The organism is Lysinibacillus sp. OF-1, assembly GCF_028356935.1.
Classification (GTDB): Bacteria; Bacillota; Bacilli; order Bacillales_A; family Planococcaceae; genus Lysinibacillus; species Lysinibacillus fusiformis_D.
The window spans coordinates 3,517,532-3,575,202 of record NZ_CP102798.1 but is presented as its reverse complement, the minus strand read 5'-3'; the positions used below and the strand labels follow the sequence as shown (position 1 = coordinate 3,575,202).

The 57,671-nt window shown below is 37.6% G+C and carries 47 protein-coding genes and 1 other annotated feature (2 of these 48 running past the window's edge); of the genes, 32 read left to right on the top strand and 15 right to left on the bottom strand.

Going from position 1 to position 57,671, the window contains the following annotated elements; all coding sequences use genetic code 11:
* Positions 1 to 319, bottom strand: partial view of a tRNA modification radical SAM protein MnmL/YtqA gene (locus NV349_RS17395; protein WP_036118760.1) — the 5' end (the start) only. The gene continues 638 nt to the left of window position 1, outside the view; the window shows 319 of its 957 coding nt (coding positions 1-319); its start codon is at positions 317 to 319; its stop codon lies off the left edge, out of view.
* 236 nt (positions 320 to 555) lie between these two features.
* Here NV349_RS17395 and NV349_RS17390 point away from each other — a divergent pair, with 236 nt between their 5' ends.
* The 4 genes from NV349_RS17390 (at position 556) to leuS (ending at position 6,810) form a co-directional block, all read left to right on the top strand.
* Positions 556 to 1,734 (top strand): MDR family MFS transporter, encoded by a 1,179-nt coding sequence (locus NV349_RS17390; protein WP_036118761.1) that lies wholly within the window; start codon positions 556 to 558, stop codon positions 1,732 to 1,734.
* 146 nt (positions 1,735 to 1,880) lie between these two features.
* Complete coding sequence (locus tag NV349_RS17385; protein ID WP_036118762.1) at positions 1,881 to 2,228, top strand: ArsR/SmtB family transcription factor; 348 nt, start codon at positions 1,881 to 1,883, stop codon at positions 2,226 to 2,228.
* Between the two features lie 56 nt (positions 2,229 to 2,284).
* Complete coding sequence (locus NV349_RS17380; RefSeq protein ID WP_271910744.1) at positions 2,285 to 4,027, top strand: SulP family inorganic anion transporter; 1,743 nt, start codon at positions 2,285 to 2,287, stop codon at positions 4,025 to 4,027.
* Positions 4,028 to 4,093: 66 nt separating this feature from the next.
* Positions 4,094 to 4,304: a binding site (T-box leader), on the top strand.
* Positions 4,305 to 4,392: 88 nt separating this feature from the next.
* Positions 4,393 to 6,810 (top strand): leucine--tRNA ligase, encoded by a 2,418-nt coding sequence (leuS, locus tag NV349_RS17375; RefSeq protein ID WP_271910742.1) that lies wholly within the window; start codon positions 4,393 to 4,395, stop codon positions 6,808 to 6,810.
* Positions 6,811 to 6,950: 140 nt separating this feature from the next.
* Here leuS and NV349_RS17370 read toward each other — a convergent pair whose 3' ends face one another.
* The 8 genes from NV349_RS17370 to NV349_RS17335 all read right to left on the bottom strand — a co-directional run bounded on the left by NV349_RS17370 (position 6,951) and on the right by NV349_RS17335 (position 15,245).
* Positions 6,951 to 8,132, bottom strand: a complete 1,182-nt coding sequence (locus NV349_RS17370) for a NupC/NupG family nucleoside CNT transporter (protein WP_036118765.1) — start codon at positions 8,130 to 8,132, stop codon at positions 6,951 to 6,953.
* Between the two features lie 464 nt (positions 8,133 to 8,596).
* Entirely contained in the window at positions 8,597 to 9,859 is a 1,263-nt protein-coding gene (locus tag NV349_RS17365) for a permease (RefSeq protein WP_271910740.1), read from the bottom strand.
* 4 nt (positions 9,860 to 9,863) lie between these two features.
* A complete protein-coding gene (locus NV349_RS17360; protein ID WP_036118767.1) occupies positions 9,864 to 10,562 on the bottom strand; it encodes a response regulator transcription factor in 699 nt (232 codons plus the stop codon).
* A 38-nt stretch (positions 10,563 to 10,600) separates the two neighbouring features.
* A complete protein-coding gene (locus NV349_RS17355; protein WP_036118768.1) occupies positions 10,601 to 11,353 on the bottom strand; it encodes a sensor histidine kinase in 753 nt (250 codons plus the stop codon).
* Positions 11,354 to 11,390: 37 nt separating this feature from the next.
* Entirely contained in the window at positions 11,391 to 12,383 is a 993-nt protein-coding gene (locus tag NV349_RS17350) for an ABC transporter ATP-binding protein (protein WP_141905335.1), read from the bottom strand.
* Positions 12,380 to 13,393 (bottom strand): ABC transporter ATP-binding protein, encoded by a 1,014-nt coding sequence (locus tag NV349_RS17345; protein WP_271910738.1) that lies wholly within the window; start codon positions 13,391 to 13,393, stop codon positions 12,380 to 12,382. The genes NV349_RS17350 and NV349_RS17345 overlap by 4 nt, the downstream gene beginning before the upstream one ends.
* Before the next feature lie 14 nt (positions 13,394 to 13,407).
* On the bottom strand, positions 13,408 to 14,328 hold the full coding sequence (gene nikB / locus NV349_RS17340; RefSeq protein WP_271910737.1) for a nickel ABC transporter permease: 921 nt from the start codon (positions 14,326 to 14,328) through the stop codon (positions 13,408 to 13,410).
* 14 nt (positions 14,329 to 14,342) lie between these two features.
* Positions 14,343 to 15,245, bottom strand: coding sequence for an ABC transporter permease (locus tag NV349_RS17335; RefSeq protein WP_036118772.1), 903 nt, complete (start codon positions 15,243 to 15,245; stop codon positions 14,343 to 14,345).
* Positions 15,246 to 15,426: 181 nt separating this feature from the next.
* On the opposite strand from NV349_RS17335, the gene NV349_RS17330 reads away from it, so the two are divergent.
* The 6 genes from NV349_RS17330 (at position 15,427) to NV349_RS17305 (ending at position 23,564) form a co-directional block, all read left to right on the top strand.
* The gene (locus tag NV349_RS17330; protein WP_271910736.1) at positions 15,427 to 16,986 is read left to right on the top strand and encodes a glutathione ABC transporter substrate-binding protein; all 1,560 of its coding nucleotides are present in this window, start codon (positions 15,427 to 15,429) and stop codon (positions 16,984 to 16,986) included.
* A 43-nt stretch (positions 16,987 to 17,029) separates the two neighbouring features.
* Entirely contained in the window at positions 17,030 to 18,280 is a 1,251-nt protein-coding gene (locus NV349_RS17325; protein WP_058845056.1) for an amidohydrolase family protein, read from the top strand.
* Positions 18,277 to 19,488 carry an amidohydrolase gene (locus NV349_RS17320; protein ID WP_271910735.1) on the top strand — a complete coding sequence of 404 codons (1,212 nt, stop codon included), beginning with the start codon at positions 18,277 to 18,279 and terminating at the stop codon, positions 19,486 to 19,488. The genes NV349_RS17325 and NV349_RS17320 overlap by 4 nt, the downstream gene beginning before the upstream one ends.
* Positions 19,489 to 19,655: 167 nt before the next feature.
* On the top strand, positions 19,656 to 20,561 hold the full coding sequence (locus tag NV349_RS17315; protein ID WP_058845057.1) for a DMT family transporter: 906 nt from the start codon (positions 19,656 to 19,658) through the stop codon (positions 20,559 to 20,561).
* A 766-nt stretch (positions 20,562 to 21,327) separates the two neighbouring features.
* Positions 21,328 to 22,596 (top strand): L-lactate MFS transporter, encoded by a 1,269-nt coding sequence (locus tag NV349_RS17310; RefSeq protein WP_036118777.1) that lies wholly within the window; start codon positions 21,328 to 21,330, stop codon positions 22,594 to 22,596.
* 275 nt (positions 22,597 to 22,871) lie between these two features.
* A complete protein-coding gene (locus tag NV349_RS17305) occupies positions 22,872 to 23,564 on the top strand; it encodes an AIM24 family protein (protein ID WP_036118779.1) in 693 nt (230 codons plus the stop codon).
* 469 nt (positions 23,565 to 24,033) lie between these two features.
* On the opposite strand, the gene NV349_RS17300 is transcribed toward NV349_RS17305, so the two are convergent.
* Positions 24,034 to 25,284 (bottom strand): BaiN/RdsA family NAD(P)/FAD-dependent oxidoreductase, encoded by a 1,251-nt coding sequence (locus tag NV349_RS17300; RefSeq protein ID WP_036118785.1) that lies wholly within the window; start codon positions 25,282 to 25,284, stop codon positions 24,034 to 24,036.
* A gap of 287 nt (positions 25,285 to 25,571) precedes the next feature.
* Between NV349_RS17300 and asnB the strand changes: the two genes are divergently transcribed.
* The 4 genes from asnB (at position 25,572) to NV349_RS17280 (ending at position 31,707) form a co-directional block, all read left to right on the top strand.
* Positions 25,572 to 27,422 carry an asparagine synthase (glutamine-hydrolyzing) gene (asnB, locus tag NV349_RS17295; RefSeq protein WP_271910733.1) on the top strand — a complete coding sequence of 617 codons (1,851 nt, stop codon included), beginning with the start codon at positions 25,572 to 25,574 and terminating at the stop codon, positions 27,420 to 27,422.
* Between the two features lie 271 nt (positions 27,423 to 27,693).
* Entirely contained in the window at positions 27,694 to 29,307 is a 1,614-nt protein-coding gene (locus NV349_RS17290) for a putative polysaccharide biosynthesis protein (protein WP_080717031.1), read from the top strand.
* A gap of 10 nt (positions 29,308 to 29,317) precedes the next feature.
* Complete coding sequence (locus NV349_RS17285; RefSeq protein WP_036118789.1) at positions 29,318 to 30,031, top strand: pseudouridine synthase; 714 nt, start codon at positions 29,318 to 29,320, stop codon at positions 30,029 to 30,031.
* A gap of 158 nt (positions 30,032 to 30,189) precedes the next feature.
* Positions 30,190 to 31,707, top strand: a complete 1,518-nt coding sequence (locus tag NV349_RS17280) for a GGDEF domain-containing protein (RefSeq protein ID WP_036118791.1) — start codon at positions 30,190 to 30,192, stop codon at positions 31,705 to 31,707.
* Between the two features lie 48 nt (positions 31,708 to 31,755).
* Here the strand turns inward: NV349_RS17280 and NV349_RS17275 are convergent, their stop codons facing one another.
* Positions 31,756 to 32,925 (bottom strand): MDR family MFS transporter, encoded by a 1,170-nt coding sequence (locus NV349_RS17275; RefSeq protein WP_080717032.1) that lies wholly within the window; start codon positions 32,923 to 32,925, stop codon positions 31,756 to 31,758.
* A 272-nt stretch (positions 32,926 to 33,197) separates the two neighbouring features.
* Complete coding sequence (locus NV349_RS17270; RefSeq protein WP_036118795.1) at positions 33,198 to 33,419, bottom strand: DeoR family transcriptional regulator; 222 nt, start codon at positions 33,417 to 33,419, stop codon at positions 33,198 to 33,200.
* A 357-nt stretch (positions 33,420 to 33,776) separates the two neighbouring features.
* Between NV349_RS17270 and pepV the strand changes: the two genes are divergently transcribed.
* From pepV to NV349_RS17235, 7 genes are all read left to right on the top strand, one after another.
* The gene (pepV, locus tag NV349_RS17265) at positions 33,777 to 35,183 is read left to right on the top strand and encodes a dipeptidase PepV (protein ID WP_271910730.1); all 1,407 of its coding nucleotides are present in this window, start codon (positions 33,777 to 33,779) and stop codon (positions 35,181 to 35,183) included.
* A gap of 27 nt (positions 35,184 to 35,210) precedes the next feature.
* On the top strand, positions 35,211 to 36,065 hold the full coding sequence (dat, locus tag NV349_RS17260; protein WP_036118799.1) for a D-amino-acid transaminase: 855 nt from the start codon (positions 35,211 to 35,213) through the stop codon (positions 36,063 to 36,065).
* Positions 36,066 to 36,544: 479 nt separating this feature from the next.
* Positions 36,545 to 37,549 carry a nuclease-related domain-containing protein gene (locus NV349_RS17255; RefSeq protein ID WP_101966543.1) on the top strand — a complete coding sequence of 335 codons (1,005 nt, stop codon included), beginning with the start codon at positions 36,545 to 36,547 and terminating at the stop codon, positions 37,547 to 37,549.
* A gap of 3 nt (positions 37,550 to 37,552) precedes the next feature.
* Positions 37,553 to 38,485, top strand: a complete 933-nt coding sequence (locus NV349_RS17250; protein ID WP_036118802.1) for a diacylglycerol/lipid kinase family protein — start codon at positions 37,553 to 37,555, stop codon at positions 38,483 to 38,485.
* Positions 38,486 to 38,580: 95 nt separating this feature from the next.
* Positions 38,581 to 39,231, top strand: a complete 651-nt coding sequence (trmB, locus tag NV349_RS17245; protein WP_036118804.1) for a tRNA (guanosine(46)-N7)-methyltransferase TrmB — start codon at positions 38,581 to 38,583, stop codon at positions 39,229 to 39,231.
* An 11-nt stretch (positions 39,232 to 39,242) separates the two neighbouring features.
* Entirely contained in the window at positions 39,243 to 40,106 is an 864-nt protein-coding gene (locus NV349_RS17240; RefSeq protein ID WP_036118806.1) for a YtnP family quorum-quenching lactonase, read from the top strand.
* A gap of 129 nt (positions 40,107 to 40,235) precedes the next feature.
* Positions 40,236 to 41,462: a carboxylate--amine ligase gene (locus NV349_RS17235; RefSeq protein ID WP_036118808.1), complete on the top strand. Its 1,227-nt coding sequence runs from the start codon at positions 40,236 to 40,238 to the stop codon at positions 41,460 to 41,462.
* Between the two features lie 53 nt (positions 41,463 to 41,515).
* Here NV349_RS17235 and NV349_RS17230 read toward each other — a convergent pair whose 3' ends face one another.
* Entirely contained in the window at positions 41,516 to 41,830 is a 315-nt protein-coding gene (locus NV349_RS17230) for a peptidase M4 (RefSeq protein ID WP_036118810.1), read from the bottom strand.
* A 165-nt stretch (positions 41,831 to 41,995) separates the two neighbouring features.
* On the opposite strand from NV349_RS17230, the gene NV349_RS17225 reads away from it, so the two are divergent.
* From NV349_RS17225 to NV349_RS17185, 9 genes are all read left to right on the top strand, one after another.
* The gene (locus tag NV349_RS17225) at positions 41,996 to 43,072 is read left to right on the top strand and encodes a M42 family metallopeptidase (RefSeq protein ID WP_036118812.1); all 1,077 of its coding nucleotides are present in this window, start codon (positions 41,996 to 41,998) and stop codon (positions 43,070 to 43,072) included.
* Between the two features lie 59 nt (positions 43,073 to 43,131).
* Entirely contained in the window at positions 43,132 to 43,653 is a 522-nt protein-coding gene (locus tag NV349_RS17220) for a DUF84 family protein (RefSeq protein WP_036118814.1), read from the top strand.
* A gap of 94 nt (positions 43,654 to 43,747) precedes the next feature.
* Positions 43,748 to 44,266 (top strand): hypothetical protein, encoded by a 519-nt coding sequence (locus NV349_RS17215; protein WP_036118816.1) that lies wholly within the window; start codon positions 43,748 to 43,750, stop codon positions 44,264 to 44,266.
* 70 nt (positions 44,267 to 44,336) lie between these two features.
* Positions 44,337 to 45,161 (top strand): DUF1444 domain-containing protein, encoded by an 825-nt coding sequence (locus NV349_RS17210; protein ID WP_036118818.1) that lies wholly within the window; start codon positions 44,337 to 44,339, stop codon positions 45,159 to 45,161.
* Entirely contained in the window at positions 45,158 to 45,772 is a 615-nt protein-coding gene (gene ytpR, locus NV349_RS17205; RefSeq protein ID WP_036118820.1) for a YtpR family tRNA-binding protein, read from the top strand. The genes NV349_RS17210 and ytpR overlap by 4 nt, the downstream gene beginning before the upstream one ends.
* Positions 45,773 to 46,033: 261 nt before the next feature.
* Positions 46,034 to 49,330, top strand: coding sequence for a DNA translocase FtsK (locus tag NV349_RS17200; protein WP_101966541.1), 3,297 nt, complete (start codon positions 46,034 to 46,036; stop codon positions 49,328 to 49,330).
* Positions 49,331 to 49,559: 229 nt separating this feature from the next.
* Positions 49,560 to 50,873, top strand: coding sequence for a UDP-N-acetylmuramate--L-alanine ligase (murC, locus tag NV349_RS17195; protein WP_036118824.1), 1,314 nt, complete (start codon positions 49,560 to 49,562; stop codon positions 50,871 to 50,873).
* A 109-nt stretch (positions 50,874 to 50,982) separates the two neighbouring features.
* On the top strand, positions 50,983 to 51,486 hold the full coding sequence (locus NV349_RS17190) for a DUF948 domain-containing protein (protein WP_036118825.1): 504 nt from the start codon (positions 50,983 to 50,985) through the stop codon (positions 51,484 to 51,486).
* A 133-nt stretch (positions 51,487 to 51,619) separates the two neighbouring features.
* A complete protein-coding gene (locus tag NV349_RS17185) occupies positions 51,620 to 52,111 on the top strand; it encodes a YtxH domain-containing protein (protein ID WP_036118827.1) in 492 nt (163 codons plus the stop codon).
* Between the two features lie 52 nt (positions 52,112 to 52,163).
* Here the strand turns inward: NV349_RS17185 and pilM are convergent, their stop codons facing one another.
* Positions 52,164 to 54,317, bottom strand: coding sequence for a pilus assembly protein PilM (gene pilM, locus NV349_RS17180; protein WP_271910725.1), 2,154 nt, complete (start codon positions 54,315 to 54,317; stop codon positions 52,164 to 52,166).
* Positions 54,318 to 54,491: 174 nt separating this feature from the next.
* Here pilM and NV349_RS17175 point away from each other — a divergent pair, with 174 nt between their 5' ends.
* The gene (locus tag NV349_RS17175) at positions 54,492 to 55,577 is read left to right on the top strand and encodes a bifunctional 3-deoxy-7-phosphoheptulonate synthase/chorismate mutase (protein WP_036118830.1); all 1,086 of its coding nucleotides are present in this window, start codon (positions 54,492 to 54,494) and stop codon (positions 55,575 to 55,577) included.
* Between the two features lie 174 nt (positions 55,578 to 55,751).
* A complete protein-coding gene (ccpA, locus tag NV349_RS17170; RefSeq protein WP_036118832.1) occupies positions 55,752 to 56,756 on the top strand; it encodes a catabolite control protein A in 1,005 nt (334 codons plus the stop codon).
* A gap of 247 nt (positions 56,757 to 57,003) precedes the next feature.
* Here ccpA and NV349_RS17165 read toward each other — a convergent pair whose 3' ends face one another.
* A protein-coding gene (locus NV349_RS17165; RefSeq protein WP_036118833.1) for an acetoin utilization protein AcuC crosses the window boundary here: on the bottom strand, positions 57,004 to 57,671 show its 3' portion. The gene runs 493 nt beyond the window's last position; only the last 668 of its 1,161 coding nucleotides appear in the window; the start codon falls outside the window, past its right edge — the gene reads right to left on this strand; the stop codon is at positions 57,004 to 57,006.

Below are 57,671 nucleotides of genomic sequence, written 5' to 3'. Positions count from 1 at the left end.
GCAGTGGGGCATGTGTATTTGTATAGGCTTGGAAGTACGCCATATATTTGCCGTCCTTCCATTTCTGATGCATTTTGTCTCGGATTTCAGCAAATTGTACATCGATTGGATCTACCTTATTACCGGCAAAATCACCAGAGCCTGCAGCACTGCAAAATGTACAGCCACCAAAAGCGACTGTGCCATCACGGTTTGGACAATCAAAGCCTGCGTCTAATGCGACTTTAAATACTTTATGTCCGAATTGATCACGTAAATAGCGATTCCATGTATAATACCTTTTTCCTTCTGAAGGAAAAGGAAAATTCGTTTCTGTCATTTATTTCACTCCTCTAACGCTTTATTCTATCATGTGCTTTTCGTTCCGTCATGGGGGAAGGGCTTGATCGTTACATCAATGAAGAAAAATTGTAATGAAAACAAGAAAAAGACTTTTAAAACTTAGTTAAAGTATGATGGCATACTTGTAAAAAGGGTAAAATTATTTTTCTTGTGCTTTTAAGGTTTTCAGCATAAACTAGCTATTTAGAGAGGCGAAATAATGGAGGTCATCATATGCCAAAACGTGTTTGGTTTTTACTTATTGGAATGCTTGTGAACACAACAGGTAACTCTTTTTTATGGCCTTTAAATGCCATATATATGCATGATTATTTAGGGAAAACTTTAGCGATGGCTGGTTTTGTCTTAATGCTCAACTCTGCTGCTGGAGTATTGGGCAATCTATTAGGTGGTTACTTATTTGATAGAATCGGTGGCTATAAGGCGATTATGTTTGGCATCCTGCTAACGATTGCTTCATTAATAGGCTTAACAATTTGGCATGGTTGGCCACATTATGTGTGGTTTTTAACGATACTAGGCTTTAGTGGGGGCATCGTTTTTCCAAGTATGTTCGCATTAGCAGGGGCTGCATGGCCTGAGGGCGGACGAAAAGCCTTTAATGCGATCTATTTGGCACAGAATGTCGGTGTTGCAGTTGGCCCTGCTCTTGCGGGTATAGTGGCTGATTATCAATTTGATTATGTTTTTAAAGTGAATTTAGGCATGTATATTTTATTCTTTTTTATTGCTTTATTTACATTTAAACGTTTAGAGGCAGGCAGTATTGCCCCTAAAAATGTCGTCAGTGAAAGTAAACGAATTGTTAACAAAGCACCATTCTATGCTTTGTTAATTATTAGCGCATCCTCAGTGTTATGTTGGCTTGCATATTCTCAATGGAGTGCTACTATTTCATCCTATACTCAAGATTTAGGCTTAGGGTTAAAGCAATATAGTTTACTTTGGACAATAAATGGTTTGCTTATAGTTGTAGGTCAGCCACTCATTGCACCGCTTGTGAAAAGATGGGAAAACAATTTAAAGCGTCAGCTCGTATTTGGTGTAATTCTGATTGCCCTATCGTTTGGAATCATCGCCTTTGCAAGTGATTTTAAAATGTTTGGAGCCGCGATGCTTGTTTTAACGTTTGGTGAAATGTTCTATACCCCAGCATTACCAACCATCGCGAATCAACTCGCACCAAAAGGTCGACAAGGATTCTATCAGGGCATTATCAATAGTGCAGCGACAGGTGGTCGGATGATAGGGCCATTATTCGGTGGGATAATGGTGGATCAATTTGGCATGATACCTCTTGTATTAACTTTAGTGGTAGTTGTGCTGTTGGCTATTATTCCATGTTTAACTTATGATTATCCTTTAAAAAAGAATAATATCGTTGCAGATTAATAGTAGGCAAGGAAAAGAGCAAAAACGAGTGATCAGCACTTGGTTTTGCTCTTTTTTTATTGAAGCTATTGAAAAATAATCGATACAGGCTTACAATCATACATATTCAAATATTTGAATATGTAGTAATGTGGAGGGTGTTTTTTATGGAAGAGGGTTTACAACAATTTAAGGCGGATTTTTTTAAAGCATTAGCACATCCGTTACGCATTAGAATACTGGAACTCCTTGTAGAAGGTCAGAAAAGTGTCAATGAGATTCAAGATTGCTTAGAGAAAGAGGGTTCTGCTGTTTCTCAGCAATTAAGTGTATTACGCGCCAAAAATATCGTTTATGGTGTGAAGGAAGGTAAAAAAGTCTACTATTCTTTAAGTGATCCAATGATTGGTGAATTACTTGGGGTGGCAAAGGATATTTTCAATAACCATTTAGTTAACACCATTTCGAGATTAGAGGAAATGACGAGCAATGAAGGTGACGAAGGCAATAAGTAAATCAAAGAAGTTGAAAAATTATGCTTTGCTTATTATTTCGAAGGGAAGATTTATCTATGAAGTCACTGTTTACAGGACGCTTTGAAGGGTATTCTGTTCATCACGTCAAGAAGGATCTATTATCCGGAATTATAGTTGGGATCGTCGCTATTCCACTTGCCATGTCTTTTGCCATTGCATCGGGGGTGAAACCCGAATATGGGATTTATACCGCCTGTATTGCGGGTATTCTTATTTCTCTTTTTGGTGGATCGAAATATCAAATTGGTGGGCCAACAGGGGCGTTTGTACCGATTTTATTAGGAATTGTCATTACCTATGGCTATGAGGATTTATTACTTGCAGGATTAATGGCTGGGATTATGCTTTGCTTAATGGGCATTTTTAAGTTAGGATCTTTAATTAAATTTATTCCTCGCCCTGTAACAGTTGGCTTTACAGCAGGTATAGCAGTTATTATTTTTACAGGTCAAATTGCCAACTTTTTAGGGTTAACAAATGTTAAAAGACATGAGTATTTTATTGCCAATATACAAGAAATTATGAAGCAGCTTGGAACGACCAATATGTATAGTATTTTGACGGCTGTTATCTGTTTTGTGACAATACTGATGACGCCGAAGTTTTTTCCAAAGGTTCCTGGAGCATTAGCAGGTATTGTTGTTTCTACACTTGTGGCCACTTTCCTCTTTACAGGACATGTTGCTACGATCGCGACAGCTTATGGGCAAATTCCGAATTCATTGCCTCATTTTGCTATACCTGATATCACCTTTGAACGCCTACAACTGCTTATTGGACCAGCGTTTGTCATCGCCATGCTAGGGGGCATAGAGTCACTACTATCGGCAGTCGTTGCAGATGGGATGACGAATAGTAAGCATAACAGTAATCGAGAGCTGATTGGTCAAGGAATTGCTAATATCGTGACGCCTTTGTTCGGGGGGATTCCAGCTACAGGTGCTATTGCACGGACTGCAACTAATATTAAAACAGGTGCAGTATCGCCTATGTCAGGTATCATACACGGAGTATTTGTTTTAGTTACATTATTGCTATTAGCACCATATGCGTCTCATATTCCATTAGCAAGTATGGCTCCTGTATTGATGGTTGTAGCCTGGAATATGAGCGAACGACACCATTTCTCACATATTGTGAAATTAAAATCGGGTGACTCGCTAGTGTTATTGATTACCTTTTTATTAACGGTGTTTACAAGTCTCACATTAGCAGTGGAAGTAGGGCTTGTATTAGCTGTGCTATTATTTGCAAAACGCATGAGTGAAAAGCTTGTTGTGACAAAGGTACTCCCAGACCATTCAAACAAAAGTGGGAAGGTACAGCCCCATGTGGTTCACCAGCAGCATGATTGTCCGCAAATTAACATGTATACAATTGAAGGACCATTGTTCTTTGGAGCTGCTCAAATGTTTGAACAAAAAATTGAAAGCACTTTGCATCAGCAACCAAGAGTTTTGATATTGCGAATGGGGAAAGTGCCCTTTATGGATTCCACTGGTGAAGCATATTTTAGCAATATCATTGAAAACTTTACAGCACAGGGTGGTAAAATTCTGGTAACAGGTGTGCAAGGTGATTTAAAAATAGCTCTTCAGCACAATGGTATTTACGATAAGATTGGAGCGCATCATTTTTATCAGCATACTGGAGAAGCGATTACTAAGGCTCTCGGCTATTTGGACACAAAGAAATGCATCGGATGCCAGCATTTTGCTTTTCATGAATGTAAGGATTTATCAAAATCTAAGGAAGAAGAGGAATTAATTCTTCAGTAATGGGTTAGTCTGTAAACAAAGGCTTGTGCTTTTCAATACTTTCCATTAGAATAAATGCAATATCATGTAAAGACTGTGATGAGGAATAGTAAATTTGTCGTTCTTTTTAGAGAGCTAGCGGCTGGTGGGAGCTAGTAAGAAAGCAAGTTGAACTCGCCTTCTGAGTCTGCCCGCGTGAAACAGCGTGTGTCGTTTCTTCCGCGTTAAGGAAGCTTGAGCCGAGTGTAATCACTAATTTGGGTGGTACCGCGGGAGTACAAATTCTCTCGTCCCTTCTATAAAGAAAGGGACGAGTTTTTTTATTTTTTAAATATTTTGTCAATTATGATGAAGAGCAACATGATTCAATCGAAGGAGGAAAAAGAATGAGTTTTAATCATCTACAAATTGAAAAAAAGTGGCAGCAATATTGGGCTAATAACAAAACATTCAAAACTGAAAATGAAACAGCGAAGCCTAAATTTTTTGCATTAGATATGTTTCCATATCCATCTGGCGCTGGACTGCATGTAGGACATCCAGAAGGATATACAGCGACAGATATTTTATCACGCTTTAAACGTATGCAAGGCTACAATGTATTACATCCAATGGGCTGGGATGCTTTTGGTTTACCAGCTGAGCAATATGCACTCGATACAGGAAATGACCCAGCAGAATTTACAGCTAAAAATATTGCAACTTTTAAACGCCAAATTCAAGAGCTAGGATTCAGTTATGATTGGGATCGCGAAATTAACACGACGGATCCAGAGTATTATAAATGGACACAATGGATTTTTATCCAGCTTTATAAAAAAGGTTTAGCCTATGTGGATGAAGTAGCTGTTAACTGGTGTCCAGCGCTTGGTACGGTATTGGCTAACGAAGAAGTAATTGATGGAAAATCAGAGCGTGGTGGGCATCCAGTAGAACGTCGACCAATGAAACAATGGATGCTTAAAATTACTGCATATGCTGATCGTTTAATCGATGACCTAGAAGAAGTTGATTGGCCAGAATCTATTAAAGATATGCAGCGCAACTGGATTGGTCGTTCAGAAGGGGCAGAAGTAACATTTGCTATTGATGGTTCAGATCAAAACTTCACGGTCTTCACAACACGTCCAGATACATTATTTGGTGCTACATATTGTGTACTTGCGCCTGAACATAAATTGGTAGAACAAATAACGACAGCTGAGCAACGTCAAGCTGTTGAGGCATATTTAGAGAAAGTGAAAATGAAATCGGATCTTGAGCGCACAGATTTAGCAAAAGAAAAAACAGGCGTATTCACAGGTGCTTATGCCGTGAATCCGATTAACGGGAAAAAAGCGCCGATTTGGATTGCTGACTATGTGTTAGTGTCTTACGGTACAGGTGCTATTATGGCGGTGCCAGCACATGATGAACGTGACTATGAATTTGCGACTGCATTTGGTTTAGACATCGTTCCTGTACTTGAGGGTGGGGACATTAGCAAAGAAGCATTTACAGGTGATGGTCAACATATTAATTCTGAATTCCTTAATGGTTTAAATAAAGAAGATGGCATTGCGAAAGCAATTGAATGGTTAGAGCAAAAAGGCGTTGGAGAGAAGAAAATTTCTTATCGACTACGTGATTGGCTATTCTCACGTCAGCGTTACTGGGGTGAACCAATTCCAATGATTCATTGGGAAGATGGCACGATCACACCTGTTCCAGAATCAGAATTACCATTAGTGCTTCCAAAAACAGATAATATCCGTCCATCGGGTACTGGTGAATCACCATTAGCTAATATCGCTGAATGGGTGAATGTTGTAGATCCAGAGACAGGCAAAAAGGGTCGCCGTGAAACAAATACAATGCCACAGTGGGCTGGGTCTAGCTGGTACTTCTTACGCTATATCGACCCTACAAATACAGAGGCGATTGCAGATCCAGAGTTACTAAAACGTTGGTTACCAGTAGATATTTATATTGGAGGAGCGGAGCATGCAGTACTGCACTTACTTTACGCTCGCTTCTGGCATAAAGTTCTTTATGATCTAGGTGTTGTTCACACGAAAGAGCCATTCCATAAATTATTTAACCAAGGTATGATTCTTGGTGAAGGTAATGAAAAAATGTCTAAATCGAAAGGTAATGTTGTAAACCCAGATGAAATCATTTCATCACATGGTGCCGATACATTACGTTTGTATGAAATGTTCATGGGACCATTAGAGGCATCTGTTGCATGGTCAACAAATGGTTTAGATGGGGCACGTCGTTTCTTAGATCGTATTTGGCGTCTATTTGTTAATGAAGAAGATGGTGCCATTTCATCAAAAATTCAAGTGTCTAACGATCAAACACTTGAAAAAGCATACCACCAAACAGTGAAAAAAGTGACAGAGGATTACGAAGGTATCCGCTTTAACACAGCTATTTCACAGATGATGGTATTTATCAATGATTGCTATAAAGCTGACGTTATTCCAGCAGAGTATGCGGAAGGCTTTGTTAAAATGCTAGCACCAATCGCGCCGCATATTGCAGAAGAGCTATGGCAGCTATTAGGCCACGATTCAACACTTTCTTACGAGCAATGGCCAACATACGATGAAACGAAGCTTGTGGATGATGAAGTGGAGATTGCCGTGCAAGTGGCTGGTAAAGTCCGTGCAAAAATCGTCGTAGCGAAAGATGCTTCAAAAGAGGATATCGAAAAAGTAGCGCTTGCTGATGAAAAAGTACAAGAATATATGGCAGGAAAAAACCTAGTGAAAATTATCGTTATTCCAAGCAAACTTGTCAATATTGTCGTTAAATAAAATGATCTAAATAATAAAAATGTACATTACTAAATGAAATTTTAGTGATGTACATTTTTTATTTTTCGTGAAGAGTTTATAGTGGATAATTTAAAAAACTACACTCCATAACTATCGGAGTGCAGCTCAAATGATGATGTTTAAATAATCAATCCAACAATAATAGCTGTTAGGATACTGACAAGTGTGGCTCCGTACAATAACTTTAAGCCAAAACGAGCAACGACATTACCCTGTCTTTCATTTAACCCTTTAACTGCTCCGGAAATAATACCGATGGATGAAAAGTTGGCAAAGGATACAAGGAATACCGAAATAATGCCCAGTGTACGTTCACTCATGGACTCTGAGACGTCGCCAAGGTTGATCATAGCAACAAATTCATTCGTTACTAATTTAGTGGCCATTATTCCACCAGCTGAAACAGCGTCTGCCCATGGGATACCCATTAGGAAAGCTATTGGTGCAAAAATATAGCCTAATATTTCTTGGAAAGAAACACCGATAATCATATCAAACAATGAATTGATTAAATCCATTAATGCTACGAAACCAATCAGCATGGCTCCAACTATGATGGCTACCTTAAAGCCATCCATAATATATTCACCAAGCATTTGGAAGAAAGCTTGCTTCTGCTCATCTTCAATGGTTAAGATATCTTCCTCTTCTTTTACGGTATACGGATTAATGATGGAAACAATTATAAAACCACCAAATAAGTTTAACACAATCGCCGTTACGACATACTTTGGTTCAATCATCGTCATGTACGCGCCAACAACTGACATCGAGACGGTCGACATCGCGGATGCGCATAATGTATACATACGCTGTGGCGCAATCTTATCTAATTGTTTTTTAACTGTAATGAATACTTCCGATTGTCCAACCATTGCGGAAGCAACAGCATTATAGGATTCCAATTTCCCCATTCCACTTACTTTACTCAACAGTAATCCTATCCATTTCATGAAGAAAGGGAGAATTTTAAAATGCTGCAAAATCCCAATTAAGACTGATATAAAGACAATCGGTAATAATACAGCTAGGAAGAACGGAGACTCTCCTTCATTTGCTAATCCACCAAAAACAAATGATATCCCTGCATTTGCGTAAGACAATAAATGATCAAATACTTTGGTGATTCCTTTGATTAAAACAAAACCAATTGTCGTATTGAGTAGTAGAGCTGCCAATAAAAATTGGATGATTAACATCACCACTATATATTTATATTTTATTTCTTTTTTGTTTTTACTCATTAATAAAGCTAGGGCAAAAACAAGTAACAATCCACAAAAGGATATTAAGTATCTCATAAGTTCCTCCATAAGTATGTGTAATAGTTTGTCCTGATGTTCTAAATTCAGAAGAACAGCTAAAGATCTTAATTAGTCAGACGTCAGACAAACAATCTCACTATAACAGTTTTTTTGCTAGTTATTCAATAGATAATAGAAAAAAAGTATGCAACAGGGCATACGAATACGATAAATACAGTTCTATAACAAGAAAAGCTCATGTCAAAACACTTTTTTATTGTGTGAAGTTTTTAAAATTTTATGACCAATGTGTAAATGAAAACGTAGGAAACCAACTAGGGAAGTGAAAGTGTAAGGCGTGTTTGGGAAGTTCTGACCATTGTGGCAAACGTACGAGTGGTGTTATTTAAAGATGCAGAAGAAGGTATTTAGGATGTATTTTTTTACCTAATCATTATTTACGAAAACATAAAAGACATATATTTAGTTAACTACAGACTAATGCCTGACCTCCATATATTTTAGGGTTCAGGCATTTTTTCTATAGTATCGGTCTGAAGCATTAATTGATAAATGCTAGAGATCATAAAGCTAGTTGCTAATCCGTAAAGTGCATTGAAGCTTAGGGCAACGCCAATTCCTATGAGGATAGATAGCAGTATGACAAACCAACTATGTTTATGAATACGGCGATTCGTAAATAAAAGAATTAACATAAACGGCAGTATGGTAATGTGCAGGAACGCGAAAGAATAAATAACCCCTAAAATCGTTAAATCGATAGATAAGAAAAAGGTAAGTAAAATGACCATAAGTCCAATTAAGTAAAAATAATAGGGTCTTTTCTTCATAAAAAAACGTTTTGTTGCACGCATATCTACAAGTAAGGACGTCACAACGGCCAACAGGACAATGACAAGGAAAGCGAATGTCAGAAACCCAGGCTGTACTTCATATAAGAACGTAAAAATTAGCACTTGAAACTGACCAAAGGAGCCACTGTATAAAGCAATCATTAAAATAGCTGTAAAGGATAATGTTAATAATGCTAAAATCACACCTGATGAAAATAGGCTGCGACGTATTTTTTTGGGCTTGATAAATGCAATTAAATACCATGTTGATTTATCAAAAAGTACTTGTCCTAAAACGGCTAATTGAATAATGACATAGAACAGGAGGATTTCGCTATTTTTAAAATAAAATAAATAAGGGTGGTATAAGCGAATGCCTTCATAAACGGTGCTTGCTCCATTTTGTACAAAGTAGTAAATAGGGATAAAAATAAGTAATGAAAACAGGGCGATGATAAATAAAATTTCTAGCCAAAGTATACTTTTCACAGACATGATGCGATCAAGCAGTAACATACCGGTTAGAAATAAAAAAAGCGTAATGGGTATCGGGATATTTAACATGATTTCAGACAAGACACTAATGCTAATTAATTGAATTAACCAAAGTTCAATGCTTGTCAAAAGGTAAAACAGTCGTATCACTTTTAAATTCATACCACTCAATTTTTGTTGTATGGTAAAGAGTAAAAAGCTTTGTGTATGCTGGTTTTGCTTGTAATTCCTTTTATTTAACAAGGAGCTCAATACAATAAATGAAATGGCTGTTGCTAATGTATAACAAATGCCTGCCATAAAGCCAAAAGAAATAAGGGCTGAGGGAGAGGACAATAATAAATTACCGTTAATCCATCTTGCTAAAAGAATGATGACGCCTGCTGCTGTGCTTAAACTTGCAAATGGTACGAGCAATGAATAATTTTTTAACATACCATCAAATACCTTTACTCATTTTAGCGGATTTATATTGACGTGGCGATTGATTATACTTTTTCTTAAAGGCCACACTAAAATAGTGTTGGCTATTAAATCCACAGCTCTCCGCAATTGCAGACATGCTTGCGTCCAGGTTTTCATTTATTTTCTTCACGGCCATTTCGAGGCGGTAATTATTTATATACTCATTAATGCCAATAGACTGCTCCTCCAAAAATTTACGACTTAAGTAGCTTGGATTCAAATGGATCTTTTCTGCAATAATATTTAAACCGAGCTTTTCATAATAGTTTTCATGGATATAGGAAAGCGCACTTTGAATCGCATCATGGTTGGAGCTCCATACTTTATATTTCTCCACAATCGCATCTAATTCACTAGCAATAACAGGTTTTGTAAGATAATCTTTTACCCCGATACGCAATGCTTGCTGGGCATATTCGAAGGTCTGATAAGCAGTTACCATAATGATGTCTATTTCATACATTTCTTTTAATTCCTTGCTCAAAGTGATACCATCTTTCCCAGGCATTTGGATATCCAAAAAGGCGATAGTCATACGGTGTTTTTTAGCTAATTGCAGAGCTTGTGAGGCATCCTGAGCAGTATGGAATGTCCAATTAGGGAAATGCGGTTTTAATAAATAAATCATTTGCTCTAGCTCTAACGGCTCATCATCTGCGATTAAAATATGCATGGTGAGATTCTCCTTTCACATTCAAATTGATAGAAGGGCTAAGCGGGAACGTGAATTGTAACTGTGTAAAACTGTTCATTATTTTGAATCGAAAATAAAACATTTTCGAGACCATAAATAAGCTCAAGCCGTTGTCTAATATTTTCAAGACCATAACCTTGCTGTAATTCATCTTCTAGCTGTTCAATAGCAGTTTCTATCTTTTCTAAGGGCTGTGTATTTTTTATTTCTATTAATAAGATCTTGTCCATTTTTTTTATCGTAATGGATAACTCAGCAGGTCCTATATGCTTTTCAAAGCTATGTTTATATGCATTTTCAATAATGGTCTGCAAAATAAATGGAGGTATTTGTACAGATAGAGCTTCATCATCCATATCCTTATGAATCGTCAAACGATGTCCAAAGCGTAACTGTTGAATATTTAAATAGCTATCCATAAATTGTATCTCGTTCTTTAACGCGATTAAAACCTCATGATTATTGTATTTAAATTTAAAAAACGTTGCTAAGGCCTCAATACCCGCAACCAAATCTTCCTTACGATTGATGCGGGCTAGGCTTAGCAATGAATTTAATGCGTTAAAAAAGAAATGTGGTTGTATTTGCTGATTTAACTGAAGAATATTCGCTCGTTGTAAATCCTGCTTGAGCTCTAAACTTCTCTTTTCTTCCTCAAGGCTATCGATTTGTTTTTCGAAAATAAATATAAAAGTAAGCAGAAAAGCTCCAATAATTGGAGCAATTACACATAGGAGAATATATATGTTGAAGGTTTCTAGTTGTAACATAATGATCTCTCCATTTATTTTATAAGTGTAAGATACATTAAACTAAATTTTCTGCAAAATGGCAAGCTACCTTATGTGTTGCAGTGATTTCTCGTAATGCTGGAACTTCTGCTTTACATTTCTCTGTGGCGAATGGACAACGTGTGTGAAAGCTACAGCCAGTAGGAGGATTAAGAGGTGACGGTAGGTCTCCTTTTAAAATAATGCGCTCCTTGCGATGTTGTTTGTCGATTACTGGAATAGAAGAAAATAATGCTTTTGTATAAGGATGATATGGCTGTGTGAAAAGGGAATGCTTATCAGCAATTTCGACAACCTTTCCAAGATACATGACCATGATACGATCTGAAATATGTCGAACAACACTTAAATCGTGTGAGATAAATAAAAATGTTAAATCTAAATCTCGTTGTAGCTGCTTTAATAAATTTAAAATTTGTGCTTGAATAGAAACGTCTAGCGCAGAAACCGATTCATCACAAATAATAATTTTAGGATTGACTGCAAGAGCTCTTGCAATTCCGATACGTTGACGCTGACCACCAGAAAATTCATGTGGATAGCGCTCTAAGTATTCAGGACGTAATCCAACAAGCGACATTAATTCAATCATGCGTGCCTCTTGTTGTTCAGGTGGTACTATTTTTTGAATAGACATGGCCTCTGTTAACATTTTACGAATGGTTCTTCGTGGGTTAAGGGATGCATACGGATCTTGGAAAATAATTTGGATGTCCTTGCGTGCAGCACGTAGCTCTTTTTTGTTCATATTCACTAAGTTTTTACCAAATAACATTACTTCTCCAGAAGTAGGTTCATCTAATCTTAAAATAGAACGCCCCGTCGTTGATTTTCCGCAGCCAGATTCTCCAACAATGCTAAGTGTTTCACCAGGCATAATGTCAAAGGAAACACCATCCACAGCTTTTACAATTTGCTGAGGACCGAAGAGCTTTTCTTTTTTTAAGAAAAAATGCTGTTTTAAATCATTTACTTGTAAGAGTGGTTGTGTTTGTAGCGCTGTTGTCATACTGTCATCTCCTTCATCATTGTTTGCCCTTGCCATTCATTGCTGTACATCCAACATCTTACTTTTTTCTCGTGCTCCACAGTCATAAGCTCAGGTTGTTGTTCATGACATAAATCTGTAGCAAATGGGCAACGTTCTGCATAACGACAGCCAACCGGATAATTGTATGGACTTGGAACAGTTCCGTGAATAGTAGATAATTCTTCTTGCTCTTCATAGAGCTTTGGTAATGATTGTATTAATCCATTTGTATAGGGGTGTAACGGTTTTTCAAAAAGACTTTCTGTTGTGCCTTCTTCTACAATCTGCCCCGCATACATCACAGCAATTTTATCGCAAATTTCTGCTACAACACCTAGGTCGTGAGTAATGAAAATAATGCTCATGCCTAATTGCTTTTGCAGATTTTGTATAATTTCAATAATTTGAGCCTGAATGGTTACATCAAGTGCCGTTGTAGGTTCGTCTGCAATTAAAACATCGGGTGTACACGCTAATGCCATTGCGATCATAATGCGCTGACGCATCCCACCGCTTAACTGGTACGGCTCCTGCTTCGCTCTTTTTTCTGGTGCAGGAATTCCCACTAGACGGATCATATCGACGGCCTTTTGCCATGCCTCTTTACGTGATAAACCTTGGTGTAAGCGAATAGATTCAGCAATTTGCTCCCCAACGGATAACACAGGATTTAGACTTGTCATAGGCTCTTGGAAAATCATTGATATTTTATTGCCTCGAATTTTGCGTAATTCCTCATCTGATAATTTTAAGATATCTGTATTATTTAAGAAAATCTCACCGTTGATGATTTTACCAGGAGGTGACGGTACTAAACGAAGTAACGATAGGGAGGTCATTGATTTCCCACAACCAGATTCACCAACAATGCCTAGCGTTTCTCCCTTTTGAAGTATAAAGGAAACACCATCCACAGCTTTGGCAACGCCTTCACTCGAATAAAAATAAGTTTGTAAATTTTTTACTTCTAACACGGTATTTTGTTTCATCGCTTTTTCCCTCCCTAGTTTAAATCCATTCGTTTATTAAAAATTCGATATAATATGTCTACGAAAAGATTAATGAAAACAAATATTAATGAGGCTACGAGAACGCCGCCTTGAACAACAGGTATATCTCGTGTACGAATAGCATCTACAATCATTCGTCCTAAGCCGTTGACAGCGAACACAGATTCTACTAATACTGTTCCCCCAAGTAAACTACCAAACTGTAAGCCTACAACTGTAATAACTGGAATTAAGGCATTGCGTAGTGCGTGTTTTAAAATGATAATATAGCCTTTTAAACCTTTCGCCTTCGCTGTTCGAATATAGTCTTGGTTCACAACCTCTAGCATACTAGAGCGAGTCATACGCGCAACGATTGCAGCGCCACCAGCACCTAGTGTGACCGCTGGTAGAATAATATGTTTGGCACTATCCCAACCTGCTACAGGAAGCCAGTGTAGCTGTACAGAGAAAACATACATCAATAAAATACCTAACCAAAAACTTGGTAGGGAAATCCCTAATAAGGCGACAATCATTAGTCCAACATCCATAAACGAATATGGACGGATTGCTGAGATGATGCCGGCAATCAACCCCAAAATAATAGTGATTAAAATACCATAAAAGGCTAGCTCAATTGTAATTGGTAAACGTGCAGTAATTTCCTCAAATACAGGTTGTTTATTTTTTAACGAATGCCCCATATCTCCCTGTACAAGATTTTTAATATAATCTGTATATTGGATAGCTAATGGTTTATTAAGCCCTAAATTTTCACGTAATTCTTCAACCGTTTCTTGAGAAGCTCCTTCTCCTGCTAAAATAATGGCGGGATCACCGGGGATCATTTGCATAATTAAAAAAACAACAAGCGTTACACCAAGGGTCACAGGAATAATTTGAGCGAGCCGTTTTATGATAAATAATGTCATGTGTCTTCTCTCCTTTAATTTTTCATTCTTGGGTCTAGCGCATCGCGTAAACCATCGCCAAATAAGTTAAATCCTAAAACAAGGATGGAAATCATAATACCAGGGAATAGCGCCATATAAGGAGCAGTAAATAAGAAATCTCTTCCGTTTGATAGCATGGCACCCCATTCAGGAGATGGTGGCTGTGCCCCTAATCCTAAAAAGGATAGACCTGCCGCAGATAGAATAGCCGTTGCTAAACGCATAGATGCTTGTACAATAATCGGTGATAAAATGTTCGGGAAAATATGTTTAATTAAAATCGTCATATCATTTGCTCCGAGTGTTTTGACAGCATCGATATATTCTAGTTTTTTAACTTCCATTGTCGAGCCACGTACGATACGAGCAAACATGGGGATAGAGAAAAAACCTACTGCAATTGTGACGTTAATTAGACTTGGCCCTAATGCACTGACAATAGCTAGAGCTAATAAAATACCTGGAAAGGCAAGCATGATATCTAAAATTCGACTAATAATAGAATCAACCCATTTACCATAATAACCAGCGATAAGTCCTAGGAATGTGCCAATCGATCCACCAAATAACACAGCTGAAATACCAACTCCAATGGATAAGCGTGAACCATATAAAATTCGACTTAAAATATCTCGTCCTTTGTCATCGGTGCCCATTAGATGATCTAAACTTGGCCCTTGTAATTTTTGATCTAACTGTACGTCGTAAGGATCATAAGGTGCTAGAATAGGTCCGATAAGAAACATCAATATATATAGAAGAATGATGATGCCCCCAGCGACCGCCGCTTTATTTTTTTTTATTTTGTTTAGGAAAGAGACAAGATTCTTTTTTCTAGAGGCCTTGCGTGCATTCACTAAAACAGAATGATCGATAGTAGTAGTTACTTTATCCATATCGAATCTCCTTTTCTATTTGATTTGTTTTCAATTTAGTGAAAAGCGTAAAGAATGTAAATGATTAATGGAGTATTAGTCAGAAAATTTAAAAAATAAGTAAAGATTTTAAAAAACAAGTGAATTTTATTTCTTTATAATTCGAAATGTAAGGATCAAATCATATAAGGAGGAAATGTTTATGAAGAAAATGAAGTTGATTTTATTTATGACACTCATTACCGTACTTGTTTTACAGGCATGTTCAACTGCAAGTAATCAAAGTTCAGAAGGTTCTAAGGAGGGATCAAAAAGTGTAGGAGGAGAATTAGTTGTTCTAAGAGCATCGGATGCGACAAGCCTTGATCCTCATTTTATTACAGATATTCCGTCAGCGAATATTATCCATGGCAAAATATATGAAACACTTGTTGCTTTTGATAGAGATCGCAAAATTGATCCATTACTTGCAAAAGAGTGGGAGCAAAAAGATGATGTCACTTGGACATTTACATTAAATGAGGGCATTAAATTCCATGATGGAGCAGATTTTAATGCAGAGGCTGTTAAAGCTACATTTGATCGTATTTTAGATCCTGCAACTGGTTCACCACAACGTGATAAATTATCAATGATTAATGAAGCAGTGGTAGATGATACGTATGTTGTCACGTTGAAGTTAAAAGAACCATATGCACCGCTTTTATCTATTTTAGCAAGTCAAGAAGGTAGTATGATCAGCCCGAAAGCTATTGCGGAAGCGGCTGATGAATTAGCAACACATCCAGTAGGGACAGGTCCATTTGTATTCGAGGATTGGAAATCTGGTCAAGAAATTACATTAAATACAAACAAAGATTACTGGGGCACTGTACCGAAAGTAGATAAAGTAACATTTAAAGTCGTACCAGAGGACTCTACTCGTTTAGCAATGATTGAAAGTGGAGAAGCACATATCGCTGAACAAGTACCCGTAACAGAGATTGACCGCATAGAAAATTCTTCAACGATGAATTTATTCCGTGCCGAAGGACTTGCAGTAGAATTTATCGGTTTCAATGTGAAAGATGCACTATTATTAGATGTAAAAGTACGTCAGGCAATTAGTTATGCAGTTGACCGCGAAGCAATTATTAGTGGTATTTATGATAATGTAGGTACACTTGCAAATTCGGCAATGAGTCCTAAAATTATTGGTTATTCTAGTGAAACAAAACCATATGACTATGATGTAGTAAAGGCAAAAGAGTTACTAAAAGAAGCTGGCGTTAAAGAAGGAACAAAAGTTAAATTACTGACAAGTGACCGTAAAGAGCGTATCAATATGGCTGAGGTTATTCAATCTCAATTAAAAGGTATTGGATTAGATGTTGAAATTCAAGTAATGGAGTATGGTGCATTTATTTCTGAAATCACGAAAGAACAGCACCAAATATTTATTAGTGGTTGGGGTAATGCTACTGGGGATGCTGATTATAACCAATTTAATCTATTCCACACGGCTTCTATGGGACCTCCAGGCAACCATTTCTACTATTCAAATCCAGAGGTAGACAAGCTAATTGAGCAAGGGCGTTCTGAGTCAAATCAAGAAGCACGTAATGAAATCTACAAAAAGGCAATGCAAATAGAGTTAGATGAAGCTGTATACATTCCAGTTCGTAACTATGAGCATTTAGCAGTCTACAGCAATGCTGTAAAAGGTTTCTGGTTAGACGCATCTAACTACACAATAATCGGTGGCGTTGAAATTGTAGAATAATCGAATTTGGTGAAAGATAAAAAATACCAATTGGGAGGAAACTATGAGTAAACTATTGCTGAAAAATGTAAGATTAGAAGAAGCATATGAGCACGAAAATGAACATATTGTTGCAACTCGTACAGGTATTTATGATGTCCTAATCGTAGATGGGCATGTTCAACAAGTGGATAACAATATAGTGGCCGATGGAGACGTAGAAGTAGTGGATGCTCAAAAGCAACTATTAGTCCCTTCTTTCCGAGAAATGCATATCCATATCGATAAAACGTATTTTGGTGGGGAATGGCAAGCACCAAGACCCATTACTAAAGGGATATTAACGCGTATTGAAGAAGAAAGAACGCTATTACCAAAGCAATTACCAACGGCTGCTTATCGAGCAGAGGAAATGGTGAAGTGGCTTATTTCCCAAGGACATACACATATTCGTTCACATTGTAATGTGGACCCACAAATTGGGACAAAACACATTGACATCACAAAGCAAGTATTAGAAAAATACCAAGATCAAATCACCTATGAGATTGTGGCTTTTCCACAACATGGCTTATTACGCTCCAATGTGGAAGAATTGATCCGTGAAGCAATGGCAATGGGTGCAACGCTCGTTGGGGGCGTTGACCCATCCATTGTAGATCGCAATATTGAGAAATCACTGCACACAACGATGGGTATTGCCCAAGACTATAATGCAGGAATAGATATTCATATTCATACAGCTAACACACTTGGTGAATTTGAATTTTATAAGCTAATCGAGTTAACGAAACAGGCGAAAAAAGAAGGACAAGTGACAATTAGCCATGCGATGGCACTTGCGGATTTAGAACAGTCACGATTAGAAGATTTAGTACAGGCGATGGCTGCTGTACAAATGGATGTCACAACAACTGTACCAACAGACCTGAATCGTTCAACAATACCAATGCCTTATCTTTATAACAATGGTGTAAAGGTTTCTGTAGGACATGATAGTTTAACAGACCATTGGTCACCATACGGTACGGGCAATACGATTATGAAATTAAATGTGATGGCACAGAGATTCCGTTTTATCGACGAATATTCATTAAGTCGTGCTTGGAGATACGCTTCTGGTGGTATCACACCTTTGAACGACGTGGGAGAACGTGTTTGGCCACAAGCTGGTGATAAAGCCAATATGCTGTTAGTAGATGGCGTTAGCACTGCTCATGTTATAGCAAGAAGATGCCCAATTTCTACTGTTATTTCACAGGGCAAAATTATTCACCAACAGGAAGTAGGAGAGTTGAAAGGAGAATTCAGATGAAGCACTGGCTTACAAATGTTCTACTTGAAACAGGAGAATATGTAAAAGAAAATGATACAGTTGGTACGAAAGTGGAGCTTTTTAACCTTGAAATTACAGATGGCTATATTTCTCAAATTGTACCAGCAACGCAGGTAATCGATTCTCCAAATGAAGTAACAAATATGAACGGGAAGCTGCTATTACCTGCCTTTAAGGAAATGCATAATCATTTAGATAAAACATACTTAACTTTACCATGGAAGGCTTGTGTACCCGTAAAAAATTTAAAGGAACGACTTGATCGTGAAGCACAAGAGTTATCCGTTCTTGCTACAACAGGTAAACAACGTGCAGCTGCAATGATTGAGAAAATCGTTAAGAATGGCGCCAACCATATTCGTACCCATGTTAATATTGATCCTTACATTGGCTTGAAAAATTTAGAAGGTGTACTAGCGGCATTGGATGAATATAAAGATGTCGTGACGTCAGAAGTCATTGCCTTCCCACAGCATGGCTTACTAAGAGATGATATCCCTAAATTATTGCGTGAAGCCTTACGCAATGGGGCAACGATGATTGGCGGCTTAGATCCAGCAGGGATTGATAATTCAATTGAGCCTTCTCTTTATGAAGTGATGGATATCGCACAGGAGTTTAATGTAGATGTTGATATTCACCTCCATGATGGTGGTCATGTTGGGTATTATACAATCGATAAATGGATAGATATCGTTGAGGATGCACAATATCAAGGTAGAACGGCGATTAGTCATGCATTTTCACTTGGGGATGTATCCGTTATGGAACAGCATAAAATCGCTGATCGTCTCGCACAACAGCAAGTGAAAATTATGTCTACTGTGCCATTCGATTTAAGACGTTTAATTCCACCAATTGATTTACTAACAGAGCACGGAGTAGATGTCCACTTTGGGTGCGATGGCTTTTATGATTCTTGGAGTCCTAATGGCTCTGGAGATATTTTAGAAAAAGCGACTACTTTTGCTGATATTTCTCGTAAGCTAGATGAACGCTCTATTCGACAAACATTAAAATATATTACAAATGGTGTAACACCATTAGATGCAAATGGTCAAAAGGTTTGGCCGAATGTGAAAGACGAAGCAAGCTTTGTATTCTTTGACGCAGTATCAAGTGCTGAGGTCATTGCACGTAAACTATCTAACCGAGTGGTTATGTCAAATGGTAAGTTTATCAACTAAGTATAAATCTAAATCCCCCTTATTTAGATATGATAGCAAACTAGAAGATTTCTAGTTTGCTATACTTATGTTTTAATAGAAAAGATTAATAAAGGAAAGGGAAGTAGATTTTTAATAGTTGACCCAGAACTTATGTAGAAGTCTCTTTACATGCAGGTACGATTAATATGAAGCAATTCACTATCTATATGATTTTATTTAGCTGTGTATTTTTTTGGGCCAGTAACTTCATTATTGGCTCGATTTTAATTGAACACTGGGCTCCTATAACAGTCGCCATTTTTAGGCTAATTATCATTGTTTTATTTTTGGGATGTATTAGTTGGAAAGCTATTACCCGAACAATATTTACGCGCAAGAATTTACTATTGTTGGTCATTGCAGGAATACTGGGCGTTTCCATTAATCACTATAGTTTTTATGCCAGCCTTCAGCATACTTCTCCTATCACTGCGGCTTTAATATTAGCCTGTGCACCGATTGTCACATCATTATTGAATAAATTGATTTATCATGAATCACGGAACGGCATATTTTGGCTAGGTGCGATCATTTCATTTGTAGGAGTGGGTCTCATCATTACAAAAGGAGCCCTCATCACCATTTCTATTGGTAAGGGAGAGGTGCTAAGTTTAATTACAATGCTAAGCTTTTCCTTATTTCTTATTATTGTGAATCATCTTAGTCTAAAAATGTCAGCTCAGTCCATCACCTTTTATACAAATCTAATTGGCTTACTGATGCTTATACCATTTTCTTTTACTATATTGCCGCAAACAAATTGGCAAGTAACATACCCCTATTGGATTTTGCTAGTTTTATCAGCAATCGTTATTCATGGGGTTAGTAATTTAATGTGGAATCAAAAAATGAAGGAAATAGGCTCGACGAATGCTTCGCTGTTATTGAATTTTGAGCCAGCTATTGCCATGCTGTTGAGTGCGATTTTTTTAAAGCAATTTCCTACCAGTGTCCAAATTTATGGCTCCTTACTGATTTTACTAGGGATTTTGCTATGTATTTATTATAAAGAAATAAAAGTTATGCTTTTTATGAAAGGAAAAACAAATTAAAAAATGTATTTTTCTGTACAGTATGTTAGAGGTAGCTTCTAACATGCTGTTTTTTTGTAGCGCTTGTTTTATTTTTTTACAAAAACAATATGACTTCGAAAATCGTCTTGTTCCAGATTATTTGTATTCTATAAGAAGCAATTGATTTTGTTTAGTTGCCATTAATATTCAATTTCCTGAAATAAAAATGTATATTTGAATAATAAAAATAGGGAGCGATTGAAAGCTATTTATAAAATATGCATACTCTGTATTGTCAATAAATTATTTTTTTGAAAGTTTAAGTAAAAACAGAATTGATTTTTAATTTTTATTGCTACTTCTAAAAATTAAAATTTCGTACATTTATATGGTGAAATTCTCTTTTGTTCTAAAAATTTCTATTATTCATTAATTTGATCTGCTTCCTTTTTAGAGAAATGAGCATAAAAATATTGTTGGTAAAATAAGACGTATACAACATCAGAATGTGAAGTTATGCACAAAAATAATTATATTAATATAATTAATGATACCTAGTATAATAGAGTAGAAAAGTAATATTAGCTAAAAGCTGTCATGTTTTTTGTAGGAAAAACGAATTTATACTTAGAGACTGTAAGGTTTATGTGATAAAAATCATTGATAAAAAAACAAAATCCTTTTTGGAGAAATAATATTTTTTAGAAAAACATCTTGCATTTGAATAATTCTAAGTGGTAAATTGTTTTACATGGACGTTCATAGAATTTTCACAGGTAGCAAAAGAGGGGAGAAATGAGAATTTATGAATAAAAATAGATGGTTAATTGCATTATCTGCAATCGCTATTCACCTTTCAATCGGTGGAGCCTATGCATACAGTGTATATAAGCTACCGATTGTCACAGAAATGGGATGGAGTGAAACAAAGGTAACGGTTGCCTTTACCATTATGATGGGGCTTGCAGGTTTCTCTGCCGCATTATTTGGTAGCTTAGTAGAAAAAATGGGGCCACGTAAATCGGCGATGGTAGCAGCTGTCTTATTTGGAGCAGGACAAGCTGGTGCGGGTGTAGCGATTTCAATGGATTCTGTTGTCATGTACTGGTTAACATATGGTGTTCTTAGTGGGTTAGGTATGGGGATTGGTTATATAGCCCCTGTATCAACACTTGTAAAATGGTTCCCAGATCGCCGTGGTCTAGCAACAGGTATGGCCGTACTTGGATTTGGATCTGGTGCATTAATTACAGCGCCAGTCGCAGCCAACTTAATGGAGGCAGTTGGCATTTCTACAACGTATTTTATTTTAGGGGCAAGTTATTTCACGTTAATGATTTTAGGGGCTTCATATATAGCGCCACCTAAGCCTGGTTATATGCCAGCGAATATGAAGGCAGCTGCCGATAAAGGCAAAGAAGTAGTAAAGAAAGATTTAGCAGTGATGTCAGCGCGTGAGGCTGTCAAAACAAAGCATTTCTGGATGCTATGGTCCATGCATTTAGTCAATGTAACTGCGGGGATTATGATGATATCTGTTGCCTCTCCGATGGCACAGGAGATTGTTGGTCTATCAGTTGCTGGTGCTGCTGCAATGGTAGGAATAATGGGGCTATTTAATGGTGGTGGTCGTTTAATTTGGGCCGCTGTGTCTGATTATATTGGTCGTTCAAACGTTTTTGTTATTTTCTTTACAGCACAATTAATTACATTTATTGTCCTACCACATACAACAAACGTAATTATTTTCCAAGCACTTATTTTCTTAGTTGTTAGTTGCTACGGTGGTGGATTCTCGAATTTACCTGCATTTGCTAGTGATCTATTTGGTACAAAGCAACTTGGCGTTATTCATGGCTATTTATTAACAACTTGGTCATTAGGTGGTATTTTCGGACCGTTGTTAGTAAGTACAATTAAAAATGCTTACGGAAGCTATATTCCTGTGTTCTATGTATTTGCTGGGTTAATCGCAGCTTCATTAATTATTTCGTTAACACTACGTGCAGATGTACGTAAACAAACTGCTTTAAAAGCAGCACAAAATGTTGGAGATGTCTCCGCTACTCAATAAAGTGAACTTTCAATTGAGACAGGAACTATATAAGTGTCATTTCGCACATGGCACTTATATAGTTATTTTTTGTAGCGGTTGTTATATAACAATTATCGTTTCTTAGTTTAATGTATAACAGTATATATTTGATGTCAATAACATGACTGGAAATGAAGTGATTTTGTTATTAAAAGAGAGATTCTGTAACGAAATGCACAATCAGGGACAATCCGCTAAAATTTGAATCTTTTCTCAAATGTAAACGTATATAAGGTAATTAGGAGGGATGAATCTTGGGAAAATTTTCTTTAGATGAATTTGTTCATAAAACACAGCAAGATGACAATGAAAATGATTATTTTGAATTGGAAACTGAACGAGTATTAGAAGTGAATCTAAACGGTGAAGTATGGTCAAAAATGGGTGCAATGATTTCCTATACGGGTGATATTAAATTTGAACGTGAGCGTGTGCTGGAGCATGGTCTTGGTAAGATGTTTAAGAAGGCTTTAACAGGTGAAGGCACGCAATTGATGAAAGCAAGCGGAAAGGGAAGACTTTATTTAGCAGACCAAGGAAAGAAAGTAACGGTCTTTGATTTGAAAAATGACAGTATTTGTGTAAACGGAAATGATTTACTTGCCTTTGAGCCTAGTATTGAGTGGGATATACGCTTAATGCGTAAAATGGCTGGCATCATGTCAGGCGGTCTATTCAATGTGACACTACAAGGAACAGGGAAAGTGGCCATTACAACACATTTTGAACCATTGACATTATTAGTGAAACCAGGTGAAACAGTTTATACTGATCCACATGCTACTGTTGCATGGTCAGGAAATTTAACACCTGAGTTTAAAACAGATATCAGCTTCCGTACATTTATCGGTCGTGGCAGTGGCGAATCCATTCAGATGGCATTTTCAGGTGAAGGCTTTGTCATTATCCAGCCGTTTGAAGAAGTTTATATGTCTAGTGAAAGCTAAAAAGAGCGTGTCCGTTTTTCTTGGACACGCTTTTTCATAGTGTTGAAAAACAAAGCAATCAATAGCATTTTTGTGAAAGATGAAAATGGATTTCCGTTGCTGGCTATTTGCTTTCCTGTAGGCGAGCACCGAGCTGCTTCCTCCGCTACCGCTCGGTGTAGGGTTTCAACTGTCTCGCTATCCCATGGGAGTCAAGTAGCCTGCCACCTCAACCCACAAATATTTAACTTTTTAGCAAAGGTTTTTAAATAAAGTGAAGGTGTTCACTAAGCATTTATGAAAGCGTGTTGTAACTAAACACTTCTCCACATTGAAAATAAGAGCCTGTTCTTTCTCTCATTATACAAATAAAGGGCTATTCGATTGCAACAGCTATATGAAAGATAAAGAAACATGGTGGAGGCGGCTTATCGGACGCCCCTTGAACGGAAATCAACCCCTTGCCTTGCCAAAAGGTCTTTCTCTTCTATTATAATGCAGCATGCATTCCTGCAATACGTCCCGTTACGAGCGCAGAGGTAATATTATAGCCTCCTGTATAGCCATGAATATCAAGAATTTCTCCACAGAAGAATAAACCTTCTTTTTTCTTTGATGCCATTGTTTTTGGCTCGATTTCTTTTACAGAGACACCACCGCCCGTAACAAACGCTTTGTCAAGTGACTGTGTGCCGCTCACTTTTAATGTGAAATTGACTAGTAAATGTGCTAATTGACGAATTTTCTCTTGGGATAACTCAGCACCTGTTGATTGGACATCGATATTTGCTCGCTCACATAAGAATAAGAGCCACCGTTCTGGTGCAATGCCTTTCCAGACATTTTTCACAGCCTTTTTTGGATCTTCCTTGATTAGTTTATTTAAATATTGCAGACATGTTTCTTCATTATAATGAGGCAGTGTCTGAATACGTATTGTCACTGGTTCATAGCCTGTTTTCATTAATTCTTTCACAACGAACTGACTACAGCGTAAAACAGCGGGACCACTCAAGCCAAAATGGGTAAAGAGCATATCCATTTGATGTGTGACAAGTGTCTTGCCTTTTTTGTTGAGCACAGAGACAGCGACATCACGCAATGCTAGCCCTTGAAGCTCACGCGCTTGGATAAAGTCCTCTTTTGATAGAACAGGCACCTCTGTTGGGAAGAGCGTCGTGATTGTATGACCAGCACGCTCTGCCCAAGGATAGCCATCACCTGTTGAACCGGTTTGTGGGACCGCCTTGCCACCAACAGCTACAATGACTGCTTGACTACGGACTTCGGAGCCATCCGCAAGACGTACACCCAAAATTTTATTTTCGTCCATCAGAAGCTTACTGACGGCTGTGTGTAAACGAACTTCAATATGTAGTCGTTGAAGCTGACGAATTAGTGTATCAACTACATCTTGTGCCCGATTGGATACAGGGAACATTCTGCCGTGATCCTCTTCTTTTAGGGCGACACCAAGCCCTTCAAAAAATGCGATAATATCTTCGTTATTATAAACTGTAAATGGACTATAAAGAAAACGACCATTGCCAGGTATATGCTTAACTATTTCTTCGACAGGTAAACGATTAGTAACATTACAACGTCCACCGCCAGAGATGGCTAATTTCTTGCCAAGTTTTGCGCCTTTTTCTAACAATAACACTTTCTTTTTACGCTCTCCGGCAGCAATCGCCGCCATTAAACCAGATGGGCCACCACCGATCACGATTACATCATACATAGTTAGAAACTCACTTTCTGTTCAAATTAGGAATCTTTCCTATTATACATGAAGTCTATATAGAGAGGGGTTTTCTTGGACATTGAAAATAATAGAAAAGTGTTTTATAATTCCTTATCTCATCTTTCGTGATGAAGAGTGTTTATAGTAGAATGAAACACATGAATCTTTGTTATACAATTGTTTCGATGAAAGTTTTCCTTTATTAGCATTGTCAGCATGAAATGAACGTCTTTTCATGCTATTATGGTAAAGGTTATGCACTAAATTATGAGGTGAAAAATAGAATGTGCGGATTTATTGGTTATATTAATGGAACAAATGTGATTGATCATCATCAAACAATAGAAAATATGATGAATACAATTATTCACCGCGGACCAGATAGCGGCGGTATTCATAGTGACGATAAAGTAACGTTAGGTTTCCGTCGATTAAGTATTATTGACTTATCAGAAGTAGCAAATCAACCATTATATAGTGAAGACGGCAATATTGTGCTTGTATTTAATGGGGAAATTTTCAACTTCCAAGAGTTACGTGCAGATCTTATTGAAAAAGGTCATACGTTTAAAACACAGTCAGATAGTGAAGTCATTATTTATGGCTATGTAGAATATGGCGTAGATTTTGTGAAAAAACTACGTGGGATGTTTGCCTTCTGTATTTGGGATAAAAAGAATGATTTACAATTTATTGCACGTGATGGTTTTGGTATTAAACCATTGTACTATTCTGAGTATACAACAGATGGTACATTTATTTTCGGTTCTGAAATAAAATCGTTTTTACCACATCCTTCATTTATTAAAGAATTAAATAAACAGGCGATACGCCCATACTTAACATTCCAATATTCTTCAATGGATGAAACCTTCTTTAAAGGTGTCTTTAAATTACCACCTGCACACTATATGCTGATTCAAAATGGACAAAAGCAAATTGTGCAATATTGGGATAAAAAATTCCATGCAAAAGACGCACCGATTGAAAAATATATCGAAGAAATTCAGTCAACGGTTAAAGAGTCTGTAGAAGCTCATAAAATTAGTGATGTAAAAGTTGGTTCATTCTTATCTGGTGGTATTGACTCTAGTTATATTACTTCTTTATTACGCCCAGATAAATCCTTCTCAGTAGGATTTGCTGACTATGAAGATATGTTCAATGAGACAAATCTTGCAAAAGATTTATCAGATACGTTGAATATTCAAAATGAACGTAGATATATTACAGCGGATGAGTGCTTTGAAGCTCTTCCTAAAATTCAATGGCATATGGATGAGCCACAGTCCAATCCATCTTCAGTGCCACTTTACTTCCTTTCAGAGCTTGCATCAAAAGATGTAACAGTTGTGCTATCAGGTGAAGGCGCAGATGAAATTTTTGGTGGCTATGCTTGGTATCAAAACTCAGGGAAAATGCAAAAATACGAAAAACTACCATTAGGTCTTCGTAAAACATTACGAGGAATGGCAGAAGCCCTACCGAAAAATCAATATACGAACTTCCTTATTAAAGGTGCTCAAACGGTAGAAGAGCGTTTTATTGGAGAAGCAGTCGTGTGGGATGAAGTAGATGCCATTAATGTTTTAAAACCAGCTTATAAAAATGCGCCATCTGTAAAATCGATTACAAAACGTATTTATGATGAAGTGCCTGGTGATGACGATGTGACAAAAATGCAATACCTGGATCTAAACCTTTGGATGCCTGGTGACATTTTATTAAAAGCAGATAAAATGAGTATGGCTCATTCAATTGAATTACGTGTACCATTTTTAGATAAAGAAGTTATGGAATTAGCGAAAAATATTCCATCTAGATATCGTGTCAATGACATTGATACAAAATATGTTTTACGTCAAGCGGCACATCAAGAATTACCAGAGGAATGGGCGAAACGGCCAAAACTTGGTTTCCCAGTGCCAATTCGTCACTGGTTACGTGAAGAAAAGTATTACAGCATGGTCAAAGAAATGTTTACAACGGACTTTGCGAATGAATTCTTTGATACAAAACAATTAGTGGGCTATCTAGATGAGCACTATGAAGGGAAAGCAAATCGCGGTCGATATATTTGGACGGTTTATGTATTCCTAGTGTGGTATAAAAAGTTCTTTGTGGACATGGTATAAGAAATACGGTTAATCGGTGGGGATGTTCCATTCCTCACCGATTATTTTAAGGTCTTTTTTCATCAGGTATTTTTGAATGAACTTTTTGGTGTATTTATGCGTCTCATTTCCTATAAATATGTTAAGATTACAGTTGGTTTACTTATGCTATTCACAAGGTGATAGCGCTTGCATGTTGGTTTCTTTGAAGTAACAGAAACGAAAATGTTTTATAAGTATCCTTGAAGTGTTACGATATTAATATTGATTTTACAATGAATGGATGGGTATGATGTCCAATTTAATGAAAGGTACTGCGATATTAACACTGGGGATGTTTTTATCGAAGGTACTCGGATTAATTTATATTTTTCCGTTTTATGCAATTGTTGGCGAAAAGAACATTGCGCTTTATCAGTATGCATATATTCCCTATTCTATTATGTTGGCAATAGCTATTTCAGGTGCGCCAATAGCCGTCTCTAAATTTGTCTCCAAGTATAATGCAATGGGAGACTATCAATCAGGTCGCAAGCTGATGAAATCGGGCATACTCATTATGATGGTAACAGGCTTCGGGGCATTTATCGCACTCTTCCTGCTTGCAACGCCGATAGCAGGGCTAGTTATTAAAAGTGAGGAACAAGTCTTTACGGTTGAACAAATTGCTTCGGTGATTCGCTGGGTCAGCTTTGCCTTAATCGTCGTACCATTTATGAGTCTATGGCGCGGCTTCTTCCAAGGCTATGACAAAATGGAGCCTACGGCAGTTTCTCAATTGGTAGAACAAATTGTGCGAATTGTTGTGTTACTTGGTGGTTCTTTCTTAGTCGTTGTGGTGTTCAAAGGGAAGCCAGAGACAGCGATTTCGTTTGCTGTGTTTGCTGCCTTTATTGGGGCAATCGGTGGATTAGGTGTTCTTTATTACTACTGGAAAAAATATCAGCCTGAATTCAACTTATTACGTAGCCAAAGTGTGACGTCTACACAGCTACCGATGTCCAATATTTATAAAGAAGTGATTACCTATTCCATACCAATGGTGTTTGTTGGAGTAGCCAACCCGTTATTCCAATTAGTTGACATGCTTACATTTAATGGGGCGATGACTTCCATTGGTTTAGCAGAAGTGACAGATACTTATTTATCGATGATAAACTTTATGACACATAAGGTTGTCATCATTCCGGTCATGCTAGCGACAGGCTTTTCAATGGCATTAGTACCGACGATTACAAAATATTACACACAGGGTGAGTATTTATCGCTACGCCATGCGATGGATAAAACCTATCAAATTTTAATTTTTATTACATTGCCAGCTGTAGTAGGTATTTCTCTTTTAGCTAATGAAATCTACTTCATGCTTTATTCAGAAAGTGAAATGGGTGCTACTATATTAGCGCATTATGCACCAGTTGCGATTTTATTTGCATTATTCCAAGTAACAGCAGCGTTGTTACAAGGGATTGATTTTCAAAAGTGGATTGTCTTCAGCTTATTATCAGGGATATTCGTTAAGCTAGCGTTAAATATTCCATTCATTCGTTGGCTGGAGGCAGATGGTGCCATTGTGGCAACTGCAATTGGCTATAGTGTATCGATTCTTATCAATATCCTTGTGCTACGAAAAACATTGAATTATCGATCAGAAATGGTTGTTCGTCGTGTTATGTTGATTGCTTTATTGACAATGGCAATGGCAATTAGCGTGCTCGTTGTGCATAAATTATTGGAATTGCTTATGGGCCCAGTAGATAGTAAATTCTCAGCATTACTATTCTCTATTATTTGTGCGGGTGTTGGTGTGGCTGTTTACGGCTTTTTATCACTGCGCTTAGGTTTGGCACAAAAGTTATTGGGTGAACGATTAACGCGCATTATGAGCAAACTGGGAATGAAATAGGAGTGGTACTATGCGTTTAGATAAATTACTAGCGAATATGGGGTATGGTTCCCGTAAAGAAGTGAAGCAGCTATTAAAGCAAAAGGCTGTCACAGTGGATGGTGCTTATGTTAAAGACGCAGCGCTACATGTAGACCCAGAACAGCAGATTGTATCAGTGTTTGGAGAGCGCGTTGTTTATACAGAGTTTGTCTATTTTATGATGAATAAGCCACCTGATGTTATTTCTGCAACAGAAGATTTAAGAGACGAAACGGTGATTGAATTATTAGAGCCATTGCATCAGCATTTTCAACCTTTCCCAGTTGGACGGCTGGACAAAGATACAGAAGGGTTACTGTTATTAACCAATGACGGTTTGCTGGCCCATAATTTATTGTCTCCGAAAAAACATGTGCCAAAGGTTTATTTTGCACAGATTGAGGGCGTTGTGACGGAAGAAGATGTCGAGAAATTTGCGCATGGCGTGGAATTAGATGATGGCTACGTTACAAAGCCTGGAAAGCTTGTGATTCTACAATCTGCACAGCAATCAGAAATAGAGCTGACAATTCAGGAAGGCAAATTTCATCAGGTGAAACGAATGTTTGAGGCTGTGGGTAAACGTGTAACGTATTTAAAGCGGTTGTCTATGGGGAATCTTCACCTAGATGATAAGCTGGCATTAGGTGAATATCGTGAACTAACTGCAGAAGAGCTAGCCAGCTTACAAAACAATCATTAACACAATCCTCGGTGCTACTATAGCATCGGGGATTTTTTATATACAGTATGATGACAGTAACGGTATAATATGAATGAGTTACTGTGATGTACTCATGTAGCTTATCATTATCTAAAGTTTTTAAAATATGATGGTGAAAATAGGTAGAGGACAAATATATGAAGAACCTGCGTATAAAATTATTACTATCTTTAATAGCTTTTGCAGTCATACTCGTTGCTGTCATTTCATATGTCAACAGACAAATACTAGTGGCAGATATCGAGAAGCAAGTGGCCATGAATAAAGTATTAATTGAAAATCATATTCTGACAGATATGCAAACGATCGATAATGCTCATTTTTATTTTGATAAAAATATGTCAGATAATATGGAACAGGAACTTAGAAAATTACAAAACGATTATCGCAAAAATCCTGCTATTGAAACTTGGGATTTGCAACAGAAGAAACAGAAGCATGGTATGGATATTTACATAGTAGATCAATCCAACAAGGTGATTTACACGACATTTGAGAAAGATATTGGTTTGGATTTTTCGAGCTGCTGTCAGCGTTTTTCGGCATTATTGGATGAGCGGCGTGCTAGTGGTGAGTTTTATACAGATGGAATAGATATTTCGACAACGACAGGAGAATACCGAAAGTTCGGCTATTTGGCAACGCATGATAAGAAATATCTGCTTGAGTTAGGCATAGACTTACTGAATGATCCAGTCTTTCAAACCTTTAATTTTGAGAAAACCGCAGAATCCTTAATTGCTAAATACGAGGATTTAGTAGAAGTGCAAATCATTAACGCCGGTGGAGTTTTTTTTGATGATTCTAGATTGAAGAAGATCACCGTGCGAGATCAATCCAAACAATTTCAGCAATATTTTGAGCTAGCGAAGAAAAAAATGGAGCCAGTTGAATTTCAAAAAGCATTACATCATGGTTATATAGAAACGCATCTTTTTTTGCCTTATGAAGCAGAGACAGTGAGAGGGGAGTCTTCAAAAAGGCTTGTTTATGTGAAATTTGTCAATTCTACTAAAATAGAAGCGCTCCAAAAAAATACAAAACAATTTTGGATTTTACTATCCATTGCCTTGCTAACAGCATTTATTATGCTATTAGTCATCAATAAAATTTTATCTAAAACAATCTATCTTGCCACATTCGATCCGTTAACGGGTGTCTATAATCGTGCTACCTATATTCGGAAGTTTGACAATTTATTAAAAAAACGAAAAATGAATGTGCCTGGTTTGTTGTTAATCGACTTGGATAATTTTAAGCAAGTAAATGATCAATTTGGGCATGTGGAAGGGGATCGTATCCTGATTGAAACAGCCATGATTTTAAAGCATGTAGTGAAAAACAATGGCTTTGTCGTGAGATTCGGTGGAGATGAATTTGCTATTGTCTTGTACGATACGACAGAACAACAGATGCAACAAATTGCAGAGGCCATTTTGACTCAAATCAGAACCGTAAAATATGAGGGATATGCTAGTGAAAAATGGTCCGTATTATCTGTCAGCATGGGTGGCGCCATTTATCATCATGTTGAAGAGACAGAAATGAGCTTATTTGAACGGGCGGATAAGGCACTATATCAATCTAAAAATGCAGGTAAAGATCAATATTCTAGTTATGCTGAGGTCGCTGCTGACGAAGACTATAGTATTTAAAAAAACGCTCCATTCTATCATTAGCCAATGATAGCAATGGAGCGTTTTTTAATGCGTTGTCGTTTTGGATCTATAAAAGAAACAACTACATAATACAAGAATGGCGATGACAGCAAACATAGCATTCATATAATGAGTCAATAACCAACCACCTATTATGGGTCCAATAAAGCCGCCTAAATTTTTAAATTGCGCAGCGCCCAAATAAGTTGCTTTTTGTGTATCTGGTGCAATTTCATCAATCATAACATTCATTGTTGGGAAGGCAAAAATCTCACCTATTGTAAAAATAATCATGGCGATGATATAGAGCGTATAATTATTGGAGAATCCGAATAAAAATAGACCAATTGCAAAGAACAGTATACCTACCAATAATGTTGCGGACGATGAAAACCGCTCTGATACAATGCTTATTGGTAATTGTAATAATAAGACAACCGCTGCATTGAGAGAGATTAATAGCGAATAAAGTTTCGCACCTTCCTCGATTTTTAATTCAATGATTTGTGGTAATGTAGAATCAAATTGAGAGTATCCTATATTGATTAGGATGGCACCTAAAATAAAGCTAAGTAGTACACGATTTGTTAATAAAATTGTGAATGTACTTAGTATTTTTGTTTGAGTGACAGCTTTAGGTTGTTGCATTTGATAACGGTTTAACACGAAAAATAAAAATACAGCATAAATGATATACATAATACCTGTCAGCATAAAGGGGATACTTGGACTTGATAGCTGTGAGATGTACACACCGATAATAGGGCCGATGACCGCTGCAATATTAATGGCTGTATAACGTAACGAAAATAGTCTTTTTCGTTTATCAGCAGGTGTAAAATCAATCATTAATGCCTGTGTGGAAGGTTCAAAAAATGAACGACAAAGACCATTCAAGGCATTGAATAGGACAAAGAGCCATACGGTATGAACAGTTGCAAAGCCGAAAAATACAAGGCTCCAAACAATAATCGTTAGTAAAATAACACTTTTTCGACCAAAGCGATCTGTTAGATAACCACCAAAAAATCCACCAATAGTGGAAATAAGTGGCGCAATTCCAATCGTCAACCCAATTTGTAAAGGGGAGGCTTGAATTTCATTATGTAGATAAATAGCTAAAAAAGGCATTGCCATAAAGCTTGCAATACGTGTAAATATTGTTCCGCCTAAGATAATCCAAACTAATGGATGAAAGTACGTTGACAATTTCAAATAAAATCCTCCTCTCAACATTTAGAATGTTTCGAGTTTAACGGATTGTTAAGCAACTGTAAATAGTCAAAATAATCTTGAAGGAGCACATAGGGAAATTTTTCTGTAAGTATGGAGCATAAAGGGTATGTTTTGAATGCACAATAGTGAAATGACTGGCCCTTCCAATAAGCCATAAAAAAATCTAATACGCTTATAACGACAAAAAAGAATGACCCCGACGAAAGGTCATTCTTTTTCCATACACAATGCTTTACGTACAAAACGTAAAACTAAGACGTCATTTTTACTTTTTTCTTCGTCGTTGTCCATTTGCCTCGACTTGGACTCATTACCAAATCGTTAAAGGCTAACACGTTCAAATCTCTTTGAACGGTGCGAGGAGTGATACTAAACTCTTCGACTAAATCCTGTGTAGACACGGTTCCTTTGTCTAAAATAAACATGTACACGTCTTTAATACGATTAAGCATTCGATCAGTAGTTGGTTTCATTAAATGAACCACTCCTTCATCTTAATTCTCTTGGCAAAGACTAGCGGACGACAATATGTGCGGAGTGCACTTAGGCTAATAAGTAGCTGCCTTAGACATCCCCTTTTCTAATTTTATAGTCAGAACAATTATTCTGATAACTTCATTATATAGAAAAACTACTTAATTTTCTAGTGAATGCAAGAGAAATTTACATTTGAAATATAAATTTTATACTGTATTTTGTGGGAATACGTGAAAAACATGCTATATGTGGTAGTGTCAGTAGAAGTTACTGAAAATAGTTGTCAGAAAGCTGATTGTCATATATGTTGTAAGGTGTAGAATAATGTTGATACTTTGAAGGAGGTATATGGTATGGATTGGTTACAGGCTGCAAAAGAAAGGCAAGATGAATTGATACAAGAGTTACAGGAGCTTGTGCAAATTAATAGTGTTCTTGATGAGGATACAATAACTACTGAAGTACCATTTGGAGATGGTCCACTTCAAGCGCTTGAATGGTTACTAGCAAAAGGTCAGAACGAAGGCTTACAAACGAAAAATGTTGATAATTATGCTGGGCATATTGAAATGGGTTCAGGTGAAGAATTACTTGGTATTTTATGTCATGTTGATGTTGTACCGGTTGGAGACGAAGCTGACTGGACATACCCACCATTCAGCGGTACAGTAGCAGACGGTAAGTTATATGCACGTGGTGCGATTGACGATAAAGGTCCTACGATTGCGGCATGGATGGCTATGAAGCTTGTGAAAGAAGCGGGTATTCCATTAGAAAAAAGAGTACGAATGATTATTGGTACGGATGAAGAAACAGGATTCCGCTGTGTCGACCACTATTTTAAACAAGAGGAAATGCCGACAATTGGTTTTGCACCAGATGCGGATTTCCCGCTCATCAATGCGGAAAAAGGCATTGCCGAGCTTGTGTTCTCTCAAAATAAAATAGGTGATGCAACGAAAGAACAACTACTACTATTTAATGCAGGAAAGCGCCCAAATATGGTACCTGATTTTGCGAAAGCAACAATTCAGCATGTCTCCGAGTCATTCGAACAGAATTTTCAAACATTTTTAAGCAAAAATCAGCTAGATGGCTCTTTATTAATGGAGGACTCTCGCTATATAATAACTATCAAAGGTAAAGCAGCCCATGCAATGGAACCAGAAAAAGGTGTTAATGCAGCTGTTTATCTTGCAGCATTTTTACAACAAGAGTTGACGACAGAGGCAAGTAAACAATTTGTTGACTTTATCGCACATGTTTTTTATCAGGATCATTACGGCCATCAGCTTGCGCTACAGTTTGAGGATGCAATGTCAGGAAAAACTACATTAAATCCAGGTATCGTCAGCTATGATGTTCATAAAGGTGGCAGTTTAGTAATTAGTATGCGCTATTCTGTGTCCTACCCATTCGATGAAAAAATAACGGCGGCTCAACGCTTAACGGTGGAAAAAGGGTTCTCACTAGATATTCAAGACGATTCCAAACCGCATTATGTCAGTGAAGATGATCCATTTATCCAAACATTAGCAGCTATTTATAGACGTCAAACGGGTGATAGAGAAACACCTCTATTATCGACAGGTGGTGGGACGTATGCACGTGTGATGAAAAAAGGTGTGGCATTTGGCATGCTGTTTCCGGGAGAGCCAGATGTAGCGCATTGTGCAGATGAGTTTGTTGTCGTTGAAAATCTCGTTAAAGCTGCAGCAATTTATGCTGAAGCAATTGTTGAACTTGCAGGAAAAAAATAACTAAAAGACGAAAAGGATGAACAAAACATGGCATATTCATTATGGAATGATCAAATTGTTGAAGAAGGATCGATTGTGATATCTCCAGAAGACCGAGGTTATCAATTCGGTGACGGCATTTATGAGGTAATCAAAGTTTATAACGGAAATATGTTTACAGCACAAGAGCATATTGATCGTTTCTATGCAAGCGCCGAAAAAATTCGTCTTGTTATTCCTTATACAAAGGACGTTTTACACAAATTATTACATGAGCTAATTGAAAAAAATAATCTAGATACAGGGCATGTATACTTCCAAATTACACGTGGTGCTAATGCCCGTAATCATGTTTTCCCAGATGCGAGTGTTCCAGCTGTATTAACTGGTAATGTTAAAGAGGGTGAACGTGCATATGAAAACTTTGAAAAAGGGGTAAAGGCTACTTTTGTTGAGGATATTCGTTGGTTACGCTGTGATATCAAATCTTTAAACCTACTTGGTGCCGTATTAGCAAAGCAAGAGGCTGCTGAAAAAGGTTGCTATGAAGCGATATTACATCGTGGGGATATCGTGACAGAATGCTCATCAGCGAATGTTTATGGTATTAAAGACGGCAAGCTTTATACACATCCAGCGAATAACTTCATTTTAAATGGCATTACCCGTCAAGTCATTTTAAAATGTGCAGAGGAAATTAATTTACCTGTCGTGGAAGAGCCGATGACAAAAGCTGATTTATTAACGATGGATGAAATCATTGTTTCGTCTGTATCTTCTGAAGTGACGCCTGTAGTGGATGTTGATGGAAACCAAATTGGTGCTGGTGTACCAGGGGAATGGACACGTCAATTGCAACAAGCTTTTGAAGCGAAATTACCACTTTCTTCAAATACAAAATAAAAAAACATTTAGAGAACTACCAATAAGGATAGTTCTCTTTTTTATGGATGTAATGTTGAGTGTCGTCATGTAAAATAAAAAGGATAGGAAAGAATAATTTTACAGATTGAAATTCGTAGAACAAATGTCGATGTAATGTATACAATTGCCTCTTTTTCTACTAAAGCAATCGTAATCCATGATGTCTCGGTGTAATAGTGTCTAAATTTTTTTCAAGCCTGCAAGTAAGAAGTTAACCTCAAGTCATCCTGTTGTGTGAGCAGTTAATTATCTTCTCTTAAAGGTTGTAACATTCGTCGGGGAATTCGGGACAACATGGAGTAGATCACGTCGTCATTGCTTCAGGGCATGATGCTTTTTGACAGTGTTCTCCCTATTTCAGCGAGCGTTTGAACACACGCTTTTAGTACAAAAAACAATTGCTGAATCAAGATAAAAAGAAATATAGATATGGTGAGTAAGAATGGAGTGACCTTTACATGGCACAATTGGTGAAATTACAAGATTATATTTCACGCTATCAAATTGATTTAGCGAGATATCCAACTCAATTTGTGCGCTTAAAGAAAAGTCAGTGGGAGCGCATTAAGCGTCAGTGGGAATTGGGAGAGGATATAAGCGAATGGCAACATGACGACAATGAGGCAGAAACAAATGCCTTCGAAGAAAAGGAACGGTTTTCCTTCTTCAAAAAAATCTTTGCTGGCCGCCAAAAGGAAGCAACTGAGGATGTTGAAAAACTAGAAATATCCAACGAGCTTGTCAGTGATGAAGATACCATTCCAGAAGAAGAAACGACGCTCACATTTGAACCTAAAATTGTGTTTGCACCACAATCCATCCATGAGCTGAAACGAATGTTTATCGATCAATTTTTCCATTTTCAAATGAAATGGGCTAGTTCAACATTACGTGAAAAATCATATGTAGATCCTCGTTTCATGCGTGACTCTTTACTACGTACATTATTGCAAACGTTACCAGATAACTATTTGTTGTTTTATTATCCTATTCTACAAATAAGAAAAGCCCCTATTGAGCTTGATGTAGTACTCATGTCACCAACAGAATGTATTTGTATTACGGTGTTAGAAGCTGAAAATCAAGCTGTCTATGTAGGTGGGAGTGATCGCTTCTGGATGAAGAAAGTGGGAACTAAGGACGTTAAAGTACTGAATCCAACAATTAATTTAGGGCGGATGGAATCGGTGCTATCGCAATTATTTAAACAAGAGAATATAGATATGCCTATCCGTAAAGTTGTGCTAACTCGGAATGGTTATTTTGATTATCCTGGTGCACCATTTGGGATTCGCTTTGTTGATCGTCGAAATTACCACGAATGGATAGAGCAGTTGAGAAAAGTTTCCTCTCCTATGAAGCATATGCAAATACGGGCTGCTCAAACAATTTTAAATACTGTCCAAACAACCTCCTTTAATCGAGACATTTGGCAGCAAGCGCCACAACCAACAAAGGACTGATATATGCAGGTATTATTTATTGTCAATGAGGCAGCAGGAAATGGGAAAGGCAAGAGGGTTTGGCTTCAGCTGCAACAGCAACTAACGATCACCTATCAAGTAGCTTTTACGGAATATGAAGGACATGGGAAGGAAATAGCCAAACAATGGGCTCAGCAACAGCAAGAACACATGTTACTTGTCGTTGTTGGTGGTGATGGCACCATCCATGAGGTAGTTAGTGGTGTTGTACATAATAAATACGTCATTATAGGTGTCGTTCGAGCAGGCTCTGGCAATGATTTTGCCCGCTTTTTCCCAAGCTTTCAACATGCGAGGCAAATAGAGGCCTATATAAGGAACACTATGGCCAATACACAGATGGATGCAGGAATTATTCAGCTCGGTGATAAATGGAATGAAATTTTCGTTAATAATGCGGGTATAGGCTTCGATGCCTATGTGACAAAATCAATTAATACATCTCGTCTTAAATTTTATCTCAATAAAATTGGGTTAGGAAAGCTTTCCTATGCTGTAGCTGTTATGAGAGGGTTATTTCGCTTTAAGCGTTTTGATGTAACGATTCGTTCAGGTGAACAAGAATGGCAATTCCAGCAGGCATGGTTTGTAGCGATGAGTAATCAGCCTTATTTCGGGGGAGGCATGAAAATATCACCAGCTGCAAAAGCAGATGATGGCCTTGTGGATATAACGATTGTCCATGGAATATCACGTATCAAATTATTACTTGTTTTTATCACTGTTTTTTTTGAAAAGCATACAAAATTTAAGGAAATTACTTTTTTACAGGGCCAACACTTTGATATGAGTGTACGCGCTCATCAGGTTGATTGTCATACGGATGGCAATTACGTGGGCGTTGTGAATCAAGGGATCCCTATACACTGTACAGTACAGCAAAATGCATGGCAGGTTATTGCTAAAGATGCCTAAAAATATCATTGTGCAATAATTTCATGCGAATTGTAGGGGAATACGTTATACTATAAAACATCAATAACTTCACAAGAAAGAAATGAGGAACAACATTGAGATTAAGAAATAAGCCTTGGGCAGAGGAAATGATTACAGATCACCCAGAGGTGATTATTCCAAATCCTGAAGACTTTAAAGGTAAGTGGCAGTCTGTTTTCGGAAATGACAATCCTATCCATATTGAAGTAGGTTCTGGAAAAGGGCAATTTGTTACAGGTATGGCTTTGCAAAACCCAACGATTAATTATATTGGCATTGAGCTTTATGATAGTGTGATTGTTTGTGCACTAGAAAAAGTGCTAGAGGCAAAATCTCCAGCGAATTTACGCTTACTAAAAGTAAATGGCGCAGATTTATATAAATTCTTTGATAAAAATGATGTATCACGTGTATACCTGAATTTCTCAGATCCTTGGCCAAAAACACGTCATGCAAAAAGACGTTTAACGCACGAGGGTTTTTTGAAATTATATGAGTCGATTTTAGTGGATAATGGGGAAGTCCATTTTAAAACGGATAACCGTGGTCTGTTCGAGTATTCTTTAATCAGTATGTCTGAATATGGTATGTTACTAAAGTATGTATCTCTCGACCTACATGCAAATATGCCAGAGGATAATGTGATGACGGAATATGAGGAGAAATTTTCTGCGAAAGGGCAGCCGATTTATCGCTTAGAATCACAATTTATCATTAAATTGTAGGGGGAATATGGATGGATCAGTTACAGTTTCACAAAATGTCATTAACATGGCTTAACGGGGGTGTTACGTGCCTAGATGGCGGGGCAATGTTTGGTGTTGTACCGAAGCCGCTTTGGTCACGTAAATATCCAGTCAATGAAAAAAATCAAATTGAATTACCAACAGAACCCATTCTCATTCAATATGAGGGCAAAAACTACCTGATTGATACAGGAGTTGGTTTTAATAAATTAAACGAAAAACAATTACGAAACTTTGGTGTAACCGAGGAATCCTCATTAACGGAAAGCTTACAGGAACTGGGGTTAACAACAGCGGATATTGATGCAGTGTTAATGACTCATTTACATTTTGATCATGCTGGTGGCTTAACACAATGGGAAGAGGATGTACTTGTACCAACTTTTCCGAATGCCAAAATTTTTGTTACGAAAATTGAATGGGATGAAATGCGTAATCCTAATATCCGCTCTAAAAATACGTATTGGAAAGAGAATTGGGAGCCAGTGCAGCACTTAGTTGAAACCTATGAAGATACGTTGGAAGTGGTACCAGGGATCGAAATGATTCATACAGGTGGACATAGTGAGGGACATGCTGTTATCAAGCTAACGCAAAATGGTGAAGTATTATTGCATATGGCGGATATTATGCCAACACATGCTCACCAGAATCCATTATGGGTATTAGCGTATGATGATTACCCAATGACAAGTGTATTTGCCAAAGAGCGACTTATAAAAGAGGCGCTTACCAATAGCTATAGCTTTATTTTCTATCACGATGCATATTACCGTATGATTAAATGGGATGAAACGGGCAAAGAAATTGTCAATAAGCTTGAACGTAGTAGACAAGCTGTTATTACATTTTAATAGCGCCAGCAAAGGCCGAGGTAATTGACATATAAAATGTCAATTACCTCGCTTTTTTGTTCGTGAACAGGATAGAAAATATGATACACTTAACACGATACTAAAATACAAAAGAGAGTTGAAATAAACATGGCAACTGAACAACCATTTTTACCAGTTTTACTAGGATCAGATATGAATGCATATGGTATGGCACGCGCGTTTTATGAAGCATATGGTATTAAACCACTTGTCTTAGGACGTTCTCATTTAACAGCGACTCAAGATAGCCATATCCTACAATTTCAAGAAATAGACCGTTTAAATGAACAAGATGTTTTTGCACCTGCACTTGCAGAAGTTGCAAAAAAATATGCTGATAAAAAACTATTGCTTTTAGCATGTGGAGACGATTATGCTAAGCTGATTATTAAAAATAAGCCAGCGTTACAAGAGCATTTTACTGTACCGTACATCGATGAATCGTTGATGGATGAAATTTTATTGAAAGAAAACTTCTATAAAATGTGTGATCAATATAATTTTAAATATCCAGGTACAACAACGGTGACAGCCGATAACTATGAAAACTTTACACCACCATTTGATTACCCTATTATTTTAAAAGCTTCAAACTCTGTAGAATATTGGGCATGTAAATTCCCAGGTAAGAAAAAAGTATTTGTTGCGCATGATGATGCGGAAAAAACGGCCATATTAAAAGCGATTTATAGCTCAACATATCAGGATACTATGATTATCCAAGAATTTATTCCTGGTGATGATTCTTATATGCGTGTGTTAAATGCTTACGTAGGGAAAGATGGAAAAGTAAAGCTGATGTGTCTAGGTAATCCTATTCTAGAAGAACATTCTCCTGAAGGAATCGGAAGTTATGCAGCCATCGTTACAACCTATGATAAAGAATTAATGGATCAAGTACGATTCTTCTTAGAGGATATCGGTTATACAGGCTTTGCAAATTTCGATATGAAATATGATATTCGAGACAAGCAGTATAAGCTATTTGAAATTAATTTACGTAATGGTCGCTCTAGCTACTATGTAACAGCAAGTGGTCATAATTTAATGAAGTATGTCGCTGATGACCATATGTTAAATATCGAGCAAGATGTCACATATGTGCAGGACAAACATTTATGGATGATTATTCCTAAGGGCGTATTATTCAAATATGCATCAAATGAAAAGCTTAAACTAGAAGCAAAAAAATTAATTAGTGAGGGCAAATATACAAACTCTCTTTACTTTAATGAGGATATGAATACGAAGCGTTGGGTGAAGTTAACGCTCAATAACTTGAATTATTATCGTAAGTATAAAAAGTACTTTAATAATAAAGGTTTATCCGAATAACAATAAGAAGCCATCTCATTCATTGGAGATGGCTTCTTATTGTCTATACATGATTAAACTTCTGTTAGTTCCACGACAACACCAGAGCGTGCGTCGGCAGCAAACTCGAAAGTCTGCATTTCCCCTTCATTCATACGAGAGATTCCTCCGCGATATACTGGGATAGTCATAATACCGTTTGTGAAATCTTCTGTTTTCATAAAAATCCAAGAACCGTCAATCGGTGCATCCTTTTTAAACTCTCTTTTTATGTTTTCAAGTACTTGTCCTGCAGGTACGAACGGAGAAACTTTTTCACTAGCTTCTTTAATAATGACTGCGGCAGCTAAGCCAGTTGCAACACCAATTAAAAAATCACGTAATTTCATACATCTTTCCTCCTTTTTCTATACCTATATTTTAGCATAGCCTATGGAGTGAATGCACGTTCACACTTTAACAGTTTTAGGAAATGTATCAATATTTCGAATTCGGAAATAAATGTGTTACAATAGGCAAGGAAGAATATTCTACTTCGTGGGGAGAGAGTCATCATGAATGAGGAAACATTACAATTATTTAAAACATTAACAGAACTACCAGGCGCTCCGGGGAATGAACATGCTGTACGTGCGTTCATGCGTTCTGAGTTAGAAAAATACTCGGATGAAATCGTTCAAGATAATTTAGGGGGCATCTTTGGTGTCAAGCGCAGTGAGGTTGCTGACGCGCCGAAAGTGTTGGTTGCTGGACATATGGATGAAGTAGCATTTATGGTTACTTCTATTACAGATAATGGCATGATCCGTTTCCAAACATTAGGTGGCTGGTGGAACCAGGTTATGCTTGCACAGCGTGTAGAAGTTTATACAAAAAATGGCGCAATACCTGGCGTTGTTTCATCTATTCCACCGCATTTATTAACAGATGCGGAACGTGCTAAGCCGATGGATATAAAAAATATGCTTATCGATGTTGGCGCTGACAACAAAGAAGATGCAATGGGTATGGGTGTTCGACCAGGACAATCTATCATTCCTATTTGTCCATTTACACCAATGGCCAATCCGAAAAAAATTATGGCTAAGGCTTGGGATAACCGTTATGGCTGTGGTCTAGCGATTGAGTTAATGAAAGAAGTACAAAATGAAAAACTAGGATCGCATTTATATTCAGGCGCAAATGTTATGGAGGAAGTAGGTTTACGTGGTGCTCAAGTATCAGCAAATATGATTAAACCAGATTTATTCTTCGCATTAGATGCTTCTCCTGCCAACGATACGTCGGGAGAAAAAAATCAATTTGGACAGCTTGGCAAAGGTACATTACTTCGTATTTTAGACCGCACAATGGTCACACATCGTGGTATGCGAGAATTTATTTTAGATACTGCCGAATCAAATCATATTCCTTACCAGTACTTTGTATCTCAGGGAGGAACTGACGCAGGGCGAGTACATACAGCAAATGATGGTGTTCCAAGCGCTGTTATTGGTGTTTGCTCACGCTATATTCACACGTCAGCGTCCATTATTCATATTGATGATTACGCAGCTGCCAAGGCATTAATTGTTGAATTAGTGAAAAAAGCAGATCGTTCGACATTAGAGACAATTCGCGCTAATGTATAAGAAGTTAACAAGATGCCTTTTAGAGGCATCTTTTTCTATGGAAAGAAAGTGGGGATTAGATGAATATAGCCATTGGGACAATGAATAAAGCGAAGACAGAGGCAGTTGAAGTAATTGCTCGACAATATTTTGAAGATGCCATCTTTACGCATGTGAAAGCTGCTTCTGAAGTGTCAGATCAACCAATAAGTAATGAAGAAACGAGACTAGGGGCGATTAATCGTGCAAAAAACGCCATGAACACAACAGGTGCACAATTCGCATTTGGCTTAGAGGGTGGCGTAACTGAAATAGATGATGAAATGTATGTTTGTAATTGGGGTGCATTAACAGTTTCTGATGGAACAATTTTCACAGCTGCTGGTGCACAAATTATATTACCAAAAGAAATTGCCCAGGAAATAAGAGGTGGTGGAGAACTTGGCCCTATTATGGAGCAATACACAAAACGTCGAGATATTCGTCAAGGTGCAGGTGCTGTAGGTATTTTTACGCAAGGTTTGGTGAGTCGACAGATGATGTTTGAGCATATTGTATCACTATTGGTTGGTCAATATTTGTTCACATTTTCACAAAAATAGTTAAATAGAATTAGTATTCAGCATGCAGTTAGGTTGCATCTGATGAATAATTTTTTTAAAATAGAAAAAAGTTAGCAGAGAAAGGAAGAGGAACATGTCGTTTACCTGGCTAAAAACTATCGGCCTGATGCTTTTACTTCTGGTCCTTTCTGGCTGTAATCAATCGATTGATGACCAAATTGCGAATGGGCTCCAATTAACGGAGACGGTTTTTGCTGAAGAGCCAGAAGAACATACGGAGAAAATTGGAGATATCAAATTATACTTACCTTCAAACTTTAAAGTTGAAGACAGTTCAGATGCTTATAATATTGTGATTTCAAAAGGAAAAGAAAGCTATATTCTTTTTATTAATGATGAAGAAGCACAAGACAGTAAACTTTATTATAATCTTTTAAAAGAAAATGAAGCGGACAAAATTATCGAAGAGTTAACTTATGACAAGAATGGTCGTTTTGGCTTCACTGCGGTTCTAAAGACGGAAGATAAAAATGAGATGGAGCTCATTGTTAGTAGCGGCGGCGTGAAAATGACAACGATTTCTCAGACCAAACATATTGAAACTAATTTGCGTGAGATGACGAAAATTGTACATTCGGTTAAAATGAAGTAAATAGATTGGATTGAACAGACGGTTCACAAACATGTGAGCCGTTTCATTTTGAAGTCAGGATGTGAGAGAAATGAAGCAATTGAAATCAGAACAACTGATAGAGCTATTAAAAAAACGATTGAATGAAGAGAAATACGAATTTCATTTTGATAAAAAGCATGATAAATTACGATTGAATCATAAGACGATTGACAAAGGAATGGAGCTCTCATTACCTGGTATCTTAGCAAAATACAATGATAAGCAAGAGGCAGCGATTGAGGAAGTTGTCTATACGATTGAGCAGACTTTTAATGCGATGGAGCAAGAAAAAGAACAAGGCTTTCAAACGACTACACAAATTTATCCTATTATACGTGCGACTTCTTATCCCCAAGCATCTAAAGAAGGACATGCGTTTATTACAACTGAGCATACAGCGGAGACACGTATTTTTTATGCGCTCGATTTGGGTAAAACCTATCGTTTTATTGATGAATCCATGCTAGAAGCATTACAATTAACGGTAGAGCAAATTCGAGAAATGGCACGCTTTTCAGTAAAGCAATTACCAACCGCATATAAAAAAGATGAGGTAGCAGGTAATCTATTTTATTTTGTCAATGTGAATGATGGCTACGATGCTAGCCGTATTTTAAATGAGAGTTTTTTGACAGACATGCGAGCACTGGTGGAAGGCGATATGACATTGTCTGTGCCACATCAAGATGTGTTAATTATAGGTGATATTCGCAATGAAACAGGGTATGATGTATTAGCACAGATGACGATGCATTTCTTTACTGTCGGTATAGTACCGATCACATCATTATCTTTTATTTATGAAGATGGGGAACTAGAACCAATCTTTATTTTAGCCAAAAACAGAGTGAAAAAGGAGCAAGAAAAACAATGAACGTATTTTACAACAAAGAGCATGTAGGAGATGTCTTACTAGTTCAATTAGCAACTGAGTCTATTGTGAAAACAGTAGTAGAACGAGCTGGAGATATCGCTATTTTAAAAGAAGCACAAACAGGAGAAATAAAGGCGTTTAATTTATTTAATGCAAGCAGCTACATCCAAACAGATGCAAGAGGCTTAGTGGAAGTGACACCAGAACTAGTAGCACAACTAACTGCAGCCATCGAGAAAAATGGAGCTACAATCAACCTTGATGTTGACTTTTCTCCAAAATTTGTGGTGGGTTATGTGGAAACAAAGGACAAGCATCCGAACGCTGATAAATTAAGTATCTGTTCCGTAAATGTAGGCGATGAGACATTGCAAATTGTTTGTGGTGCTCCTAATGTAGAAGCAGGTCAGAAGGTAGTTGTTGCAAAAATTGGTGCAGTAATGCCTTCAGGTATGCTCATTAAAGCAGGAAATTTACGTGGTGTTGAGTCTTACGGCATGCTTTGCTCAGCTCGTGAATTAGCCATTCCTAACGCTCCTTCTGAAAAAGGAATTTTAGTATTACCGGGAGATGCCACTATTGGTAGTGCTTTTGAAACACCAACTAAATAGAAATGCCTTTATTTGAAAAGGAATTTATTAAAATGTAAATGTTTTATCATGATATTATTCCTTGTATCAAGGTGAAATGCCCTAAATCGTTATGTTACTAATATGCTAGTAGCGTAACGATTTTTTTGTTTAGAATGAGCCTCTAAATGCAAGTTTCAAGAGCGTTTTTATGGTATGCTTTTTGATATAGACATTGAGCTATTAATTATATGAATCAAGCCAATGCTATAAATGAAGTGTAAGAGAAATGAGTGAAACGAAGTGAACTGGTTTAAAAAACAAATTAGTAAATTTATAAATAAAGAAGATGAATATTACGAGTATGAAGAATATTATGATGGCTACGAAGAAGAGCAGACCGAGCAACTACATACGCAAAATGAAGTACCGATGGCTAAGCAGAAGACTTTCCGTTTTCCATTGATTGACGATGATGAAAGCGGGACATCCTACACACCACAAAAAGAAATGTTTGATCAAATGGGTAATGATGATTATGGACAGATTGGTGATTTATCTTTACCGAAGCATTTAAACCACCATATTGTTGACTCCAGTGTTTATGATGTGGAGGTTTCAGGGATTCGTGATTTATTAGCAAATCGTTCAAAACGCACTGGTCGAAAAACAACGATGAAAAGTCAGCCTGTAGAACAGCAATATCGTTCACGAGCAAGCTTAGTGTTTCGGGATGCACAACATGAGACAGTCAATGTTAAGTCTGCGTCTGCACCAGCATCTGTTTCGAAAGAGAAAAAGCAGTGGAAGGAACAAAAAGTTGAAAGCATTTTACCTGAGAATCGTAAACGCTTTGTGCCAACAGATGTACCTTCACCCGTCTATGGATTTGCAAAACCAAGTCCCATCAAAGAATTATTAGATAAAAGAAAAGAAGAATACGAGGAGCAAGAAACCTCGGTACATGATACCGAAATGGTGACGGTTACGAACTCTATAAAAGAAACGACAACAAATGAGGCTAATGAAAATATACTAGAAGAAAAAGAGCCGGCTAGCATAGGTCAAATGGTTGAAGTAGAGCAGCATGAAATCATTGAACCTGATGAGCTACCTTTAGCAAATGAGCCTATTCATTTTGATGATGATGTATCGGTAGAGGCTAATGGTGAGCAGGAGAGTATGTTATCTAATATGGCTATACCTCAAACAACATCATTTGCCATGGCCTTTGAAGATCAAGTGAAGGAAGCTGTTCTGCAAGACCAAACAGTTCAACAACTTTCTGCCGATCAATCTGAAATTCACGTGAAAGAAATGATAGTAGAGCAAGTACAAATCGAAAATTCCACGATTCATATCGGAGAGGTAACAGTTGTACAGCCATCGAAGGATGACCCATTACTTGTTGACGACCAATCTGTTGATACGGTGCAGAAGGAAGAAACAAGTCGTATTCCTTTTAATGTCCTCATGTTAAAAACGGATAAAGAAAAATGGAGAATCCAACAGCAAATGAAAAAGGCACAGCCTCTTCATGTAGAAAGTACTCAGAAAGCAATGGAAAACGAACCAGTGGATGTGGCGGTTGCCTATGAAGAGGAAGAATCATGTTCTCTAGACAGCGTTGTAATAATAGATCGTCCCCAACCAGCTGATTCGCTAACAGAAGAGGATCTTGTTGAGTCAATGACAGAGCATATGCCATTGCAAGATGAGTTAGCATCCCATCAATATGCCAAGGACGATACGCGAAATGCTACTACTCCACATAGCTCTGAAGACAATGTAGCAGTCATTACAATGACACCTGTGACAACAATGTCTGGTGTATTAACGCAAGAAAGAACAGAAATTGAAAAAGCCGCTAATGATGAAATTTCAGCTACTACTGAGCCAGAGCTAGAATCAGAACTAGAACGAGGTTTAGAGTCAGAGCTAGAATCAGAACTAGAACGAGGTTTAGAGTCAGAGCTAGAATCAGAACTAGAACGAGGTTTAGAGTCAGAGCTAGAATCAGAACTAGAACCAGATTTAGAGCTAGAACCAGAACCAGAACTAACTACCAACACTGATGAAATTTCAGAAATTGTAGCGTATGGTCCTGTACAGTCTGTTGACAAGCAAGAGGAACCACCAGTATTTGAAGTGGAAGCACAGGAAGCTGAAAAACCTGCAAAGCCAGTTCATGTCTATCAAAAGCCTACAGATGAGTATTTAGAGCCACCAGAGGAGAAAACACAGGATACGGATTGGATGGAACAACAGGGAGATACATTGGTCGAGGCACTTTCTTATTTCCAGGTTTCCGCTCAAATTGAATCGATTATGCAGGGGCCAGCTGTTACGCAATTCGAAATAACGGTGAGCCATGGTACAAAGGTTAGTAAAATCCGAAACTTAGCCGATGATTTAAAACTGGCCTTAGCAGCAAAAGATATTCGTATTCAGGCACCAATCCCTGGAAAAAGTTCAATAGGTATTGAGATTCCAAACCGCGTATCTCGTGCTGTTCGCTTGTCAGAGGTGACAAATAGTGCCTCTTTCCTTGAATCGGATTCTCCATTAGAGGCAGCGTTAGGTCTTGATTTAACAGGAAAGCCTGTTACATTAGATTTGCGAAAAATGCCTCATGGCTTAATTGCTGGTGCAACGGGTTCGGGTAAATCTGTTTGTATTAATTCTATTTTGGTTAGTTTATTATATAAAGCTGCACCACATGAGTTAAAACTCATGCTGATCGACCCTAAAATGGTAGAGCTTGCACCATTTAACCATATACCGCATTTAGTTAGCCCTGTTATTACAGATGTGAAGGCAGCAACGGCTGCACTGAAATGGGCAGTGGAGGAAATGGAGCGTCGCTATCAGCTATTTGCTCATGCAGGTGCACGTGATATTACACGTTATAATGCAATAGCAGATAAAAATAATGAGCATAGCTTGAAGCTACCCTATATTTTAATTGTCATTGATGAGTTAGCTGATTTAATGATGATGTCTCCGGCTGATGTAGAGGAGGCCATTTGTCGAATTGCTCAAAAGGCACGTGCTTGTGGTATTCATTTAATTGTTGCGACGCAAAGACCTTCTGTGGATGTTATTACAGGGTTAATCAAATCAAATATCCCTACACGTATTGCCTTTGCTGTTTCCTCACAAATTGATTCTCGTACCATTTTAGATGGGCAGGGAGCAGAAAGATTACTTGGGCGAGGGGATATGCTATATTTAGGTAATGGTATGTCAGCGCCAGTGCGACTACAGGGAACATTTGTGACAGATGATGAAATTGAAGCCATTATTGAGCATGTTCGTGAGCAGGGAGAGCCTGATTATATTTTCGATCAAGAGGAGTTATTGAAGAAAACAGAGGTGTCCGCAGAACAGGATGATCTGTTTGAAGATGTTTGCCGATTTGTCTATGAGCAAGGTGGCGCCTCAACCTCATTGATTCAACGAAAATATCATATTGGCTATAATCGTGCTGCTCGTTTAATTGATATGTTAGAATCACATGGCTTTGTTTCGGAGGCAAGAGGAAGTAAGCCGCGTGAAAGTTACATTACAGAAGAAGATTTAATTACTATGTTTGAATAAGAATTGCATTGTTTTCGTCTAGATTATCTAATTTACGTCGATTTTAGTTTTTTTAGAAAAGTTACACATCTATCCTTATGCATAAAAAGTGCTATAATAGACAGGATGTGTTGAATAGTACGTATTTTTTAACACTTGTGAAGGTATTAATACCTAACGATTCGTGAAATAATACGTTACACCTAATAGATGATAGATGGGATATTGAAATTCCCGGGGGGTTTAATTAATGACAGTTTTTCATTTCACAGGCATTAAAGGTTCTGGCATGAGTTCGCTTGCACAAATCTTATTTGATGCTGGTGAACAAGTACAGGGCTCAGATGTCGATAAATATTTCTTCACGGAGCAGCCGTTACGTGAACGTAATATTCCAATTTTTACATTTAATGCAGATAATATTAAAGAAGGCATGACAGTAATTGCAGGAAATGCGTTTCCAGATGATCATCCTGAATTAGTACGTGCCCAAGAAATCGGTGTAGAAATCATTCGTTACCATAAATTTTTAGGTGAATATATTGGCAACTATACATCCATTGCAATCACAGGTGCGCATGGTAAAACATCTACAACAGGCTTGATGGCACATGTTGTAGGCGGTTATAAGCCAACATCTTATTTAATTGGTGATGGTACAGGTGCAGGGCATGAAAATGCTGATTTCTTTGTGATGGAAGCATGTGAATATCGCCGTCACTTCTTAGCCTACAATCCAGATTATGCTGTGATGACTAATATCGATTTTGATCATCCAGACTACTTTGCCAACATAGAGGATGTATATTCTGCATTTCAATCATTAGCGTTACAAGTGAAAAAAGCGATCATCGCATGTGGTGATGATGAACAGCTTCAGCGTATTCAAGCAAAAGTACCAGTTGTCTATTATGGATTTGGTGCTGAAAATGACTTCGAAGCGCGTAATGTAGAAAAAACAACTAAAGGTACAAAATTTGATGTATTTGTTCGCAATGAATTTTATAGTACTTTCTTTATCCCGTTATTTGGGGATCATGCTGTTTTAAATACATTGGCTGTCATTACGCTATGCGAATATGAAGGCATTTCACCTGATATTATTCAGGAGCGTCTACACACATATAAAGGTGTTAAGAGACGTTTTACTGAAACCGATATAGGGGATACTGTTTTAATAGACGACTATGCACACCATCCAACGGAAATTCGTGCAACAATTCAATCGGCACGACAAAAGTTCCCTGAACGTGAGCTAGTTGCTATTTTCCAACCACATACATTTACACGTACCCAAGCTTTTTTACAAGATTTTGCGGATAGTTTGAGCCTTGCAGATACAGCCTATTTATGTGATATATTTGGCTCTGCAAGAGAAACGCAAGGTGCACTATCTATTCATGATTTAGCGTCTCTTATCGAAGGCAGTGCAGTGATTACCACTGAAGGAATTGATATATTAACAAAACATAAAGGCGCAGTATTTTTATTTATGGGCGCTGGTGATGTTCACAAGTTCCAAGATGCTTTTGAAGACGTGCTTACAAACAATGAAACAGCTTAGTCCGTAGGGGTTAAGCTGTTTTTTCTCAAATTTGAGAAGGAATTCCGTTTTTTTTGTCGAAGATAGGGAAAGTAATAGTAAAGACAATTTACTAGCAGGAGGTTATCTTATGGAAGTGATTTTGTATATTGCAGCCATTATTGCTGCAATCGGATTTTTAATTTTATGTGTGAGCGTTGGTATGACATTATTTTCGCTCAAGTCCATTTTAAACAGTTTAGCTGGGACATTATCTGGGATTGAAGGACAAATGGAAGGCATTACGCGTGAAACAACGTCCTTATTAACAAAAACAAATAGCTTAGCAGATGATATTCAACATAAATCGGAACAATTAAATTCAGTTGTTCAAGCTGTTAAAGGTATTGGTGATTCCGTTAATGGTTTAAATAATTCTGTACAGCAAATCACTTCTTCTGTTTCTAAAAGCGTAGAACAAAACGAAGAAAAAATTGCACAGGTTGTACAATGGAGTAATGTGGCGATGGGTATTGCGGATAAGTGGAAAAAACGCAAAATCATTGAGCAAGAGTCAGTTTCTGAGGATGCCTATGCATTTGAAACGGTACAGGTAGAAGAAAAGCCAAAAAGAAAATGGGGTCGTAAAAAATGATAATTATTCAGTGAGTATTACATGCTGACTGAATAAAAATAAAGTCTTAGACATAAGTTGTAGATGCATCTGTGAAAGTAGATGGACAACCAGTCTAGACAAATTTGATAATAAGATGGGGAGGAATTGTTGTATGACAACTCAAAAGCCAAATTTTAACGAAGTAAAGGAACAACAGCTTGAAAGTTCTTTACCTCAGCTTTATCATTCACAAGACTCGATTTATGAAGAGGAGCGTGTAAACATGAAAGATTTTGTGATTGGCGCATTAGTCGGAGGAATCGTAGGTGCTGCGGCAGGTCTACTGTTAGCCCCAAAATCAGGAAAAGATTTACGTAGTGATGTGGCGGTACAAGCTGTTCAGTTAAAAGATAAGAGTGCAGACTTCTCGACAACTGCAAAAGATAAAACGGTTCAACTTTCTAAACAACTTCAAGAACAATCTACACAATTAGTGGAAAAAGTAAAAACATTGAAAACGGCAAAAGCACCAGCTGTTTTTGATGATGGTACGGTTTCCTTTGAGGGTGAAGAACCGCTAGAGGAATTTATTCCTAGTGAGGAACCTAAAGCTCAAGAAATAAAGGAACAAACAGAAGAGACAAATGAAGAAGTACGCGCATAATGCATAATAAAAAGGGATACGTTACATGATAATGATGTAACGTATCCCTTTTTTAAGTGATGGGTGAAGCTTCTAATAGTATTTCTAGTTGATCACCACCAAATATTTCTGTATCAAAGCTTGCTGGTTGACCATTTCTTAAAATCGTGAAATTCCCTTTAAATGTACCTGGTAACTGCCAATTAGAGAAACGGAATACATCCTGATAAATCCAACGACTGCGATCCTTTTCTCTAAATTCGATAGTTGCTCCATTCGGCACAGTGGACAGTGGTGATACAACGTTTTGATTGACGAGCGCCTCATTTGCTGTTTTCTTAAGTTCTAAAACTTCCTGTTGGAAATGAATAATGATTTTATCCTCTAGCAAAAGGTTCATTTGGTCTGCTATACGTTGTACGGTTGGTAAAGATGGTTGGTGAAAGCTAATGATATCGCCATCTTGAACCGCATAGCTCATTTTAGCTATTTTTCCATTAATCATTAGCTGTGAAGAGAATTCTGGTAAATACAAAGGTTGACTGTCCACTTGAATAGAATAGGATTCAAATTGTTTGACTAAATTCCAGTTGTTCGTGACTTTAAATACATCTTCAATTGTATCAGCTATATCAAAAACTACTCTATCACGATCATTTAAAATTGTATCAAGTGATGCAGGTGATTGATTGACAGTAATTTTTGGCTCAATCACATATTTGGTTTGTTGTATTGTAATTGTTTTTATCGCTGCATCATCAACAAGATCTCTCACTGTAGCTGTTGCAGTTTGGCCATCTTGCCCTTCAATTAGCTGAATAGCATCACCCGATTTAATCAATGTTTTGGTAGATGCCTGTTGGCCATTGACCAATATTTCTGCTGGTTGCCCATGACCACCTGGGATAAAAATATCTTGTCCATTGACACTGACAGATAGCCCAAGTCCAGGTTTTCCATATAATTGCTTTGCTCGTATATTTGCCGCTAAAAAAGCATCCGCCACAGTCATTTCCTTTAATTCAAAAAGGCGAACCACTTGATTATTAACCGTTAAACTCATATATTGAATCGGCATTTTTTTAGCAGCAATCGCAATTCCAATCGGCGTGACTAACTCAGGTGATGCTTTTATATGTTCTTCCTTTGTAAGGTTTTGAATAGCATCAATACCTCGAACAGCGATACGATTTGCTGGTAAGTCAAGGACTTGTCCAAGTTCTGTAGTCAGATTGGGTGTTAAGCTACCACCACCAACTAACATAACGGCTTTCGGTGCGACACGATTATTGAGTCGTAAGATTTCTTCACCAATAGACTTTGCCAGTTGCTTCACTGCAGGCTCAATTGCTAATAACACCTCATCCTTTGGATAAAACTGATCAAATCCTAGGATATCTTGAATTAATATTTCTTCTGCTGTTTGGAGCTGACGTTTTGCCTCTTCTGCTACAGGGAAGTCTAGTAAATAGTGGTCGCTTAATGCTTCTGTAATTTCGTCGCCAGCTGTTGGCACCATACCATAGGCCACAACTGTACTTTTATCAGTGATCGCGATATCAGATGTTCCTGCCCCTATATCAACAAGTGCCACATTTAAGCGACGCATCGTTGGCGGAATGAGCACATTAATGGCAGCAATAGGTTCTAATGTCAGTGCTTCCATTTCTAAATCTGCCCGTTTAAGAGCAGCAATAAGTGATTCCACAACAACGCGAGGTAGGAAAGTGGCAATCACTTCAATTTGTGCTTCATCACCTTGTTGATCGAGCAGACTGCCGATTTCCTCGCCATCCAAGCGATAATAGAGGACTGAATAGCCTACACAATAATAGTGGCTAATCTTTGCATCCTCCTTTTGTTGTAAAAGTTGTTGCTGTGCTTGTTGAACGGCCTGAAGTTCCAAGCGACTAATATCTTCTTCAGTAAAAATAGGCCGATTACGTATATTAATGATCACACTAGCTTGTTCAGTTTTCAAAGATCGACCTGCGGCAGCCACACTTACCTTTGTAAGAGGACCATGTTTTTCTTCGAGTTCACGTTTTATTTCATTTATTAAATCTGCCACATACATGACATTATGTATTTGACCATCTACCATGGCACGTTCTTTATGCTCTTTCACTAAAATATCTTCCACATGAAAATGGTCATTTTCTTCTTGTAGAATAATCCCGACCACTGAGCGTGTACCAATATCAAGTGCGAATAATTTAGAACTCAATGTAATCGCTTCCTTTCGCGTCATACTTGAAAAATAATTTAGCGAGTTGAAGCGCTAAATTAAAAATGCGTGACATTCTGAACAACATTGATTATAATAATGCTATTATCTAAAAATGTAACATACATTTCAGAGTTCTGAAAGTGTCTGTCATGAGGAGAGGAGCAAGTAAGCATGAGCCAAAAAGATTTAGAAAGCTTACGTAGTCAAATTGACGGTTTAAACTTAGAAATTCTTCGTCTAATTAACGAACGTGCAGCTGTAGTTGATGAAATCGGTAAGATTAAAGAAAAGCAAGGTGTGAATCGCTATGATCCACTACGTGAAAGACACATGCTCGATCTTATTAAAGAACACAATCAAGGACCATTAAACCAAATGACGGTTGATTATATATTTAAGCAAATCTTTAAAACAGCTTTAAAACAATTAGAAGCTGATAAGAAGAAGGAATTGCTTGTATCTCGTAAAAAGAAATCCGAAGATACAGTTGTTAATATCAATGGTGAATTAATTGGACAAGGGAAGCCATCTTTCGTATTTGGTCCTTGTGCAGTTGAGTCGTATGAGCAAGTAGCAGCTGTTGCCGCTTCTATTAAAGCAAAAGGCGAAAAGTTAATTCGCGGTGGTGCTTATAAACCACGTACTTCTCCATATGACTTCCAAGGTCTTGGGCTAGAAGGACTTAAAATTTTAAAACGTGTGTCAGAGGAATATGGTTTAGGTGTGATTACAGAAATCGTAACACCAGGTCATTTAGAGGAAGCATTAGACTATATAGATGTTATCCAAATTGGTGCACGTAATATGCAAAACTTTGAATTATTAAAGGCAGCAGGTGCAACAAATAAACCTGTCCTATTAAAACGAGGCTTAGCTGCTACAATTGATGAGTTCATTCATGCTGCTGAGTATATTATGTCTAAAGGCAATGAAAACATTATCCTTTGTGAGCGTGGTATTCGTACTTATGAAAAAGCAACACGTAATACATTAGATATTTCAGCTGTACCAATTTTAAAACAAGAAACGCATTTGCCAGTATTCGTAGATGTAACGCATTCAACAGGTCGTCGTGATTTATTATTACCATGTGCTAAAGCAGCCATCGCAATTGGCGCTGATGGCGTTATGGCAGAAGTGCATCCAGATCCATCTGTAGCATTGTCTGATTCACAACAACAAATGGACATTCCAACATTTGACGCATTCTATGAAACACTACAAAAATTCATGAAGAATCATGAAATTCATGCTTAATTGTTAACAGCGAACACCGCTTGCTTACTTCGGCAGGCGGTGTTTGTTATATCGTGACAAAATAATGTCTAGAATAGGACTATTAGTACTTGGTTTTTACGTAGTTCTTCTTGAAAATAATATGAAAATTATCGTATGATAAGGCTATAATAGGAAAAAAGGGAGGCACGTACGATGACTGTTACAATTTATGATGTTGCAAGAGAAGCGAATGTTTCCATGGCAACGGTCTCTCGTGTAGTCAATGGTAATCAAAATGTAAAACCAGCAACACGAAAAAAAGTATTAGAAGTAATTGAGCGATTAGAATACCGTCCAAACGCAGTAGCGCGAGGTTTAGCAAGTAAGAAAACAACAACAGTTGGCGTGATTATCCCAGATATTGCAAACAATGTTTATGCGGAGCTGGCTCGTGGTGTAGAGGATATTGCCACGATGTATCGTTATAATATTATTTTAGCCAACTCAGATCAACATGAAGATAAAGAGTTACAGCTATTGGATACGATGCTTGGAAAACAAGTAGATGGAATTGTTATGATGAGTGATGAGGTCACAGAAAAAATGCAACAAACGATGGATCATTCTCCAGTACCGATTGTGCTAGCTGGCTCGGTTGATGAATCGCAGACAATTGCCACTGTGAATATCGATTATTTCCAAGCGGCCTATGAAGCAATTTCATTACTTATTCAAAATGGACATACACGTATTGGTTTCGTAACTGGTCCACTTTCGTATACAATTAACGGAAAATTCAAGCTAGCAGCCTATAAGAAAGCATTGCAGGATGCTGGTTTACCAATAGATGAGGCATTAATTGCCGCAGAAGAGTCTAGCTATGACATGGGCTTAGAGGCTTGGGAAATATTATCTGCTCTCGAACATCCACCAACAGCTTATTTTGCAGGCAGTGATGAGCTGGCAATCGGCTTAATTCATGGCGCACAAGACGCAGGCAAAAATGTTCCAGAGGATATTGAAGTCATCAGCTTTGAGAACTCAAAGCTAGCGCGAATGGTACGCCCACAGCTAACAAGTGTAGCATTACCGCTATATGATATTGGAGCAGTTGCCATGCGCTTGCTGACAAAATTAATGAGCAAGGAGCCTGTCGAGGACGAGGCAGTTATTCTACCCCACCGTATTGAGCATCGACAATCGGTCAAAAGTAAATAATGATTGTAACACGTAAACTTGTGAAGAGTTTGCGTGTTTTTTTATATGGATGGATAGAACTGCAAAAGTGGTGGATAGGACTATAAAAATGAAGGATAGAATTCTAAAAGTAGTGGATAAAACTATAAAAGTGGTGGATAGAACTCCAAAATGATGAAGAATAGAACTATAGAAGCGATGGATTAAATGCGGCGGGCCATTATCGCTCCAATGAAAAAGCCTCACGTTGATCGTGAGGCAAAAAAAGTTAATCTCTTTTTTCATTTCGAATAATATGTAGCGCTTTGGCTAACATTTGAGCATTCTTCTCTTCGATTTCAGCTTTTCGAGGAATGGGCTCATATAAAGGAATTGGGTCCTCCCAAGTTGGTATAAAAGGAACAGGTGCTTCTGGCTGCCAGCGATCAAGCCATGCCTGAGGGAGTGATCCTGTTGGACATACTTGATCAGTCATTTCCAACCATAACATGGACCAGGCGCGAGGCACCACTCGCCAAATATCATAGCCACCACCACCAACAGCAATCCATTTCCCCTGACAATACTCATGTGCTAATTGATGGGCGAGCCTTGGAATTTCACGATAAATATTCATCGTTCCGTGTAAATGTGTTAACGGATCAAAAAAATGGGCATCAGCACCATTTTGTGTTAACACAACATCGGGCTTGAAAAATTCAAAGACCTCTCGCATGGACTGTTCATAAATATCTAGGAAACTTTCATCCTCTGTGAAAGCATCCATTGGAAAATTAAACGAGGTTCCATAGCCTTGACCATTGCCGCGCTCTGTGATGTTTCCTGTTCCTGGAAAGAGATAGCGGCCAGTTTCGTGAATAGACAATGTACAAACATTTGGATCCTCATAAAAGCTCCATTGGACACCGTCTCCATGATGAGCATCTGTGTCTACGT

What these genes read in the sequence shown, in the direction of transcription:
- NV349_RS17280 (WP_036118791.1), top strand. Translation starts at nt 30,190, where the DNA reads ATGAAGAACCTGCGTATAAAATTATTACTATCTTTAATAGCTTTTGCA.
- NV349_RS17235 (WP_036118808.1), top strand. Translation starts at nt 40,236, where the DNA reads ATGGCAACTGAACAACCATTTTTACCAGTTTTACTAGGATCAGATATG.
- NV349_RS17365 (WP_271910740.1), bottom strand. Translation starts at nt 9,859, where the DNA reads ATGTTAAAAAATTATTCATTGCTCGTACCATTTGCAAGTTTAAGCACA.
- NV349_RS17310 (WP_036118777.1), top strand. Translation starts at nt 21,328, where the DNA reads ATGAATAAAAATAGATGGTTAATTGCATTATCTGCAATCGCTATTCAC.
- NV349_RS17385 (WP_036118762.1), top strand. Translation starts at nt 1,881, where the DNA reads ATGGAAGAGGGTTTACAACAATTTAAGGCGGATTTTTTTAAAGCATTA.
- ccpA (WP_036118832.1), top strand. Translation starts at nt 55,752, where the DNA reads ATGACTGTTACAATTTATGATGTTGCAAGAGAAGCGAATGTTTCCATG.
- NV349_RS17230 (WP_036118810.1), bottom strand. Translation starts at nt 41,830, where the DNA reads ATGAAATTACGTGATTTTTTAATTGGTGTTGCAACTGGCTTAGCTGCC.
- dat (WP_036118799.1), top strand. Translation starts at nt 35,211, where the DNA reads ATGGCATATTCATTATGGAATGATCAAATTGTTGAAGAAGGATCGATT.
- NV349_RS17345 (WP_271910738.1), bottom strand. Translation starts at nt 13,393, where the DNA reads ATGAAACAAAATACCGTGTTAGAAGTAAAAAATTTACAAACTTATTTT.
- NV349_RS17250 (WP_036118802.1), top strand. Translation starts at nt 37,553, where the DNA reads ATGCAGGTATTATTTATTGTCAATGAGGCAGCAGGAAATGGGAAAGGC.
- NV349_RS17255 (WP_101966543.1), top strand. Translation starts at nt 36,545, where the DNA reads ATGGCACAATTGGTGAAATTACAAGATTATATTTCACGCTATCAAATT.
- ytpR (WP_036118820.1), top strand. Translation starts at nt 45,158, where the DNA reads ATGAACGTATTTTACAACAAAGAGCATGTAGGAGATGTCTTACTAGTT.
- NV349_RS17185 (WP_036118827.1), top strand. Translation starts at nt 51,620, where the DNA reads ATGACAACTCAAAAGCCAAATTTTAACGAAGTAAAGGAACAACAGCTT.
- NV349_RS17325 (WP_058845056.1), top strand. Translation starts at nt 17,030, where the DNA reads ATGAGTAAACTATTGCTGAAAAATGTAAGATTAGAAGAAGCATATGAG.
- asnB (WP_271910733.1), top strand. Translation starts at nt 25,572, where the DNA reads ATGTGCGGATTTATTGGTTATATTAATGGAACAAATGTGATTGATCAT.
- NV349_RS17350 (WP_141905335.1), bottom strand. Translation starts at nt 12,383, where the DNA reads ATGACAACAGCGCTACAAACACAACCACTCTTACAAGTAAATGATTTA.
- nikB (WP_271910737.1), bottom strand. Translation starts at nt 14,328, where the DNA reads ATGACATTATTTATCATAAAACGGCTCGCTCAAATTATTCCTGTGACC.
- NV349_RS17220 (WP_036118814.1), top strand. Translation starts at nt 43,132, where the DNA reads ATGAATATAGCCATTGGGACAATGAATAAAGCGAAGACAGAGGCAGTT.
- NV349_RS17315 (WP_058845057.1), top strand. Translation starts at nt 19,656, where the DNA reads ATGAAGCAATTCACTATCTATATGATTTTATTTAGCTGTGTATTTTTT.
- NV349_RS17190 (WP_036118825.1), top strand. Translation starts at nt 50,983, where the DNA reads ATGGAAGTGATTTTGTATATTGCAGCCATTATTGCTGCAATCGGATTT.
- NV349_RS17225 (WP_036118812.1), top strand. Translation starts at nt 41,996, where the DNA reads ATGAATGAGGAAACATTACAATTATTTAAAACATTAACAGAACTACCA.
- NV349_RS17330 (WP_271910736.1), top strand. Translation starts at nt 15,427, where the DNA reads ATGAAGAAAATGAAGTTGATTTTATTTATGACACTCATTACCGTACTT.
- NV349_RS17240 (WP_036118806.1), top strand. Translation starts at nt 39,243, where the DNA reads ATGGATCAGTTACAGTTTCACAAAATGTCATTAACATGGCTTAACGGG.
- NV349_RS17370 (WP_036118765.1), bottom strand. Translation starts at nt 8,132, where the DNA reads ATGAGATACTTAATATCCTTTTGTGGATTGTTACTTGTTTTTGCCCTA.
- NV349_RS17210 (WP_036118818.1), top strand. Translation starts at nt 44,337, where the DNA reads ATGAAGCAATTGAAATCAGAACAACTGATAGAGCTATTAAAAAAACGA.
- NV349_RS17355 (WP_036118768.1), bottom strand. Translation starts at nt 11,353, where the DNA reads ATGTTACAACTAGAAACCTTCAACATATATATTCTCCTATGTGTAATT.
- NV349_RS17300 (WP_036118785.1), bottom strand. Translation starts at nt 25,284, where the DNA reads ATGTATGATGTAATCGTGATCGGTGGTGGCCCATCTGGTTTAATGGCG.
- murC (WP_036118824.1), top strand. Translation starts at nt 49,560, where the DNA reads ATGACAGTTTTTCATTTCACAGGCATTAAAGGTTCTGGCATGAGTTCG.
- NV349_RS17215 (WP_036118816.1), top strand. Translation starts at nt 43,748, where the DNA reads ATGTCGTTTACCTGGCTAAAAACTATCGGCCTGATGCTTTTACTTCTG.
- NV349_RS17270 (WP_036118795.1), bottom strand. Translation starts at nt 33,419, where the DNA reads ATGAAACCAACTACTGATCGAATGCTTAATCGTATTAAAGACGTGTAC.
- NV349_RS17285 (WP_036118789.1), top strand. Translation starts at nt 29,318, where the DNA reads ATGCGTTTAGATAAATTACTAGCGAATATGGGGTATGGTTCCCGTAAA.
- leuS (WP_271910742.1), top strand. Translation starts at nt 4,393, where the DNA reads ATGAGTTTTAATCATCTACAAATTGAAAAAAAGTGGCAGCAATATTGG.
- NV349_RS17390 (WP_036118761.1), top strand. Translation starts at nt 556, where the DNA reads ATGCCAAAACGTGTTTGGTTTTTACTTATTGGAATGCTTGTGAACACA.
- NV349_RS17290 (WP_080717031.1), top strand. Translation starts at nt 27,694, where the DNA reads ATGTCCAATTTAATGAAAGGTACTGCGATATTAACACTGGGGATGTTT.
- NV349_RS17320 (WP_271910735.1), top strand. Translation starts at nt 18,277, where the DNA reads ATGAAGCACTGGCTTACAAATGTTCTACTTGAAACAGGAGAATATGTA.
- NV349_RS17175 (WP_036118830.1), top strand. Translation starts at nt 54,492, where the DNA reads ATGAGCCAAAAAGATTTAGAAAGCTTACGTAGTCAAATTGACGGTTTA.
- NV349_RS17380 (WP_271910744.1), top strand. Translation starts at nt 2,285, where the DNA reads ATGAAGTCACTGTTTACAGGACGCTTTGAAGGGTATTCTGTTCATCAC.
- NV349_RS17335 (WP_036118772.1), bottom strand. Translation starts at nt 15,245, where the DNA reads ATGGATAAAGTAACTACTACTATCGATCATTCTGTTTTAGTGAATGCA.
- pepV (WP_271910730.1), top strand. Translation starts at nt 33,777, where the DNA reads ATGGATTGGTTACAGGCTGCAAAAGAAAGGCAAGATGAATTGATACAA.
- NV349_RS17360 (WP_036118767.1), bottom strand. Translation starts at nt 10,562, where the DNA reads ATGCATATTTTAATCGCAGATGATGAGCCGTTAGAGCTAGAGCAAATG.